This window comes from Roseimicrobium gellanilyticum, from assembly GCF_003315205.1.
Taxonomy (GTDB): domain Bacteria; phylum Verrucomicrobiota; class Verrucomicrobiia; order Verrucomicrobiales; family Verrucomicrobiaceae; genus Roseimicrobium; species Roseimicrobium gellanilyticum.
In genome coordinates this window covers 57672-109179 of the sequence record NZ_QNRR01000019.1, presented here as the reverse complement: position 1 = coordinate 109179, position 51508 = coordinate 57672, and the positions used below count along the sequence as shown (strand labels likewise).

The following is a 51508-nucleotide window of genomic DNA, read 5'->3' as shown; positions in this document are numbered from 1 at the left end:
CGGCCTGACACTGCCTTCCTTCGTTGAGCTTGGCTTCTCATAGCGATGACAAGCGTAACTTCGCCTGCCTTGCTTTTGAAGCACGTCACACTCCACGACGCAAAGCGCACTGATGACTGCCAGACAGGATTCACGAGGCCGCTATCTTGCGACTCACCACGAAAGGATGTGCCTGCGTTGGTTAGTCAAGACACCCAGTTAGAACCTCCAGTTCGCATTCACACTGATCGTGTGATTCGCCTCATCCGTGCGGCCGAATTCGGCATGGTAGAAGAGCCCGCCGAAGAAGGTCTGATCCATCAGCACATTCACGCCACCGCCAAGGTAGAAGGCGTCACGCTCGGGTTCCCTGGTGAGGTAGTCGAAGCCGGGGCCTGAACCTCCGGCGAGCCTCGCGTGAAGCGTCTCACCGTCCTGCAGGAACTCGTGTTGCCAGAAGGCGCGGAGTTCTGGAATGACGGTGACTTCTCCGGGAAGCTTCATGGTGTACGCGACTCTCGCGCCGAGATAGCTGCGCAGGCTGTCCACGTTTGCATCATCGAGGCGCAGGTCGAGACTGTCCGCGCCGCGCTCGGTGAATCCACTGAGACTCTGCCGGGTGTATTGAATCGCAAGGCTCGGTCCAAAGGTGAAATTACCCGCCTGGAAGTCATAGCCCGTGCCGAAGCTGGCAGAGACTTCATGACCATCTGGCTCACTGTGGGTCGCACGGTCCAGAGTAGGCAGCACAATGGCGCGTCGCACTTCATATTCAATTGCGCCACCTTCCACGGCCGCATGCGCATAGAAGTTGCCACGATCATACAGCGCATACGCGCCGAAGGTCACCTTCTCCAGATCCGCCTGGTTGTTCCCGGGATAGTCGCTCTCGCCCATCTGGTAGCCTGCGAAGATGCCCACGGCGAACTCATCACTCAGGGCATAGTCCGCTCCGGCGAGGAAGGTGCCGCTATCGAACTCGCGATCCGGTGTGGTACCCCAACCGGTGTGGGAAAAGAGTCCTGTGGCTTGGGTCCACACCACCCATGGGTCCTCCTCGGGGGGAGTGATTTGATCCTGCACGGCTTTCACGTCTTTGGAATTCTTGGTGCTGGGCGTCCTGGGTGCAGACTTGCGATAGGCTTCCGTGCCCATGCTGCGTATCGAGAGGCGACGTGAGCTGAATTGCTGATGCAGCCCCTGCATCTGGCTGTGGGCGAGTTCGGCGCTGATCTGCAGAGCGGCATCATAGTGTCCGGGCAGGATGGCTTCGAACGCTGCGGGATATTGCTCCTCCCGCAGCATGTCGAGAGCGAGAGTCGTCACGCCGATGTCACCATCTTCGATGCCAATCCATTCATCCAGCGCCCTTGCAAGCCTTGTCTGATTGGGTGTTTCTGCCACCAGCGTGTAGCTCGTGGGCGCGACCAGCAGGATGCCCGTGCCACCGACAGTGAAGAAGCGGCCACGATTCACCGAAGGATGCGGCATGGTGATGCGCGAGAATCGTCCCTTGATACGGCCCGCATGGAGGAAGGGGAATTGGTCGCCATACTCAAGATCGGCGCCGAGCGAACGCACATCCAGCGTGCCGCCAAGATGCGCGGTGCCGCTGACGGACAATTGATCAAACCGGTGCAGACTCGCAATTTCCAACTCCAGTGTGCCGCTGCCTGTCTGCCGGAAATTGCCATGGATGGTGAGTGCACCCACGGAATTCCCCGAAGCCACGGTGCCATGGTTGAGGACATTCCCCACGATGATGCCACTGCCACCCAGGGTACCAGCACGACCCACACGCACGAGCGGAGATCGCAGCACCGTATTCACATACAGGCCACCCTGCTGGATGAGTGTGGCTCCTGCATAGGAAGGTGAGGCCCCTGCGAGAATGAGCCTGCCCGGACCCGACTTGGTGAATGTACCGGTTACAGAAATCGGCGCGGCTATGGTGGCACGCGCGCCTCCCACCACCTGCATTTCCGCATCCCCCAGCGAGTAGAGCTTTTGTCCTGCGGGCGAGACAATGCGATAGCCGCTCACTTGGAAGATGAGCTTCTGGAAGGGGATGTCGCTGCCCAGCGTGACGATGCCCGGTCGCGTGGTGAAGACGCCGGTCTGCCCTGCCCATGGGCCATTGATGTTGCCAGCCTGGTTCGTCCAGTTGGTATCCGTCACATTCCAGATGCCATCGCCGCCATCGATGAATCCATTGGCGCCCGGGTGCGAGCCATCCCAGTACTGCATGCCCGGGCCGGTCTCCACCACCACGAGGTTCACCTCTCCGGCTGTGTCGGTGTCGATGGCGAAGTTCCCCGGATTGAAACCCGCAGGCATACTCTGAATGGTGAGGAGTGCATCCGTGAGCGCACCTCCATACGTCATGAGGTTGTACGCGTCCGCCGTGAAGCCGCCCGCGTCCGTGATGCGCAGCAGGCCGTCCAGCAAGAGGTCCCCATCCACGGCGATGTGGCTGTTGTTCGGATTACCCGGGGCACCAAGGGAATACGCGAGAACCGATGTGTTCCCAAGCGAGAGCGAGCCCACACGCAGCGCGCCGGGATTCGTGGCATCCCCAGGACGGATGATGCCACCAGCGCCAACAGTCACCCCATGCTCCACACGACCGATGCCGCCAAACGTGGCATCGCTGGCCACGGTGACGCTCGATTCCACCAGAGATCCATTCACATACAATGCACCCGCATTCACTGCGGTATCGCCGAGGTAGGAGTGCGCTCCCGTGAGTACCAAGGTGCCGGTGCCGCCCTTTGCAATGCCACCACTGCCGGTGATGGGCGCGTTGATGGTGGCCTGCGCACCCGCATTCACCAGCACGACTGCATCCGTGGCAGTATGGAGTGCATAGAGCTGGGCCAGGTCCTGATTGATGACATAACCACTGGTGACGAACTGCAAACCTTCGAAGTCGATGTCGTCTCCCAGTGTCACTGTACCCGCTGTGCCCTGGAAGATGGCCGTCTTGCTGTTCCATGCCGAGTTGGGGATGCCCACCTCGGTGGTCCAGTTCGCCGAGGTGTTGTTCCAGGTGCCCGTGCCGCCATCCACCACATTGTTGCCAAGGACATTCGGCCCGTCCCAGTACTGCAAATCCGTGAGACTGACGATGAGGTTTACCTGGCCGGTCGTGGCCGTATCGATGGTGTAGTTCAGTCCCAGCGGCACATCACCCAAGCCCAGTCCGAAGTTGTTTGTCAGCGTGGAGTAGTTGATGAGGCGATACGTTCCGATATTGAAACCCGTGAGTGGATCGATGTTCAGCACGCCATCCAAAGTCAGCGCACCATTCACCTGAAGCAGGTCACTATCCGTGCCTGCGATGCCGGGAGGCTGCGGCGGGCCCAGTTCATAGTCCAGAAGCGAGAGATTGTTCAGCAGCAGGTTCCCCACGGACAACGTGCCGGGACTTGCTCCGGGGGCAATCCTGCCGCCGTTGTTGATGGTGGTATTGCCCGTGATGCTTCCCGTACCACCAAGAGTGGCGCCATCGCTCAAGGTCACGGCTGAGAGAGTGATGGAGCCATTCACCCGCAGCGTGCCGGCACTCACCAGCGTGGCTCCGGCATAGCTCGTGGTGCCTGACAAGGTCAGAATCCCCTGGCCTGTCTTCGTCATTCCCCCTGCACCGCCGAGGGGCACACCGATCCCAATGTTGAAGCCATTGCTATCAATGGTGGCTCCACCGCTCTTGAACTCCACGTCGCCGGACTCGAATCCGAAAAGAAAGTCCTGCTCATTCGCGGTGGCTCGCAGGATACCTCCGTCGATGTTGAGCTTGGCGCCGGCCACTCCTTCACTGCCGCCACCGACACCGCATCCACAGGAGAAGCCGCCTTCCCGGATTTGCCTCGTCACGAGTAGGGCGCCGCCACGCACCTCCAGCACGGATGGGAGCGGTGCCTCGCTGCTCACATTGAGGCGGACCTGCCTTGCGGTGACAGTGGCCTGGTTCTCCACGATCACGGTTCCGGTTCCCTGAAATCCTATTTCGAGATCTTCCGTCATCGTCCATGAAGTGCCACTGCCCGAGATGGTGGCATTGCCGATTGCCCCATCCAGATCTCCGACGAAGCCCTGCTTGCTCACCACCGTGGCACCACTGTTCACGGTGAACGTGCCGGTGCCATTGACTCCCACCGCGATGTGTTCCGTGAGATGGATGGCCGACCCCGCGTCACTGACGGTGACTTCGGCCGTGGTACCGGAATTACCCGCGATGGACAGATACCTGCCTGTAAGCTGGCCGCCCTTCTCAAACACGGCCTCGCTGTCGTTGAACAGGCCGACCTCGAGTTCTCCATCGAAGATACCGGCGGTGCCGGTCAGGGTGAGCTTCGAATTGGCCCCGGAGACCAGCAGATGCCCTTCACCATGTACCCCAAGAAAGGAACTACCCATGGTCAGGGTATCGGCGCGAAACTCGCCTCCGTTCAATATGTGCAGTGTGCCATCGCCGCCCTCACCGATGGTGCTCGCGAATCCCGCGAGCGAGGAGGCATCCCACAGCGAGTTCGCACCCGTCACGGTAATTTTTGAGGTGCTGGTGGCCCGCCGGGCCACGTCGACAAAGCTGCTCCTCATCACAGCTCCATTCTCCACGGTCACTGTCGCTGAACCCTGGTCTCCAATCAGCGCCCAGCCAGAGTTGTTCCATACAGTGCCGGAGCCTTGAACCGTAAGATGGTGCACACCTCCCGCGTTGCCAGCCATCTGGAAGGAGGCGACATTCGGCGCGGTGGAGGAAGTGTTGATGGTGGAGCCTTGGGAAATCGTGGTGGTGGTCGTGCCCACACCTGTGATGACCATGCCCCCTTGAGCCGTCCATGAGCCATTGGTGATGGTGACCGTCAATGTGTCTCCGACAGCTGCCAGGAAATTGGTGCTGTTGCTCAGCGCTGCGGGTGCGCCTGTGACTACGGATCCACCGTTCACGACCTGCACCTGCGAGTTCTGCACCACCACGCCAGCTAGCGAGCCGAAGCTGGCGACATCGAGGATTTCCAGCTTGGAGTTGGTGCCGCTGACCGTGAGGTTGAAGTTGGCATTCGCGTTGAAGCGTCCATTCGTGCGCACACGGCCGCCATTCAGAATCGACAACGTGGCACTTCCGCCAGACCCGGGTGACACCGACCCCGTGGTGATGTCTCCGGACAGCAGCCATCTGGAGTTGGCCCCTGTGACGGTCACTTCACCAGTCGAGCCGACGTTCTGGCCGATTCTTCCAAGGGTGCCGTTCACCACCCCGCCATCCGCGATGAGCAGCGTGCCGCGCCCGCTCACACCCACATTCACACTGGCAGCGGTGAGTGTGGTATTCGCATTCTGCACCGTCAGTGAACCCACCGAGACTGCAGTGTTGCCAATGTTGAGTGTGTTGGTCGTCCCCGTGGCGCCTTGGGAAAGCGTTACCGTGCCTTGTGCGTTTTGCCCGATGGAGGTGATGCCACCATTCCACGTCGCCATTGGCCCGGTCACCCGGATTTCCCCGGTGCTGTTCACCGCAGCTCCCACGAACGTAAACACCACTGTACTGCTCGTGGCCGCCGTCGTGCCTGTAATCACCACGAGGCCGCTGGCGCCATTGTCATTGCCTACATTCATCGCGCCATTTCCGGAACTCACGGTCCCGCCTTCCAGCACGTGGAGCTCCCCGTGGCCGCTGCTGCCTACATCACCTTGACTGCTGAAGGTCCACCGGGAGTTCGCACCGGTCACCGTGACCAACCCGTTTGACCCTGCATTGTTGCCAATGCCAGTGATGCCCGTGGAGAGCGTGCCCCCACTGGAAACGGTGACGGTGCCGGAACCAAAATCTCCCACCAGCATGAAGCTGGAGGCGGTGAGTGCTCCGCCTTGCACTTGGAGCGTGCCTGATTGCCCCGCGTTTGCACCGAGAGTCAGCAACTTCACCTGTCCTCCTGTCGTCAGGATCTGTGCTGTGCCGCCATTGTTGATGGATGCATCAATCGCCGAGGTTGGTACCACGCCCGGGGTCCAGTTGCTGGAGGTGAACCAGTTTCCGGTACCGGCATTCCATGTCACCTGGGCGTTTAGAAAAACCGCAGGAGTTAAAAAAATCAGAACGAGCCAGACTGCGCGACGGAAGGCATTCGTCATCATGGGATTGCTGTCGCCGCCACCCACATGACGGTAAATACGCGATCTGGCGTAATTTTCGCTTTCAACTCCCCGGTGCCTTCCCTAGTTTCTCCCCAAGACCATGCAACGAGTCTCACACCTCGACTTGGAAACCGTGAAGCAATGCAGTCATGATCTGCTGGAAGCTTCCAGTCATGAAGACCTGCGTGATCGCCTGATTTTTGGCTGGCTGCCGAAACTCATCGACTCAGAGTTTGTCGCCTGCAATGAGTTCTCCCAAGGTCGTGTGCTGAAGATCACCTCCACGGTGAACAATGCAGAGATCAACAAATATGCGGAGCCCTTTGGTGCGCTCATTCATCAGCATCCCTGCTTCAAGTTGCAGTCGGAACTTGGCATCGCGGCACCACTAAAGATCAGTGACTTCATCACGAGGCGCGAACTTCATGACCTTGGGTTGTATCAAGAGGTATACAAGTATCTCGGCATCGAGCGGCAAATGGCGCTCTCGGTGCATCCTGCGCCGGGTGAGCTCGTGAGCATGGTGCTCTCCAGTTCCACGCGGGATTACACAGAGCGTGACCGTGTGGTGTTGTCGCTGCTACAGCCCGCCATCCAGCGTGCATTCGCCGCGGTGCGTCAGCGCAAGCTGCTGGCTTCGCTATCGTCACGCGAGGCGGAGGTGCTCTCGTGGGTTGCAGAGGCCAAGACGAACAAGGAGATCGCGCTCATCCTCGGCATCAGTGCACGCACGGTGCAGAAGCACTTGGAGGCTATCTTTGCCAAGCTCGGAGTGGAGACGCGAACCGCAGCGGCATTGTGGGCGCAGCAGCTCGACAGGTCATCAAGACTCCGGTAAGACGATGCCGGGTGTGCTGCTCGCCTGCGAGCTCAGCCTCCAAACAATTTGCTGCCGAGCTGCCAGATCATGGTCGCGAAGGTGATCCACACCATGGCCCACAGTACCAGCAAGCCCAGCCACACGGAGATGAACACCACCATAAAGATGCGGCTGCCACGACGCACTGCGGCCTTGTCGCCGCCTTTCCACTGATTGATGAGCTTGAGGTTGCGGGAGTTCGATTTGAACCACGCGGAGAACACGTCACCCACACCGGGAATGGTGCCCACCGCATCGTTGATCAAGATATTCGTGCCCATGCGTATGAGCGCGGACACCGGGACGCGCTGACGCACCCCCTCAGCAAGGGTCACCACTCCAATGCTCGACGCCAGGAAATCACCGACACCTGGAAACAACCCAATGATGGGGTCGAGCCCGATGCGCACATTGGTTCCCGGGATGCGGATGAACTCATCCATCCAGTGCGCAATGATGCGCGCAGCCTCTGAGGAGTTCTCAGCGTCCCTTCCAGACGGAGCCTTCCCTTTGCCATCGGGTGGCAGGACGGCGTCGATATCGACATCGCGGGGTGGAGGCTTGGAGGCGGGCATGGGGAAGGTTTTTGGTTTTCAGTGTCCGATGAGCATACGTCGGAGATGCTCGGCAGTTACTGACTCTTCACGCACAGATTCGTCCAAAAATAGGAACTCGGTTTTAAAAACGGTCAACCTGGGGAGCCGGTCACTTGGCAGTTAGTTTCGCCTGCAGGCATTTGTTGTACTCTGCGGCGTAGTTTTTCGTCAGGGTGAGCAACTGCGCCTGCGCAAAAGAGGTGACGTAATCAGAGGGCGCTACGATGAACTTTGTGTCGCCGGGATTTCCCTCAACGCCTGGCACCACCGAACGCCTGTGAATGGCAATGTAGCGCCTGTCACCTTTACGGAGCGCTTGTTCCACGTCCTCGTTTGGATCCCCCGAGCTCAGCGCCAATATTTGCGATTCAGGAGCGAGTGAGCGGAGATCGTCTCCGTCAAAAGCGACGCGGTGGGTTTGGGGAGTTTTGCTGGTGAGGGTACAGGTGAGGTACCCTCCTGCAAATCCAAGCGCCAGGAGCAGAGTGATCCAGGCGTATTTCATAGGCGCGCCGTGAGAGACGTGATGATGTCCTCACACATTCACCCTGCCCGGAAGCTCGATGAGCATCTGGGAATTGTTCGGAGCGCGCTCCATGAGGGTGATGACACGCTGGATGGCATCGATGGGTTTGTGACCCGCGAGACCGCGGCGCAGCATGTGCACCTTTTCCATCTGGAAGGGGGGCAGCAGCAGTTCCTCACGGCGGGTGCCGGAGCGGAAGATATTCACCGCGGGATAGATGTACTGTTCGGCGATCTTGCGATCGAGCACGAGTTCCAAGTTACCTGTGCCCTTGAACTCCTGGAAGATCGCGTCGTCCATACGGCTGTTTGTTTCAATCAGCGTGGTGGCGAGGATGGTGAGGGAGCCGGCGTCGCGCGTGTTGCGTGCGGCAGCGAAGAGTCGGCGGGGCATTTCCAGAGCACCCACACCGAGACCGCCTGTGGCTGTGGCTCCGCCCTTGTGCGCGTTATTGAAAGCACGCGCCATGCGCGTGATGGAGTCCAGCAGCATGAAAACGTGCTGACCGCTTTCCACAAGGCGCTTCGCGCGCTCGATGGCGAGCACGGCGGTGCGCAGGTGGCTGCGGATATCACTGTCGTTCGAGCTGGCGTGCAGCTCGGCATTCGGCAGCGTGCGGCGGAACTCCGTCACTTCTTCAGGGCGCTCATCCACCAGCAGGATCATCAGATGCATCTGCGGATGATTCTGCGTGATGGCTTCGGCGATGTGCTGCAGCAGAGTGGTCTTACCGGCGCGTGGAGGCGCCACGATCAAGCCGCGCTGACCACGGCCGACGGGTGTGATGAGATCCATCACACGCGTAGTGAGGCGTGTGGGGACCGTTTCAAGCTGGATGCGCTTGCTCGGGTTCACCGCCTTGAGTTCTTCGAAGAGTGGCAGATCGCGCACCTTCTCCGGAGGCAGGCCGTTCACCTCCTTGATCTCCGTGACCTGAGGTCCGCGGTGCCCCATGCGCTCCACACCCTTGATGTACATGCCGGTGCGCAGGCCGAGATTGCGAATCCATTCGGGAGAGACCCACGGGTCTTGCGCGAAGTCCGCCCACTGGCGGCTCTTCTGGCGCAGGAAGCCATAGCCCTTCGGTGTGAGCTCAAGAATGCCCTCGCTGGGCTCCGGCGGGCCAAGCGGGCGCTCGGGCGGGGGAGCCTGCTGCTGCTGGCCTTCGCCGTCGCCTTGGGGCTGACCATCACGATCGCGATGCTTGTCGCGGAAACGTTCACGGAACTTGTTGCGCTTCTCCCACTTGCGACCGCGGCCATGGCCACCGTGCTGGTGCTGGCCTTCTCCGGAGGGGGCGGGAGCATTGGGGCCACCCTGGCCGCCATGCTGCTGGCCACCCGTGTGAGCACGCGGATGCGCATGACCGGAGCCATGCTGCTGCTGCTGTGGTGCTGGCTGGGACGGGGCTTCGCGAACTTCCGCCACAGGTGCGGGAGCGGGCACAGGAGCCGGGGCTGGCGCGGGAGCAGAAATCGGAGCATCGACAGGCGCGGGACGCGCGGCGGGCTCATGGTGCACCACATCGGCTGCGGGCACGCGAGTGACTCCACCATCCTGCACCATCACTTCAGAGGATGTTGCGGCTGCGGGAGCGCTGGCACGTTCTTCACGCTTTGCCGTACCCTTGGTGCTCTTTTTGGCGGCACGCTTCTTGGGAGCGGGCGGGGTGGGCAGTTCAGCCTGTACCTCGGTCTTGGCGGCTGCTTTTTTCGCAGACTTCTTCACCGCCTTTTTGGCTGTCTTTTTCGCAGCGCGTTTGCCGCTGGGAGTCGATCTTGATTCCTCGGGTGCCATGGGAAACAGCGTGGGTGTTGAGGAGCCCGCTTGCAAAGTTGAATGCTCAGTCATCGAGAGATGCGATACAAAAGGTATGTCTTGAGGCGTCAGGAGAGCCTGGCCACCACTTCATCAGCCAGTTCGAAGTTGGCGTGCACGTTCTGCGTGTCGTCGTAGTCGTCCAAAGCGTCGTACAGCTTGAGAAAAGAACGTGCCGTGGATTCATCGTCCAGGGTCACAGTGGTGGATGGCTGGTAGATGAGTTGTTGTGATTTTGGCGTGATGTTCTTCGCCTGGAAGGCGCCGCCCACAGCGAAAAGTTTATCCACCGGGGTGTATACCACCCATTCTTCCTCCTCGCCGATGATGTCATCCGCGCCTGCTTCGAGGGCGATCTCCATCACGGTGTCTTCTTCGAGCGAGGGCTTGTCCAGGCGGATCTCTCCGAGACGGGAAAAAAGATACGAAACGCTGCCGGCATCCGCGAAGGTGCCGCCCAGCTTGCTGAAAATGGTGCGCAGGTCGCTCACGCTGCGATTGCGATTGTCAGTGACCACTTCGATGAGCAGAGCCACGCCACCCTGGCCAATGCCTTCATAGACCACTTCCTCCAGCGCTGCGCCCTGCAGCTCGCCGGTACCCTTCTTGATAGCACGCTCAATGTTGTCATTAGGCACGTTCTGGGCCTTGGCGTTCAAGATGGCAGTGCGCAGCCGGGCATTGGTATCTGGACTTCCGCCCCCATGCTTCGCCGCCAGCGTAATCTCCTTGGCGAGTTTGCTGAATACCTTGCCGCGCTTGGCATCGACTACGGCCTTGATGTGCTTGACCTTCGACCATTTGTTGTGGCCTGCCATGACAGATTCGTTGTGGGGTGGGGAAGCTGGGATGTCGCCCATGGGCGCGAAGTGCTGCCCGTGGGGAAATGAACGTACGAGAAAAGAAAGAAAGGGGTGATCCGTGCAGGAAATTCCAGGCGGGGGTGCCGCACCCGGGCTCGAAACGCTGAGATGCATGCCCGTGAGGGCGCGTTTGAGGCAGGCGGGACCGTTGCGCGGAAGGCAACCTTGGGTCACTCGTGAGGGCATGCAAGCCCGTCAACAGGGTCAATGTGAACACAGTTCCGCAGGCATGCAAGGCTTTTTGTAGGTGAGAGTGGGTGGATGCGAACCTCGTCAGTTGGGGATCTGACGCATTTTTCACCTTGATTCTTCAAGCATCGGTGGAACTTGTCCGCCCTCTTTTACAAACACTGCATCCATCCTCATGGGACAACAATCCAACAAGATCATCAAGCGTCGCCGCCGCGCCGCTTACCTGAAGCGCAAGAAGGAACTCGCCAAGCAGGGCATCAGCCGCAAGGTGAGCCGTCCCGCGAAGGCCGCCTCGGATGCTGACAAGAAGGCCGCTGCTGCCAAGAAGCCCGCCGTGAAGAAGGCTGCCAAGGCCCCCGCCGCGAAGAAGGCTGATGCTGCTCCTGCTCAGGACGCTGCTCCCGCTGCCGAGGAAAACTCCTAGTCGGGCAAAAAGCCTCATTACTTTTTCCACCAAGAGCGAAGCGTTCTGCTTCGCTCTTTTTTGTGCATACAGAATGGCGAGAGCCTGGCAATTCCGAGATTATTTCCGAAATGCAGGTGCCAAGTGCGATGAATCTCGATGGTGGACCTTCCACCGCGTGCTGCGCAAGCAGGGTGGCAGAGCCGGAGCCAAACGGATCAGCTCACCACCGGTGGAGCTGAGCGAAGAGCCCTGTAGAGTACGAACGTGAAAACCTGGACGAGGAGCAACGGGGTGGAGAGAATTGTCAGTATCACTGCATCCAACAGCCAGTGGCTCAGCGTGGGCACGAACTGCACAACCACCTGGTAGATGAAAACAAGGACGGTGAGGGGGAGCGTTACTGCGATGAAATAAAGGAACAGCAGCCAGAACCTCCCGCGGGCGAGATCCGCACTCCTCTCCACAGCGGGCCAGGCAGAGCGGCCCTCATCCATGACAATGCAAATCGTGAATGCCAGCCACACCGACGCGAGGAAGCCGGGAACAAGGCAAAGGAAGAAGCCCGCCATGACGAGGATGAGCACAAAGATGCTGGCCAGCACCACATTGCCCAATCGTGCCATGGTCACGAACCACGCGTTTCCATAAGTGGGCACCTTGCCCATCCAGATGCGGGACATGGCTGCAAAGATTGCCGCGTGACCCACACTGATGAAGATGCCATTGACGGAAATGGAGAAGAAAAGAAGCCGCATCCCACCCTCCACAGGATCCACCTGGGTGCTGACATAGCCCTCCAGAATGCTCACGGGAAGTGCGACAGTGACATTGATGAGGAAGAACAGCAGCCAGTGCTGCCGGAAGATGTCCCACGCCTTCGTCACCAGGGGCATGAGGCGCACGGGGGGCGCCTGCATGTCCTTGCCCGGAGGATCGAACTCATTGCCCTGCTGGAGGAACTGCACGGCCGCATCCTTGTACTCTGCGACCACGTAGTGCGGCCCGATGCGCACCATCTGCGATTGCGGGCGGCGTTCGCCCGTGTATGCGCAGGTGCGGATGGGATCCTCTTCTTCGTGCGGCTCGGGGGCTTGGTCCTCCATGCGTCAGCGATTGCAAGCGGGTGCTGCCAACGACTACGCACGGCTCCATGCCAGCGCGTCCTGCGCGGCGCGGGCAATGGCGGCCTGCTTGTCCGCATCCAGCTCGCTGAGCAGCGGAAGCTGCGGGCCGGTCTCAGCGATGCCGGCGAGCTTCACCGCGTGGTGCAGCACCTGGATGGGGCTGTAGGCATTGCGCAGATCTTCGAGCGGAAGGAAGCGTTCACGAAGGGACTCGGCCTTGTCGAACTCACCTGCCTGCAGGGCGAGCAGCAGTTCCTGGGAGCGATTCGGGGCCACGCACACGCAACCGGCGGTGAAGGCCTGCACGCCAAACTTCTTCCAGTGAATGATGGCAGGTTGCTCACCGATGCCGCTCACGAGCAGTTCGCGAGGCACCTCATTCGAGATGGCTTCGAGCAGCGGGTCCACGGCGGGATCCTGGCGCACCACGGCGTACTTGATCCAGGAGACGGCACCTGCGGCCACGAGGCTCTTCACGACTTCCAGGTTTACATAGCCTTCGTCCTTCACGTACAGCACGATGGGCCGGCCGAGTTTTTCGACAATCCGCAGCACCGCCTCACGCACGCCTTCCGGCTTGGAGACTGCCAGGGTGGGGAGCAGCATGGCGGTGGGATACCTGGTCCCCTTGAGGATCTCCACCTGATCCATCGCCGTGCCGAAGAAGGGGCCGATGGCCGGGATGATCAGCGTGTCCTTCGCCGCTACCTCTTCAAGCTGGGCCAGCACGCTGCCGTACTCGGAGAGGCTGATGTTGTAGAAGTTCGCATTGCCGCCGTAGAGCAGGATGTTCACGCCACCGGCTTCGATGTGCTTGATAAGCTTCGCGTTTTCAGCGGCGCTCGACTTGAAGTTCGCATCACGGCAGAGCGGGGGCACGGCGATGACGGAGCGGCGGAGGTCGGCGGGAGAGAAGGTGGTTTGCATGGGAGAGGAATGATGCGCCTGGCTGGAAACGAACTTTACGGAGTATCCGATTCATTAAAGTAGTCTGCGGTGATGTCACGCGCAGAATGAAGCACCCTAATCAGTATGATGCCATCTTCGAAGGGCTGGTAAAAGATGACATAGTTCCCTTCAGGATAGCTGCGCAGGTCTTCCGCAAGTTCAGGACGACGGCGCCCCATCAGGTTATTTTCTGATAAAACTTGCAACCGGGCATCCAGCTTGCGCAGCAGATTTGCTGCATGCTTGGGACTATCCGCAGCAATATATGAATAGATGTCGTTGTAGTCCTGCTTGGAAGCCTGCGTGCGAAGGATTCGGGGCATGCTTTTTCCGTTAGCGGGCAGCATTTCCGGCAATGATGCTCTCGGCATCGTACTCGACAAACTCACCTCGGGCTGCTTGTTCCAGCCCCAGGTTTACGTCCTGTCTCAGAGCGGCGAGGCGACTGGCACGTGTTTCTTGGTCTGCCTGAAGGTTTCGCAGAGCGACAGCCACTACCTCGCTCGCACTATGGAACGACCCTGAACTGACGGATGCGTCCACAAACCGCTGGAGAGAAGGATCGAGATGAATGGCGACCGTGCTCATACGGGAAGATACCGGCTGCCGGTGGGCTCGCAAGAAGTAACCATCGAGTTGATGCTAGTGGATTCTCGGCTCCGGCGTGGGCGTGCCGGTGTAGTGGAGGAATCGGAAGTCACAGCCCTCATCGGCCTGGGTCACCTCATTGAGGAAGAGGTGCAGGTAGCCGCGGTCCACCTTGCGCGCAGCAGGCTTCCAGGCGGCCTTGCGCTTGGCGAGTTCTTCGTTGGAGACTTCCAGGGTGAGCGTGCGGTTGGGCACATCCAGTGCGATGATGTCTCCATCCTGGACGAGGGCGAAGGGGCCGCCCACGGCGCTCTCGGGAGCGATGTGCAGCACGCAGGCGCCATAGCTGGTGCCGCTCATGCGGGCATCGCTGAGACGCAGAAGGTCGCGGACACCCGCTTCAAGGAGACGCTTGGGCAGGGGGAGCATGCCCCACTCCGGCATGCCCGGAGCTCCGAGAGGGCCGGCGCTTTGCAGCACCATCACAGAATCGCCGGTGATGGGTACATTGGGGTCATCGAGACGTGCGGCGAGATCTTCGTAGTCCTTGAAAACGACAGCCGGTCCGCGATGCGTCCAGTATTTTTGCTCCATCGCGCTGTGTTTCACCACGGCGCCGTTCGGGCAGATGTTGCCACGCAGCACGGCGGTGCCGCCTTCGGTGGAGAGGGGATTGTCGCGCGTGCGAATGACCTCGGTGTTCCAGATTTTCGCATCGGCGATGTTCTCAGACAGCGTGTGTCCATTCACCGTCATGCAGTCACCTGCGAGGATGTCCTCCACTTGCTTCAGCAGCGCGGGCAGGCCACCGGCGAAATAGAAATCCTCCATGAGGAAGCGGCCGGCGGGGCGCAGGTCGGCGAGGCGCGGCGTCTTGCGCGAAATGGTGTCGAAGTCTTCCAGCGGCAGCTTGATGCCCGCGCGGCCTGCCATGGCGATGAGGTGCACGATCGCATTGGTGCTGCCACCCACGGCCATGTCTGCCACGATGGCGTTTTCAAACGCGGCCTTGTTCAGGAACTGGGAGGGGTTCAGGTTGTTCCACACGTTCTCCACAATCTGACGGCCGGAGGACGCGGCCATGCGCCAGTGACGCGCGTCGCTCGCGGGAATGCTGGAAGCACCCGGAAGCGTGAGGCCGAGTGTTTCCGTGATCGCTGTCATCGTGGAGGCCGTGCCCATGGTCATGCAGTGACCGTGCGAGCGCGCGATCCCGTCCTCGATGTCGCACCAGTCTTCCTGAGTGATGTTCCCTGCGCGCAGCTCGGCCCAGTATTTCCAGGCATCCGTGCCGCTGCCCAGCGTCTGGTCGCGCCACTGACCGCGCAGCATGGGACCACCGGGGACAAAGATGAAGGGAAGGCCCGCACTCACCGCGCCCATGATGAGGGCGGGGGTTGTCTTGTCGCACGCGCCCAGCAGCACGGCGCCATCCACCGGGTGGCAGCGCAGCATCTCCTCCGCTTCCATCGCGAGGAAATTGCGATAGAGCATGGTGGTGGGCTTCATGAAGTTCTCACTCAGCGACATCACCGGAATCTCCAGTGGCATGCCTCCGGCCTGCAGGACGCCTTTCTTCACGTTCTCCGCGAGCACCTTGAAGTGCAGGTGACAGGGATTGATGTCCGACCAGGTGTTCAGAATCGCGATGACCGGCTTGCCCTGCCAGTCTTCCGGGCCCAGACCAAGCTGCCTTGCCCGCGAGCGATGGCCAAAGGAGCGGAGGTCATTCGGACCAAACCAGCGGTGGGAACGGAGTTCTTCGGGAGCGAGGCGGGTGGGCATGGGAGGGTGAAAAGGCAGTGAATCGAGCGGAAAGCAAACTGGCAGTGGGAGCCGCAGCTATCAAGGACAGAGAGGATTTTGCGAAATCGAGCCGGAGGGGTGGGTTGGCAGGGTGCGAAGCAGTTGCGCGGACGCCGGATTGCGGTATCCGCAACGCTTGAGCATTCACGTTTCCAACCTCCCGATTGAAGCCCTGCGCCAGCCGATTGTGCACTGGTTTGCCCAGGCTGGTGTGCGCAATGCCGTGGTGCGCTCGCCCACGGGTTCCGGCAAGTCCACCCAGGTGCCGCAGATGCTGCTGGACCATGGCATCGCGGGGGACAAGCGCATCGTGGTGCTCCAGCCCCGCCGCATTGCTGCCCGCATGCTGGCCGCCCGCGTGGCGAAGGAGCGCGGAGCCCAGCTCGGGGACGAAGTGGGCTATCAGGTGCGCTTTGAAAATGTCTCCAGCAGCAAGACGCGCATCCTCTTTGTCACGGAGGGGGTGATGCTGCGTTACATGCTCGACGATCCGGCGCTGAAGAACGTGGGCTGCATCGTCATCGACGAATTCCACGAGCGGCATCTGGATGGCGACCTGTGCCTCGCTTGGGCGCGTGCCGTGCAGGCGGAGCAGCGACCGGACCTGCGCATCATCGTGATGTCTGCCACCATCGCGCCGGACCCGCTGAAGGCCTTCCTCCAGCCGTGTGAAATCTTTGATTCCGCGGGGCGCAACTTCCCTGTGGAGGTTGGCTACCGAATACCGATGAGGGACAAGGCGGGCTATCCCGAAGCGGTGTGGGATCAAGCTGCGCTCGCGGCGGAGGAACTCATCGCGCGGCGTGGTCTGGATGGAGACCTTCTGGTCTTCATGCCGGGTGGCCATGAGATTCGCAAGACCATCGCTGCCATGAGCGGCCGTGGCTTCTCCCGTGGCTTCCGCATCCTGCCACTGCATGGTGAACTCACCCCTGCGCAGCAGGATGAAGTGCTGCAACCCGGCGGCTCACGCCGCATCATCGTAAGCACGAATGTGGCGGAGACCTCGCTCACCATCGAAGGCGTGCGTGCTGTGATCGATAGTGGCCTGGCACGCGTCGCAGCACATGACGTGCGGCGTGGCATCAATACGCTTACGGTACAAAAGATCAGCCGCGCGAGCGCAGATCAGCGTGCGGGTCGCGCGGGGCGTCTTGGCCCCGGTGTGTGCGTACGGTTGTGGCCAGAGCGCGAGCATTTGCATCGCGCCGAGAGCGAGTTGCCAGAGATTCGCCGATTGGATCTCAGCGAAGCGTTGCTGACCCTGGAAGTGGTCGCGGAGCGTGCGGGCATGACGTTTGATTGGTTTGAAGCACCTGCGCCCGAGGCGCAGCAACTTGCGCGCACCATGCTGGAGTCGCTCGGTGCGATGGATCGCGAGACAAAGTCCATCACCTCGCTGGGCAGGAAGATGTCTTCCTTCCCACTGCACCCGCGCTTCTCACGCATGCTGCTCACGGCAATGAATCTCGATTGCATGGAGGACGCCGCGTTGTGCGCGGCCATCGCGCAGGGGCGCGACATCCTGCTGAAACCCACCGAGCAGACGAAGCGCAAGCGTGAAGAATTCTTCCATCGCGAGGATATCAGCGAGTTTCAGCCACTCATGCGCGCGTGGGACAAGGCGAAGTCCGTGAACTTCAATCCGGATGCGTGTGCGCCGTATGGCATCCATGCTCGTGCGGCGCAGGAGGCCATGCGTAGTGCGGATCAATTGCTGCGACTGTGCCGCAGGGCAGGGGATTCACCCAAGCTGCAAATCACTGCGGAGACACACGACATTGCGCTGGCGAAGTGTGTGCTCGCGGCGTTCTCAGACCACCTCGGTGTGGAGACCTCCAGTGGCTCGCGTGTGTATTCACTGGCTGCGGGCTACAAGGGGCATCTGGAAAAGGATGCCCATCTCAAGCCGCCACCCATGCTCGTAGCTGCCGAAGTGGCGGAGATTCAGGGCAAGGCGCTTCAGGTGAAGCTGAACCTCACGACCAAGGTCGAAGAGGCCTGGCTGGATGAGCTTTTCCCCGGGGACATCTCCACCGGCAAACGTGCGGTGTACGACAGCGTGAACAAGCGCGTGACGAATCGCGAAGAGAAGCGCTTCCGCGATCTTGCGCTGCACTCGCGCGAGCGTGGGGAACCCGATGCCGGTCTCGCAGCGTCCATCCTTGCGGATGAGATTATCGCGGGCCGCCTGGAGATGCCGAATTGGACCGAGCGCCATGACCAGTGGATCACCCGGTTGAATAGTCTCGCAACGTGGATGCCGGAACTGGAGATGCCTTCGATTGGAGATGAGGAAAAACGCCTTCTCATCGAGCAGATGTGCCTCGGTGCTACAGCAGCACGGCAGCTTCGCGAAATCACTCCAGACGGCGCACTCAATGCCTGGCTGTCACATTCCCAACGGGAGCTTCTGGACCGCTACGCGCCCGAGCGGGTGAAGCTCGCAAACGGCAAGATGGTGAGGGTGGAGTACCGAGACAAGGCGACACCGCAGATCAGCGTGATCCTGCAGCAGCTCTATGACACGAATGAGAATCCACGCATCGCCGGAGGCAAGGTGGTGGTCTCCGTGAACATCCTCGCCCCCAGCCAGCGGCCCGTACAGACCACCGGTGATTTGGCGAACTTCTGGAAGACCAGCTACCAGGCCGTGAAGACGCAGTTGAAGGGACGATACCCCCGGCACGAGTGGAGGTGAGCGAGAAGGAGGTTGGACTTTCCAGTCCGACAGTGGGCGTCAGGCCTTCTGGCCTGACGGTTGCCTGGCGAGAGATCATGACTGTCAGGCCGGAGGCCTAACATCCGCTGTCAGGCGGGGACGCCTAACCTCCGTTTGATAGCGATGCGCCATCGCATTTGTCGCGAGGCGTGGCATGATGTTCACGTATCCTCTTCTCTGAAGATATCGTCGCACTTCCCGCATGATTGTTCTCCCCATCATCCTGCTCGTGATCGCCATCGGCATCTCGAGGTTTGCCCTGCAACGTTATGAGCAAGGGGTGACACTTGGCGCGAGACAGACAGTCCCGGGAGCGCTGACCGCCGCGGAGGCCGCACGCCAGTTTCTGGACGAAAACGAGGCTTCCGACGTGAAGATTGTGGAGCACAACGCGATGGTGTCGGACTACTTCGATCCGGGGCGCCGGGTGCTGTTTCTGAACAAGGCGGTCATGCAGGGCACGGATGCGGCGTCGTGGTCCGTTGCATTGCATGAGGCGGCGCATGCCACGCAGCAGGGCGAGGAGAAGAAAGCGCTGCTGTGGCGGCTGGGGAATATCCGCCTGGCCCGCTATGCGCCTACCGTCATCGGGATTGCGGCCATCATTCTCGCGTTCGTGAAGCGCGCACCACGTCCGGCATTGTTTGCCTGTGGAGTTGCGTTCTTCCTGATTGCCATGGTGAATGCGATGAGCATGGCCGTGGAGTACAATGCCTCTCAGCGAGTCACGGCCTGGCTGGAGCGCAAGCTGCGCCGGCATTCGGAAATGCTGGATCTCTTCCGGCAGATCCTGCCCCGTGTGGCATGGCGTGATACCGGAGCGCTGATTCGCTCGCCGATGTACCTGCTTTTCGGGGTGCTTCCCGTGGGGGGAAGACTGAGGCCGAAGTGATGGCTTGAGGTTGGCGGGTTCACGCCGAATGGACGATTCGGGTTAACCGCAGAGGGGCAGAGTGGCAAAGGACGCAGAGGAGTGAGGGGGGGTGCTGATGGGAGGGTGTATGTCGAGGGTGTGGTAGCGCCTCGTAGCAGAGGAGGCGGAGACGCGCAGGGATCGTGTGCTCGCGGAGATGGTGGGTGAGGAAGGGGAAGCCGGAGTTGGTGGCCCGGCATTGTGTGAAGGGTCATTCCAACGTCAGGTCCGTTTTTCGTCCGCGACGCCGGCCAGAGGCCAGCGCTCCCAGGGCCGGCATGGCGATGCACGTTCAAGGTGATTCACTGTGCTGCACGCAGGCAAACGGCACGCTTTTTCTACGCGTCCCTGCCTTCTTTGCCTCTCTGCATCTTTGCGATTAACGCGAATCGTCCCTGCGGCATGAATCTCGCTGTGTGCAAAAAATTGCGCCTCCCAGTCAGACCTTGGAGGTCGTGACATGGGAGGCGCAGGGGAATGCTTGCCTGATGAGACGAAAACTTACTTGGCGCTCACGCGGCCGTTGGTCTCCCAGCCACCGCCCAAGGACTTGTAGATGGCAACCAGGGCCACGGCGGTGAGGGTTTCGCTTTCGGCCTGGCGGCTTTCGGCTTCCAGCATCACGCGTTCGGCGTCGAGCACCGTGAGGAAGTCGGCCACACCGTTCTGGTAGCGTTCGCGGGCGAGCTTTGCGGCTTGCTGCGAGGCGGCGGAAGCTTCGCGGAGGAAGTCACGACGGGCGCGCTGGCGTCCAAAGGACGTCATGGCGTTCTCTGTTTCTTCAAGCGCACCCAGCACGGTCTGTTCGTATTGAGCGATGCTCTGCACGTTGCGGGCCTTGCTGGCATCGATCTGGGCCTTTACACGGCCAAGGTCAAAGGCGGCCCAGGAAATGCTGGGACCGAAGCTGTAGGCGTCCGCACCGGACTTCGCGAGGCCGGAGAAGGACTCTGCCTGCAGGGCCACACGACCATTGAAGGTCACGCGCGGGAAGAGATCCGCGGTGGCCACACCCACACGAGCGGTAGCGGCCTCAATCTGGAACTCCGCAGCGCGGATATCCGGACGGCGGCGCAGAAGCTCGGCGGGGCTGCCCACCCGTACAATGCTGGGCAGGGTCGGCATGGGCTTGCTCTTGAGGAGCTCATCGAGCAGCACCTGGGGCTGTTGACCCGTGAGCACGCTGATGCGGTGGATGTTCCTGCGAATGGCACTCTCGATCACGGGGATGGCCGCGAGGGTCGAGTTCAACTGGGCGCGGGCACGGGAGGTATCGAGCTCAGTGCCACGTCCGCCCTGGAGAAGGCTTTCCGTCAGCTTGAGGGTGTCACGCTGGTTGGTGGCGTTGCGCTGGGCCACGGCGAGTTCGTTCTGCAGTCCACGCAATTGCATGTAGTTGCTGGCCACGTCAGAGGCGAGGAGCACCAGGGCGTCGCGGCGCAGAGCTTCGGCGGTGCCGAGTTCGGCCAGAGCGGCCTTGTTGTTGTTCCTCACGCGGCCCCAGAAGTCGACTTCATAGAAACCATCGAGACCCACTTCATAGAGCTCCAGGTTGCGGCTGCGGCCAAAACCACTCTGCGCAATGCTGCTGCGTTGGTTGAGATAGCTCGCGTCAGAAGTGACGGTTGGGAAGTAGTCAAAACGCGCGGCAGAATGCAGGGCACGGGCTTCATCCACACGCGCAGCGGCAATGCGGAGATCCGGACTGTTGGCAAAGGCTCGCTCGATCAGGCTGTTCAGCTTCGAGTCGTTGAACTTCCTCCACCACGTGGCCACTTCATTGTCCGCGCTGAAGGAGCCTTCTCGCTTGCTGCTGGCGAACCGGGCGTCGGTTTTGGTCTCGGGGCTGGTAAATTTGGGGCCGACATTGCACCCGGCAAGCAGGGCGGGCAGAAGGGATAGCGACAGAAGGTGACTGGTCTTCATGCAGAGTGGACTGACTGTGGGAGGATTTTGACTGGCATCAAGCAATAGAATCGAGGCCTGCGCCTGAACGTGTATTGCGGGGATGGAGGATACGACTCAGGCGGGCTCAGGGGAGTGAGAAGTTGTGACTGAGGTGGATTGGGCATCGTGGCCCGGGGTGGGGGGTGCGTCTTCCGCGGCTTGCTTCTTGCGACTGAAGAGCTTCCGAATCACCACGTAGAACACCGGGGTCAGAATCAGGCCGAAGAATGTGACGCCCACCATGCCGGCGAAGACGGCCGTACCGAGCGCCTGGCGCATTTCCGCCCCGGCACCCTCGGCGAGCACGAGCGGGAGCACCCCGAGGATGAAGGCGAAGCTGGTCATCAAGATAGGACGCAAACGGAGGCGTGCTGCTTCAATGGCTGCCTCGGTAATCGACTTGCCCTGGTCTTCGAGTTGTTTGGCGAATTCCACGATCAGGATGGCGTTCTTCGAGGCGAGGCCCACCAGCACCACCAGCCCGATCTGGGTGAAGATATTGTTGTCCATGCCGCGCAGCATCACACCCACGAGCGCGGAGAGGATGCACATCGGCACAATCAGGATGATGGCCAGAGGCAGCGTCCAGCTCTCATACTGGGCCGCCAGCGCGAGGAAGACGAAGATCACGCACAAGGGGAAGATATAGAGTGCGCTGTTCCCTGCGAGAATCTCCTGAAGGTAGAGCTCCGTCCACTCGATGGTGAACCCCTGGGGCAACTCATCCTTGGCGAGCTTCTCCAACATGGCGATGGCCTGGCCAGAGGATACGCCCGGCAGGGTGGAACCTTGAAGGTCTGCCGTGGAAGCGGTGTTGTAGCGCTTGGCAAGGTCCAGGCCCGTGGTTTCGGTCACCTTCACCAGCGTGCCCAGAGGCACCATTTCGCCCTGGTCATTGCGGACCTTCAATCGGGTGATGTCACTGGGGGCCAGGCGATACTGGGCATCCGCCTGGGCGGTGACCTGATACGTGCGGCCGAAGCGGTTGAAGTCATTCACGTAGAGTGAGCCCAGGCAGATCTGCAGGGTGTCGAACACATCCGCGAGTTTCACGCCCATGCTCTTGGCCTTCGTACGATCCACCTCCACGTAGATCTGCGGCACGTTGGGCCGGATGGTGGTGATGACACTGGTGAGGCCGGGGAGGCTGTTGGCCTTCATCATCATGTTGAAGGCAGCGCCCGCCAGCGCGTCCTTGCCCTGTCCTGTGTTATCCTTGATCTGGAGCTTGAATCCGCCCGCCATGCCGATGCCGTCCACCGGTGGTGTGGGGAAACTCAGGCAGTAGGCCTCCTGAATCTGGGAGTATTCCGCCATCATCTTGCCCAGGATGGCATTCAAACTCTTGGAGGGATCGCCCACGCGTTTGTCATAGTCCTCCAGCCCGATGAAGATGGAGCCGTGGTTGGGCATGTTGCCACCTGCCACCAGGGAGAAGCCGGGGAATTCCACCGTGTTCACCACTCCGGGGATTTTACGGGCCGCTTCGCCCATCTTGAGAATGACTTCACGCGTGCGCTCCAGCGAGGCACCATCCGGCAGGGCGGCGAAGGCAATGAGGAAGCCCTTGTCTGCGTTGGGCACGAAACCAGAAGGCACCTTCTTGAAGATGCTCCCCGTCATGTAGAGCAGGCCTCCGTAGAGGACGAGGGCGATGACGGAGAGTCGCAGCGTGCGACGCACAAAGCCCGCGTAACCACCTGAGAAGCGCTCGAAGAACCAGTTGAAGCTCTTGAAGAACCAGCCAAACAGCAAATTGATGGAGCGCTGGAACCAGTCAGGCTTGGCGTGGTGCGGCTTCAGCAGAATGGCGCTCAACGCAGGCGAGAGCGTGAGGGAGTTGAACGCGGAGATGATTGTCGAGACTGCAATTGTCAGCGCGAACTGCCGGTAGAACTGTCCCGTCAGGCCGGACATGAACGCGGTGGGCACGAACACCGCCGTGAGTACCACGGCCACCGCGATGACCGGTCCGCTCACTTCCTCCATCGCTCTTCTTGCCGCGGCCAGCGGCGACAGGCCGAGCGCCATGTTGCGTTCCACGTTTTCCACCACCACGATGGCGTCATCCACCACGATACCGATGGCGAGCACGAGGCCAAAGAGGGTCAGATTGTTCAGCGAGAAGCCGAACATTTTCATCACCAGGAAGGTGCCCACGATGGACACCGGCACCGCGAGAAGAGGAATGAGCGAGGCGCGCCACGATTGCAGGAAGACAATCACCACGAGCACCACGAGAAGGAGCGCTTCGATGAAGGTGTGAATCACCGCATCAATCGACTTCTGGGTGAAGATCGTGGTGTCATACACGATGTCGTACTTCAGGCCTGGAGGGAAGTTTTTGGCCAGTTCATCCATCTTGGCACCGACCGCGTGACGGGTTTCGAGCGAGTTGGAACCGGGAAGCTGGAAGAGCACGAGCGCCGCGGCGGGTTTCCCGTTCAGGTAGGAGTCCAGGTTGTAGTCGCGTGCGGCGAGTTCCACGCGAGCCACGTCCTTTACACGGGTCACCTGGCCGTTTTCACCACGCTTGATGATGATGTTCTCGAACTCTGAGGACTCAATGAGACGACCCTGGGTCGTGACGGTCAGTTGATACTGGGTTCCAGGAGGCGAGGGTTGTGCGCCCAGCACGCCGGCCGCCACCTGCACGTTCTGCTCGCGAATGGCGTTCACCACGTCGCTTGCAGTCATGTTGCGTGAAGCAATGCGATCCGGATCCAGCCAGACGCGCATGGAGTAGTCGCGCGCTCCGAAGACCTGCACTGAGCCCACCCCCGGAAGACGTGCCAGGTGGTCCTTCACGTTCAGGAAGGCGTAGTTCCCCACGTACAGGCTGTCATAGGTGTCATCCGGCGAAAGCAGGTGCACCACCATCGCGAGACTCGGAGACTGCTTCACGGTGGTCACACCGATACGGCGTACCTCCTCAGGCAGCTTGGCAAGGGCGATGGATACGCGGTTCTGTACCTGCACCTGGGCCATGTCCAGATTCGTGCCCAGCTTGAAGGTGATGGTCACCGTACAGACGCCGTCCGCCGTACAGGCGGAGGACATGTAAAGCATGTTCTCCACTCCATTGATTTCCTGCTCGATAGGGTTGGCCACCGTCTCGGAAACCACCTGAGGGTTGGCACCCGGGTAGGTGGCAGTTACCACCACAGTGGGCGGAGCCACCTCGGGATATTGCTCCACCGGCAGGGAGATGAGTGCGATCGCCCCGGTGAGGGTGATCACAATGGAAAGCACCGCGGCAAAGATGGGCCGGTCGATGAAGAACTTCGCAAAATTCATGGCGTGGGGGGATATGCCGAGAGGTGATGAACCAAGAACCGCGTGCGACTCAGTTGGTTTGAGAGCCAGGGGCTCCGTTCTGTGCGGTTTGTTGCGCCTTCGCGGCTTCTGCCTCGGTCATCGGAGCGACGGGCATGCCCGGTCCGATTTTTGCCATGCCATTGACGATCACACGATCCTTTTCAGTAAGGCCGGCGCGCACCACGCGCTTGCCATTGATCACCGGGCCCACATCGATGGGGCGGGGCATGACAATGTTCTTGTCATCCACCACATACACAATCTTCTGGGCCTGGTCGGACTGCACCGCCTTGTCATCGATTACGAAAGCCTCATAGTCACTGCCACCAGGGACACGCACGCGGGCGAAGTAGCCCGGCTGCAGGGCACGCTGGCCGCGCTCGGGCATGGGATTCTCAAACACTGCGCGCACCTGGATGGTGCCGGTGGTGGGATCCAGACGGTTGTCCACGAAGTCGATCACGCCCTTGTAGGGGAAGCCCGTGTCATTCGCGAGCGCCATCTCACAGGGGATCTGATCATCCCGGGGACTGGCGGTTTTGTTTTCGCGATTGAGCTTCTGATAGCGCAGTACGGTCATCTCATCCGCATCGATGTAGCAATGGATGGGATCCAGGCTCACGATGCTGGTGAGTGCTGTCGCACCCATGGGGCCGCCAACCACGAGTCCACCCACATCCATCAGTTTGCGACCAAGGCGTCCGTCGAGTGGCGCTTTGATTTGTGTGTACTCGACATCGAGCTTCGCCTTGTCCACCGCTGCCTGTGTCACGCGCAGGCCGGCTTCGGCCTCGCGCACCGCCTTGCTGCGTGTGTCATAGTCCTCAGCGGAAATGGCCTTGGAATCGAGGAGCTTCGAGGCGCGGTCGTATTCGGAACGCGAGAGCTCCAACTTTACCTTCGCCTGCTCATGTTGGGCGAGAGCCTGGTCGAGCACGGCCTGGAAGGGGCGCGGATCGATCTGGAAGAGCAAAGTCCCCTTCTTCACCTCGGAGCCGTCCTTGAAGTGGATGCTCATGAGGTAACCGGTGACCTGGGAGTACAGCACGACGGACTCGGCAGCATCGATGCGGCCGGTGAATTCATCCCACTCCTTCACCTTTTGCTTCACCGGAGCGGCGACGGTCACGGCTGTGGGAGGGGGTGGCTGCATCTGGGGGGCTTCCGGCTGGCAGGCGGCCAGGACCAGCGCGGAAAGAAGACAGAGTGGGGGCAGGGGAGATTTCATCTGCTCAAGGGGGGTGCAGTGCAGAAGGTGTGCTGCGGTGATTGTCAGTAATGCTGATGATTCTCCCCGCTGTCAAGTTCCCGGCGGGGGCTATTTCTGGAAAAAAGCCTGCCAGGATTGGGGAGGTGCAGGCCTTTTTCGGGGTAGTCATACATACGTTTGAAAAAACACATGGATGCCTGACCTCAAGATTTTTATAGGGGTCGGGTCGGGATGATCCGGCGTTGCGGGCCGCTGCTCGGCATGGCCGCAAAAGAACACAAAGGGTTGGCTGCTGGTGCTTGTCATATGGGCATAGGTGATCTCAAGGATGGTGGGTGAATCCGTCCCGAGGCTCCGGTTCTTGATTCCTTTGCGTTCTTTTGCGCCATTTCGAGCGGGCTGCTAGGCGTCGAACCTGCTGTGGCCATCCCGCGCTTGCACTCGCGGCTCCATGCTCCATGCTGGACCCTCCCATGTCCCAAGACGCTGAATCCTTCTACACCGCCTCTTCCACCCACAAGCACGCCGAGCCGCCGAAGGGCCATACCTACAAGCAGGCCGGAGTGGACATCCGTGAGGCTGCGGCGCTGGTGGGAGACATTGGCCAGCTCGTGAAGCGCACCCAGAAGCAGCGCCAGCTTGCCGGGGCCTTCGGCCTCTTTGCCGCAGCGTATGACCTCAGTGCTTACAAGCACCCGGTGATTGTGACTGGCTGCGACGGCGTGGGCACCAAGCTGGAGCTCCTGCTCAAGCATGACCTGCTGGAGAACGCTGGCAAGGACCTCGTGGCCATGAATGTGAATGACGTGCTCACCACGGGCGCGGACCCCATCCTTTTCCTGGATTACGTGGGCGTGGGCAAGCTGGCGAAGGACAAGATCACCCGCTGCATCGCCGGCATGGTGGAGTATCTCGAAGCCTGCGGCTGCATCCTGGCTGGCGGGGAAACGGCGGAGATGCCCGGTATGGTGCAGGAAGGCGTGATCGAGCTCAGCGGCTTTGCGATTGGCGCAGCGGAGAAGGGGAGTCTGATTGACCCTACGACCATCCAGCGCGGCGATGTGCTGGTGGGTTTCCCGAGCGCCGGTTTCCATGCGAATGGTTTCAGCCTCGTTCGCCGTGTGATTGAAGCGGAGAAGCTCGAGCTGACCGACGAAGAATACCGCACCCTCCTTCTTCCGACCCGCCTGTATCATGAAGAAGCGGCCGCTCTGCGGAAGAATGTGCCGAGCCTGCGTGCCATGTCCCACGTCACGGGCGGTGGCCTGCCGGAAAATCTTGGACGCCTGATGGTCTTTGGTGGTCACGGTGCGCACCTGCGTGTGCCGCGCTGGCAGAATGCCGTGGTGCAGAAGATTCTTGCGCACGCGGACGAGAAGGATGCGTTTGACACCTTCAACATGGGCTTCGGATGGGTTGCCATCGTGGCCAAGGAGGATGCGGACAAGGCGCTGGCCTGCGGTCAGGGCGCTGTGGTGCTCGGCGAGATCGATGGCAGCGGTGAGGTGACCGTGGAGCTGGTGTAAGGCGACACGCGCTCCGAGTAAAGCTTAGTGGACCTACCCAGATGGGCGTCAGGGCATCTTGTCCTGACGCTTCTTTTTTGGAATGCAGGTCGGGATCAATCCGTGCGCAAGATATGCGGGGCAAAACTCAGCAATGGCGCAATTCAGGATCATTGTGATACGTTCTACCTTCGAATCATCATCGTGGTGGTTCGTGAACATCAGATCCCATTTGTGCCCCTCTCCTAGTAGCCACTTCCATGAAAACACTTCTATCAGTGCTTGCTGCTTCCTTCGTGCTCTCCACCGCTGCGTTCGCCGTGGAACCGGTGAACGCCCAGTGCCCGGTCTGTAGTAAGAATGTGAGGCTCATCTTCCACAGCACTTTCAAGGGCCAGCGTGTGGCCTTCGCAACTGCAGAGTGCAAGGACAAGTTCGACAAGTCGCCCACCAAGTTTTCGGTGAAGCCGAAATAGTGGATTGAAGATAAATTTTCGAGAGAAACCAGCCGGGTAATCGTTTGCTAATCAGGCCGCCCTGACTTTTCCAAGGTCGGGGCGGTGCGCTTCCTGAACAACGACAACCAAACTCTGCTTAGCTCCATGAAGACTCTTCTGACCATCGCTGCATTTGCTTTTGCCATCTCCGCCTCCGCTGCAGATCCCGTCAACAAGGATTGCCCCGTCTCGGGCAAGCCCATCAAGGACGGCATCACCGCCAAGCATGATGGCAAGACCGTTGGTCTGTGCTGCAACAACTGCAAAGGCAAGTTCGAGAAGGACCCTGCCAAGTACGCCGGCAAGATCAAGTAACTGGCAGTTTCTGCTGGAGACTCACGCGAAGAAGGAGGTGGAAAACGCCTCCTTCTTTTTTGCTGTTTGCTGATAAAATATTGTCGCCAGCAGCTTCTACTCCCTTAGAATTGTTGAATACAAATCCGGCCTGTTACGCCGAATGCCACTACCCTCTACAAACACCCTGCACCTAACATGAAGAAACTGCTCTGCCTCGCCTTTGCCATCTCCGGTGTCGCCTATGCCGCCCCTGCGAACAAGACCTGCCCCGTAGGTTCCCGCCCGGCCCGCGCTGACATCACCAGCACCTACAACGGCAAGGAAATCGCCTTCTGCTGCAACAACTGCAAAAAGAAGTTCGATGCGGATCCTGCCAAGTACGCTGGCAACGTGAAGTAAGCCACCTGCGGGCATACCTGCATACCTGATTTCCCAAGGCGGAAGCGTGAAGGCGCTTCCGCCTTTTCATGTCCAGGTACCGAGGCTCATGGCAATGGAAGTCGAGCATCAATTTCCACGAGATTTGTCGAGGATCCTTCTGTCTGGAGTCGTTGTTCTGTTCCCTCCATCCCCGGCACACACTTTCAGGCATGTCTAATCGGAACATCCTCCCTGCGCTCGCCCAGTTGTCATTCGTCTCCGCAGTCTTGCTGTTGTTCAGTTCCTGCCGCACCCCGGATCCCATCTGGAATGGGGACGGTCATACGATGACAGACCTGAGGACGCTGCGCGACCGGAGCCGCGCGAGTGTGGAGCTGGACCGTGGGGTGAAATTGTACGCGGACCAGATCACCTACTCGGACAAGAGTCGCCGTACGGGAGAGGCGCAGGGCCGCGTGTTCCTGGATGTCGAGCCCTCTGCCCGATACAAGTGGATGGTGGAGCACGGCCATGCCCAGCGGGCCTCCTTTGACCGGCGTGCCAGTGAGCTGATGCTGGCTGGGATGCCCATGCTGGAGCGGCAGGAAATGACCATGATCGCCACCCGGGACTACACCACCATGCACCTCCAGTGGTTCGGAACCGTGGCGCAGGTCCATGTCAAGGGGCCCACCCGGACGGACTTTGCAAAGTCCAATCCCATTCCTCCCGGAGCCCTGTCTGTGCCGGGGACGGCACCGGCGCCCATAACTCCGACTGGTGAGAGCAAGAAGTAGGTGAAGCGGTACGGGAAGGGGTGGGGAGCGCAAGGGTGCGGAGGAAATGTTTCATTTTGCCAGCCAGGAATCTCCGAGGCTTCGTATCCCACTGTCCCCGTGTTGACTTCCACGAGTTCCCAAATTCCCCCCACCGGACGCCGCTCCTTGCGGTCCCGGTACCCGGTCTGGATGTGCAATTGGCTGCCAGGCTGGCGATTGGGAAGCAGTAAAGAAGTTGTTTCCAGCCTTGCCAGCGGGGGAATCTGCGGCATGGTTCACGCCCCCGTTCCCCCAGCATGAGCGACCCTATCCGGCACGAGTGCGGCCTTGCCGTTGTGCGGCTCCTGAAGCCGCTGGCCTACTACGAGCAAAAATACAAGAGCCCTCTCTGGGGGCTAGACCGACTGCACGGGCTGATGCTCAAGCAGCGCAACCGTGGCCAGGACGGCATGGGCATCGGCTGTTGCAAGCTGAATATGCAGCCCGGCCAGCCCTACATGTTCCGCGTGCGCTCCAGCAAGAGCAATTCACTGGAGGAGGTCTTTGGCGAGGTGATGGATGACTACAAGGACATCGCCCGCAAGGTCAACAAACAGCGCAAGACGGCGGCCGAGGACGGGATGAGCCGGAGCAATGGGAAGCCCGAGTACGTCAAATTTGAGCACGACCCGAAGGCCATCAAAGAGCAGTTCGAGTTTGGTGGTGAGGTGCTGATAGGCCACCTGCGATACGGCACCAGCGGCAGTTTTGGCAAGGCCTCCTGCCACCCCTACTTGCGCCGCAGCAACTGGCCCACGCGCAGCCTGATGGTGCTGGGGAACTTCAACATGACCAACGTCCGCGAGCTGAACGATCTCATGCGTGAGCGCGGACAGCATCCGGTGGTGGATACGGATACCCAGACGGTGCTGGAAGAGATTGGCTTCCACCTGGATGAGGCGCACACCGACCTCTACCGCGAGCTCCGCGAGTCCCTTACGGGTGTGGAGATTCCCGCGGAAATCAGCAAGCGCCTGGATGTGGCGCAGGTCATCAGTGACTCCGCCGCTGGCTGGGATGGTGGCTATGCCATCGCCGGCGTGATCGGCAATGGTGATTCCTTTGTGATGCGTGACCCGCACGCCATCCGTCCCTGCTTCTACGTGAAGACGGATGAGTACATCGCTTTCGCCAGCGAGCGCGCGGCCTTGCGCTCCGTGTTTGAACTTGGCGAAGACGAGACCCACGAACTCCCCGCGGCGCATGTGGCCGTGATCAAGAGTGACGGTGAGTTCTCCATCCAGCCCTTCACGCAGCCGCTGGAGCCGCGTCCGTGCTCGTTTGAGCGCATTTACTTCTCGAGAGGGAACGACTCGAGCATCTACCACGACCGCAAGGCGCTGGGAGAGGTGCTCGTGCCGCAGCTTCTGGATGCCGTGGGCCATGACCTGAAGCACACCGTGGTGAGCTTCATCCCGAACACGGCGGAAACCGCCTTCTACGGATTCATGGATGGCTTGCGCAAACAGCGCCGTCTCCAGGTGAAGCGCGAACTCATGGAGATGTGGGCCAGTGGGCATCTCGATGAAAACCGGATCGATGATCTCATTCTGAAGAACTGGCCGCGCAGCGAAAAGATCGCGCACAAGGACATCAAGAGCCGCACGTTCATCGCCCAGGAGGAAGGTCGCGATCTGCTGGTCTCCTCTGTGTATGACATCACCTACGGGGTGGTGGAGCCCACGGACAACCTCGTGGTGCTGGATGACTCCATCGTGCGCGGCACGACGCTGAAGCAGAGCATCCTGCGTATCCTCTCCCGTACCAATCCCAAGCGCGTCCTTGTCGTCTCCACGGCGCCGCAGATTCGCTATCCGGATTGTTATGGCATCGACATGAGCGAGCTGGGCAAGTTCATCGCCTTCCAGGCGGCCATCGCCCTGCTGCAGGACAACCTCCAGCACGATGTCATCGAGCGCACCTACGACCTCTGCCTGAAGGAAGTGAAGAAGCCGGCGGCTGAGCAGGTGAATCACGTGAAGGACATCTACAAGAACTTCACGAACGAGCAGATCTCCGCGAAGATCGCCGAGTTGGTGAGCCCCAAGGGCAACGGCTGGCACGGTGAGGTGAAGATCATCTACCAGAGCATCGAGAATCTTCATCTCGCTCTCGGTCCCAATGCCGGTGACTGGTACTTCTCCGGCGACTACCCCACTCCCGGGGGCAATGCCATCGCCAATGAGGCCTACATCCGCTACAAGCGCGGTCAGGGCGGGCGCCCCACTGATTTGTTTACCACGGAACCATGAAGATACTCGTCACTGGAAAAGGCGGTCGCGAACATGCGATCATCACCGCCCTTCGGGAAAGCGCCCCGGATACGAAGATTTTTGCCTATCCCGGCAGCGATGCGATTTCCGAGATTGCCACACGCGTGGAGGCAAAGGATCTCCTGGATCTCGTGGCCTTCATGCAGCGTGAGAAGGTCGACCTCTGCGTGGCTGGTGAAGAAGCCTACTTGGTGAAGGATCGTGGTCTTGCAAACCTCTGCGCCGAAGCGGGCATTCCCTGCTGGGGTCCGGTGAAAGAGGCCGCCCAGCTCGAAGCCAGCAAGGCTTTCGCAAAGCATTTCCTCAAGCGGCACAACATCCCCACCGCCGCCTTCAGCATCGCGCACACGAAGCATGAAGCGCTGCGTGCCATCACCACCTACCCGGTCGTGCTGAAGTTCGACGGTCTCGCGGCTGGCAAGGGCGTGGCCGTGTGCCAGACGGAGGCGGAAGCCGTGGCCTTCCTGGATGAAGTCTTCACTTCGCGCACGTTCGGTGAAGGAGACATGATTGTGGAAGAGTGCCTCACGGGACCGGAGATTTCCATCTTCGCCAGTGTGTGTGATGGAAGCTATCACATCCTGATGCCGGCGCGTGACTACAAGCGCATCGGAGACAACGACCAGGGTGCCAACACTGGCGGCATGGGAGCAGTGGCTTCCCGCCAGCTCGCGGATGCGGCACTGCTCGAGCAGATTGAAGAGACCATCGTAAAGCCCACGGTGGCCGGTCTGCAGAAGGACGGGCTCAAGTACCGTGGTTTCCTCTACTTCGGCATCATGCTGACTCCCACGGGGCCGCAGGTGCTGGAGTACAACTGCCGCTTCGGTGACCCCGAGGCGGAGGCCGTGCTGCCGATGGTGCGCGGTGACTTCGCCTACTACCTGCTCGCCGGCGCGCAGGGCACGCTGAAGCGCGACCTCGTTCATTTCGTGGATGGATGGAGCGTGTGCGTCATCCTCGCCAGCGCGGGCTATCCTGCCAGCTCACGGAACGGGGATGTGATCTCCGGACTTGATGGCGTGAATGGCGCCCGTGTTTTCCACTGCGGCACACGCAAGGGCGAGATCGGCTTCGAGACCAACGGTGGCCGCGTGCTCGCCGTGGTCTCCCAGGGCGCAACCCGTGAGGAAGCTCGCGGCAAGGCGTATGAAGCAGCGCAAGGGATCTCCTTTGATGGACTGCAGCGCCGCAGTGATATCGCGAAAATGCATTTCGAATAAGCGGGGCTTCGCACCCTCGTTCGATTCCCTCCCCAACAACAACCAACCACCCTACCACCACACCCTCGTGAAGATCGTCATCATCTACGGAAGCGCCAACGACCAGGCATTCATGCAGCCCGGCCGCGATTACATGGACAAGGAAAAGGTCGCGTATGAAGAGCGCGTGCTTTCCGCCCACCGCAATCACGCTGAGCTCGCTGAGTACCTCAAGCAGCTGAACGCGAGCGGCGAGAAGATCGTGATTGTCGCGGTGGCAGGTCTCTCCGCTGCGCTTCCTGGCGTGGTGGCCGTGCAGACCGAGTATCCCGTGGTGGGCGTGCCCGTCCCCGGAGGTCCGCTCAATGGCATCGACGCTCTGCTTTCCATCTGCCAGGTTCCCGGACAGGTGCCGCTCGGCACGGTGGGTCTGCACAGCAAGGCAGGTCTGAATGCGTGCATGTTCGCGCATCGCATCCTGAAGCTGGCGCAGTAGTCGGATTGAGTCTTCTAAGAGCTGGTCTCCGACCAGTCAGTGGATGGCAGGTTTTCGAACCTGCCATTTTTTTGTGTAAACAGGATGTAAAGCGACTCGCTGCGATTTGGTTTGTTTTCAGGCGGGTGGTTGGGTACAACGAAGACGCGTGCCTATTGAGTGGGCATCGCTCTCAATCCTTGACTTCCGTGTCATGAAACCCGCGTCGACCGGTCATCCAGTCATCCTTCGCATAGGAGCTGTCGCATTTGCCTTCTCCATGATGGGAGGTTTCGTCTGGTACTCACATGTCAGAGCCCAACCTCAGGCTGGGGTGCAGGCAGTTGGAGAGCCGACGCCTGCGACCATTCTTCCGGGGTCGAAGCGCGCGAATGTGACTGTCACTCCCAATGATATCCGCCCGCGCGAAGATGGGACGATTGACCTGAATCTTGAGTCTGCCGCAGGGGACAGCGGAACACCTCTGAAGGCCGGGGAACGAGCGATCCTGCCGAGCAGCAAGCTGGGTGTCTTCAGGGATGTCGTGAGCAGTCCGGGCTCTGCGCCTGCGTCTGCGACGGGAGGCCAGCCTGTGCCGCCACCTTTGCCAGCGCAGGCCGATGCTTCTCCTCAGCCGCCACCGCAACCGGCTCCTGTGATATTGTTCTCAGGGTCCAAGACTTTTGCAGGGCCGGTGATCACCGCTCCGAGTGGAATCCTCACGATTGGCAAGGGATCAAAAGAGGGGGCGTCGTTGTCGCTGCCAGCCGAGGTTGCTTCCAAGCAGGCGCCACCTCCATCTCGGGTCATGATGGCAGGCTCCAAAAGCATGTCGACTCCGTCCGTGAACCCGGAAATTATTCGGAAGTTGACGGAGAAGGGAGCGTTGCCGCCTGTAAAATTTCACGACGGTAATACGCCTGATCCCGCTTGGAACCAGAATGCTCCCATCTTCACGAGCAGCAAGTCAGGGACGATCTTCCGCCCCGAGCCTCCATCCCCGCCGGCTGCTGCCCAGACACAGGCTCCCGTGCCAAACGCGCCGCCCGCAGCAGCGAAGACGGAAAAGCCCGTGATCCAGCCCCAGGCTGAAACGTCCGCCCCGGCATCGCCATGAACATCTCCGGTCTGATTCTCTCCACCGGGCTGAGCATTCTCTTCCTCGCGCTGGTATTCCGTCCGTTGGAGAAGCTCTTCCCTGCAAAGGAGCAGAAGTTCTTCCGCCCGGAGTGGTGGACGGATCTCTTCTTCCTGCTGGGGCAGTACCTGCTGTGGAGCGGACTGGTGTTTTCGGCGCTCTATGTGTGCCGGGGATGGCTACACGCCATCGTCCCGGAGTCGTTCCGCATGGGCGTGGCGGCGCAGCCGTGGTGGCTGCAGGCGATTGAGGTGGTGGTGCTGAGTGATTTCCTCATCTACTGGGGGCACCGCCTGCAGCACAAGGTGGGCTTCCTGTGGCGCTTCCACTCCATCCACCACAGTGCCGAGCATCTGGACTGGCTGGCGGCGCACCGGGAGCACCCGGTGGATTCCATCTACACCATCGGCCTCATCAATCTTCCGGCCTTCATCTTGGGATTCCCGCTGGAAACGCTGGCGGGTTTCATCGCCTTCCGGGGCATCTGGGCCATCTACATCCACTCGAATGTCCGCCTGCCCATTGGTCCGCTGCGTATGTTCATCGGGGCTCCGGAGCTGCATCACTGGCATCATGACAAGGCGCGTGATGCGGGGAACTACGCGAACATCTCGCCGCTCATGGACATCCTTTTCGGTACCTACCGCTGCCCGGACCATGAGCCTGAGTCCTTTGGCATTCACGAGCCGATCCCCCGGAGCTATCTGGGGCAGATGCTACACCCCTTCCGCCGGAGGAAGCGCACGGAATAACGGTGCGCACTTCCGCTTGCATCCGGTGACAGACGCGACACACTTGGCTTTTAATGCCGGACAAAGAGCCGATCCTCACGAAGCAAGACATCGCCCAGCGCATTGAGCGCATTGCTTCCGCCATTGAGGAAAAAAAGCCGGGCAAGAATCTAGCCCTTGTGGGGATTCACCGTCGCGGTGTGCCGCTGTCTGAGCGTGTGTATGCCCTTCTCAAGCCGAAGCTTCCAGACCTGCGCATCGGGCGCGTGGACATCTCGCTCTATCGCGATGACCTGAAGTCGCTGGAGATCATGCCGAAGCTGGTGGGCTCGGACATCCCCTTTGACCTGGATGGCATGCACGTCATCCTCTTCGATGAAGTGATGCACACGGGCCGTACCTCACGCGCGGCTCTGGAGGAGTTGCTCGACCATGGCCGTCCCGGCAAGATTGAGCTGGCCGTATTGATTGACCGAGGCGGCCGGGAACTGCCGATGTGTGCGGACTATGTAGGCCAGGGCGTGGAAGTGGCGGATGGCCAGCGTGTTTCCGTACGATTTGAAGAAGTGGATGGCGAAGACGCCGTGTATGTGACAGAAGGAGGCCGTCGATGACCCCTCGTAAAGACCTGCTGGATATCCAAAGCCTCACGGATGAAGAACTGGACTTCATCCTCACCAACGCTGTTCCGTTCAAGAATCTCTTCAAGCGCAGCGTGAAGAAGGTCCCCACGCTGCGTGGTCGCACGGTGCTGACCCTCTTCTACGAGCCGAGCACACGCACGCGCTCTTCCTTTGAAGTGGCAGCGAGCCGTCTCTCGGCGGACGTGGTGAACTTCTCCGTGAGCACATCCTCAGTCGTGAAAGGGGAGAGCGTGCTGGATACCATCTCCACGCTGGAAGCCATGCGCACGGACTATGTGGTGGTGCGCCACAGCAACTCGGGCATTCCCAATCTCATCGCGAAAAACACCACGGCCTCGGTCATCAATGCGGGTGATGGATTCCATGCCCATCCCACTCAGGCGCTGCTGGATGTGTTCACCTTGAAGGAGGTCTTCGGCGGAGATGTGCGCGGGGCGCGTATCGCCTTCATTGGCGACATCCAGCACTCGCGCGTGGCCCGGTCCACGAATCTCCTATGCCGCCGCATGGGCATGCATACGGCCATGTTGGCGCCGAGTTCGCTCATTCCGCGCGACCTGCCGCAGGACATCGCGGTCTTCGGCTCGTGGGCGGAGCTCTACGCGTGGAAGCCGGATGTCATCTACCTCCTGCGCGTGCAGATGGAGCGGCAGAATGTGCCTTTCTTCCCGAGCCTCGGTGAGTACCATCGCCAGTTTGGCATGACAGACGACCGTCTCGCACGTGTCCGTGATGCTGGAGTCTGGGTCATGCACCCCGGCCCCGTGAACCGCGGTGTGGAACTGACGGACAACGTGATGACCTACGAGCGCTGCCTGATTGATCAGCAGGTGGAAAATGGGATTGCGGTGAGAATGAGTGTGTTATACTGGTTGAAGCCGGGGAGTGCGACGGAGGAGGCTGTTGTATGAAGAGATTGTTCCAACACGCCGAGATCGCCAGCGAAGACAGCCCCAAGCTCACCCGTGCGGATGTGCTGGTGGAGGATGGCAAGATCGTGCAGGTGGCACCTTCGATTGCCGCGGGAGAGGGTGTCGAGGTCATCGACTGCTCCGGCAAGATTCTGCTGCCGGGATTGTTCGATGTGCATGTACACGCACGCGAGCCTGGACAGGACCAGAAGGAAAACATCCGCACATGCAGCGAGGCGGCTATCAATGGTGGTGTGACCGGCTTCGTGATGATGCCGAACACGTCGCCCGCCATCGACACTGCAGGCGTGATCAAGACGGTGCTGGAGTCTGCGCGCAAGTGCCGCATTCCCATCTACACCAGTGGTGCGATCACGAAAGGACGCGAGGGCAAGGAGCTCGCAGCCATCGGTGCCATGCACGCGGCTGGCGCGGTGATGATCACCGATGACGGCTATCCGGTGGGCAATCCCGTGGTGCTGCGTCGCGCGATGGAGTATGCGAAGAATTTTGGTCTCATCGTGGCAAGCCATTGCGAGACCATGGAACTCAGTGGCAAGGGCTCGATGCATGAAGGCAGCAAGAGCTACAGCCTCGGCCTCGAAGGTATCCCTGCCATCAGCGAGGAGATCTGCCTGGATCGTGATATCCGCATCGCGCAGTACACCGGCACGCATGTGCACATCCAACACGTGACTACGGCGCGTGGCATGAATACCATCCGCCGCTTCAAGGAAGAGGGGGTGAAGGTCACCTGCGAAGTCGCGCCGCATCACCTCATCTTCAATCACGAGGATGTGGGCGAGTATGACACGAACTACAAGATGAACCCGCCACTCCGTACGAAGGAGGACAATGCGGCGCTGCTGCAGGGGCTTATCGATGGGGTGTTTGATGTCATCGCCACGGACCACGCACCGCACACCGAGTTCGAGAAGAATAGCGACTTTGGCAGTGCGCCCTTCGGAATCACGGGTCTGGAGACGGCACTGCCTTCGTTGTATCACTACTTCATCAAGGACGGGAAGTTCGGCTGGGACCTCGTGGTGAAGCGCTACTCTGCGGAGCCACGCCGCCTGCTGGGACACGCGCCTGTGCCCATCGAGGAGGGTGGTACTGCGGAGTTCATCGTGTTCAATCCGGGCGCGACGAGCACTTTTTCCCGCGACTTCATGAAGTCGAAGAGCATCAACACCCCCTTCATCAACAAGACGCTTCAGGGCCGCGTGGATACCGTGGTGCTGGGGAATGAAGTGCTGCTTTCGAGGTAGTCGGCGGAGTGGAGAACTGGTAGACTGCTTTTTTGCGCGCCGATGCGCAGAAATTACCGGCCTCCGTTCCCAATCATGTTCCCTGAGAACCTCCGCCGTTTCATCGCCACGGTGATCTGTGCTCTCGGCGCGGGCACCATGGTGTTTGGCGCGTCGATTGTCTGTGAGGCGTTCGACTGCCACGTTGAGGAGCTGATTGGAGATCGGAGGAAGTTGCCTCCGATTACGACGTGGATGCTTGAGTCGGTGCCGCACGATGTGGAGGATCTGGGCATCACCTTGTTGGGAACTCTGGGAGTGACCCTGGGCTATGCCTGGCTTGCATGGGCCTATCGAGCGACGGCATTTCAGGCGGCATTTCATGCCATCGTGGGACTGTTCGCCACCGTGGTGTGGGCTTCGTGTTTGCCTTTCGTCGAAATCATGGTGGGCAATGAGGAGAAAGGACCTGCAACGGCGTCCGATTTCTGGTTGGAGCACTCCCCGTTCATTCCATGGATGATTCTTTGTGCTGCACCGCTGGTGGTGGCGGCACTTTTGAGGTGGAAGCAGGCACAAATGAGTGATGTGAGCGAGCCTCTGTGAGCCGTTCTGGATGGAAGGCATTTGCTTCCATCTCCAGTCATGATTGTTCGACGCACCTTTCTTCCACTTCTCGCTGCGGCATCGGTGTCATGGGCGGCATTTTCGTCAGAAGCACAGGCCGGTGAATTCCGCGTCGGCGCAGCACAGGTCGACATCACACCGAAGGAAGGCGCGCCCCTGGCAGGATATTATCAGTTCCGTGCTGCCAAGGGAGCACTGGATCCCATCTATTCCAGGGCGGTGGTGGTCGAGCAGGATGGAGAGTTGGCGGCATTCGTGGTGCTGGACTTGATCAGCACCACGCGGGCGATGGTCGATTCTTCGCGAAAACTGATCGCGGAGCAGCACGGGATACCCAGTGAGCGTGTGATGATTTCCGCCACGCACACCCATACAGGGCCCCAGCTCATCCGTGGCTCCATGATGGATGACCTCACCAAGGTGAACACCCCTCCGGGACAAGAGTACAACGGCGGCCTGCCGGCCCTTGTGTCCCAGTCGGTGGGCGAGGCCAAGACAAAACTGGCTGCCGCCAAGGCCTCGGCGACGGTGGGAAAAGCTGAGGGCATCAGCTTCAACCGCCGTGCTATCGGGAAGGATGGCAGTCTGATTTGGCAGCCGGGGAAGCTGGATCCCCGGGTGCTGAAGCCTGCCGGTCCCATCGACCCGGATCTGGGTTTGCTTGTCTTCGAGGCCAAGGAATCACGCCCTGCTCCCCTGGCCGCGTATGTGAATTTTGCCATGCATCCGACTTCGATCGGAGGTGGCACGCGCATTTCCGCGGACTATCCCGGTGCGCTCTGCCGCATTCTCAGTGAGCGGAGGGGGAAGGAGATGATCACCATCTTCGCCAATGGATGCTGTGGGAATATCAATCACAACAACTACATGACGGACACGCCAAGGCAGTCCGGCGTGGCTGAGGCGAACCGTCTTGGAAGTGTGCTCGCGGATGTGGCAGAGAAGTCCTGGCCTGACTTGAAAGCACTGACGCTACGTGCGCCACGCTCCAAGTCTGTGAGGGTCGTTCTTCCGCGACGTTCTTTTACGGAGGAGCAGATTGCGAAGGCAAGGGATGTGGTCGCGAGGATGGCCACGGAAAAGCTCGGCACTGTACCCATGGCGGAGGCTTTTTGTACGCTGGATACCGTGAACCTGAAGGACAAGCCTCTCGAAGCGGAGGTGCAGGTGATCACGTTCAGCGATGAGCTCGCCATCGTGTCTTTGCCCGGGGAGATTTTTGTCGAGTTGGGGCTGGCCATCAAGGCGGCGTCTCCCTACAAGCACACCTTCATCGCGGAGCTGGCGAATGGCAGCATCGGCTACATCCCGAACCGTGAAGCCTATCCGCAAGGAAACTACGAAGTCGTGAGCGCTCGCTGTGAAGTCGGCTCTGGGGAGAAGCTGGTGGAGACGGCCCTGAGCCTGCTGAAAGAACTGCATGGTGGTGGGTCCTGACCGCTTGACCTCGGGCCTCATGGCGGGCATGCATGAATCTGCCCATGACCTACCTCGAAAAGCTCCAGGCCCGCATCACCAAGTCCAACAGCAATCTCTGCGTGGGGCTCGACGTCCGCGCGGACAAGGCGGATGACACGACGCGGAAGTTCCTCCTGGATGTCATCGAGCAGACTGCGCCTTTCGCCGCGGCCTTCAAGCCGAACGCGGCCTACTTCGAGGCCATGGGGTGGGAGGGCATGAAGCTTCTGGAAGAGATCATCGAAGCCATCCCCAGTGACATCCCGGTCGTGCTGGATGTGAAGCGCGGTGACATCGGCGAAACGCAGCGCTACTACGCAAAGGCCTGCTTCGATGTGTTGAAGGCTGATGCGGTCACGCTGAATCCCTTCATGGGGCGCGACACTCTGGAGCCGTTCCTTGCCTATCAGGAGAAGGGTTTCTACCTGCTCGCCGTGACTTCTAATGTGGGAGCGAAGGACATCGAACTCCTCAAGGACGAACACGGTCGCCACATCTTCCAGCATGTGACTGAGATGGCGGGCTTGTCCACGCAAGGCGGACTCGTGGTGGGCCTCACCAATGCGGTCCACATCCTGCCGCTCATCCCGGATGTTCCTCTCCTCATCCCCGGCCTCGGTGCGCAGGGTGGAGATGTCGCAGCGCTGAAGGGCAGCGAACGCAAAGCGCCCTTGCTCATCAATGTCTCGCGAGGGGTGCTCTATGACAAACCCGAGTTGAGCTTCGCCGAAAAAGCAGAGGCGTGGGCGAGGGTGATCAGGGGAGAGTAGTACTGATTTTTTCGCCGCAAAAAGACGCAAAAAATTCGATGGGTATTGTGATTGCCGGTCGGCAGTGTGGGGATTAAGCCTCGCTGCATGATGACCGTCCGGGAACTGTGCGATGTGGTACGCTCGACCGCGTTTGCGATTCATGTGTACCATGGGAGTGGGCATCTTGAGAAAGTCTACGAGAACGGATTGGCGCATCGCCTGCGGAAACTGGGGTTGGATGTCCAGCAGCAGCAACCCATCCCGGTTTTGGATCAAGATGGTACGGTCTTGGGAGACTACTATGCGGACCTGGTCGTGGAGGGTGTAGTGTTAGTGGAACTGAAGGCGGTTAAAACGTTGCTTCAGGTCCACGTCGCTCAGGTCCTTGGCTACCTGAAATCCACCCGTATGGAGCACGGCCTCCTCATGAACTTCGGAGCTCCGAAGTTTCAGATTCGGAAGTACGCCTACAGCCAGCACGCTTCAGAAATGACTCCGGACTATTGAGTCAGCCACGCCTGTAGATTCTGCCAGACCTAGCAGCCCATTTTTGTGACTTTTTGCGTCTTTTTGCGGCGGAAAAATCAGGCTTTCCACCCCTGACACCACCATTCTCCAGTCGCTCCTTGCGTTCCTGCCGGTCCCGGCTTTGATGACGGTCCCCACTACCTCATTTACTCCCTCTCATGAAGTCACCCATCACTGTCGCTGTCACTGGAGCCGCTGGCCAGATTGGCTACTCTCTTCTTTTCCGCATTGCCTCTGGCTCCATGTTCGGCCCGGACCAGCCCGTGGCGCTGCGACTCATTGAAATTGAGCCCGGCATGGCGGCTCTCGGCGGCGTGGTGATGGAAATCGACGACTGCGCTTTCCCCCTGGTGCACAGCATCACTCCCACCAGCGACATCAACGAAGGCTTCAAGGGCGTGAACTGGGCGCTGCTGGTCGGCTCCGTGCCCCGCAAGGCCGGGATGGAGCGCAAGGACTTGCTGAACATCAACGGCAAGATCTTCACCGGCCAGGGCCAGGCGATTGCCAAGAACGCCGCGTCCGACGTGCGTGTGCTCGTGGTGGGCAACCCCTGCAACACGAACTGTCTCATCGCGATGAACAACGCCAAGGACGTGCCGGCAGACCGCTGGTTCGCCATGACGCGCCTTGATGAAAACCGCGCCAAGTCGCAGCTCGCCGCCAAGGCGGGCGTGCATGTGAGCGAAGTGAGCAATGTGGCCATCTGGGGCAACCACTCCGCCACGCAGTATCCTGACTTCTACAACGCCAAGATTGGCGGCAAGGCAGCAACGGATGTCATCAAGGACGAAGCGTGGCTGCAGGGTGAGTTCATCAGCACCGTGCAGCAGCGCGGCGCAGCCATCATCAAGGCCCGTGGCTCCTCCTCCGCCGCCTCCGCCGCGAATGCCGTGGTGGACACCGTGCGCTCCCTGACCACCCCGACGCCGGCAGGCGACTGGACCAGCGTGGCCGTGTGCTCCGACGGCAGCTACGGCGTGGAGAAGGACATCATCACCAGCTTCCCCATCCGCAGCAACGGCTCCAAGTGGGAAATCGTGCAGGGTGTGCCGGTGAATGAATTCAGCCAGGGCAAGATCAACGCCACCATCCAGGAGCTCAAGGAAGAGCGTGATGCGGTGAAGGAACTTGGCCTGATTTAATTCACGCTACTTCAACTTTCGAGGGCCTGCGGCGCGCTGCGTCGCAGGCCTTTTTTGAATCAAGAACTCTTGCTTGAGGCAGGGCCGTCATTGCAACATTGCCCGCCGCCCCTCCGTTTTTTCTCGCCCTTTTGCTCCCACCCGTATGATGAAGTTCAAATCACTCCTCGCCGGCGCGTTGCTCCTGCCGCTGCCTCTTTCCCTTTCGGCTGCTCCCCAGTGGATCTGGACCGCCAAGAAGGCCTCGGACGGACAGAAGGCGACCTTCAAGAAGACCTTTACCATTGATGGTGAAGTGAAGTCTGCCACGCTGAGTGTCTCGTGTGACAATGGCGCGGACGCGATCCTCAATGGCAAGAAGGTCTTCACCAATCCGGACTGGATGGAAGCGACCAAGGCGGATGTGAAGGCTGCGCTGAAGGCTGGGGAGAATGAACTGCGCTTCGATGCGCGCAATCAGGGCGGCACAGCAGCGCTCATTGCGAAGCTGGAGATCGAGACTGCCGATGGCAAGAAGACCACCGTGGAAACGGGAGAAGGTTGGCAGGGCACCGACACAGGGAAGGAAGAGTGGGCGACTGCCAAAGTGCTCGCGCCGCTGGGTGCAGGTCCATGGGGCGATGTCTTCTCGGGCAACCGCGCCAAGGGCAACAACAAGAAGAACGATGGCCCCGCCACCGCTACCCCTGCGGAGGAGATTGCCGTGCTGCCGGGATTCAAGGCGGAGCTGCTGTACACCGTGCCAAAAGCGGAGCAGGGCTCATGGGTCAGCATGACGGTGGACCCGAAGGGGCGTCTGCTCGTGGGTGACCAGTATGGTGGTCTCTACCGTGTCACCGTGCCGCCCGTGGGTAGCAAGGAGCAGGCAAAGGTGGAGCCGCTGCCGGTGAAGATTGGAGGCGCGCATGGCCTCCTGTATGCCTTCGACAGCCTGTATGTGATGATCAATGAGATGAGCGCACCGCAGAATGCCGGACGCTCTGGCGGCATCTGGAGGCTGAAGGACAATGGTGATGGCACCTTCGGTGAGCCGGAGCAGCTCCGTAAGATCGCCGGCGGTGGTGAGCACGGCACGCACAGCATGGTGGTGAGCCCGGATGGCAAGAGCATCATCTTCAACAGCGGCAACCACACGAAGCTGCCGGAGAACATGGAGCTCTCCCGCCCCGCTCGTGCCTGGAATGAGGATCACATCCTGCCCCGCATGTGGGATGCGAACGGCCATGCGCGTGGCGTGCTCGCTCCCGGTGGATACATCTGCAAGATGGACCCCGATGGCAAAAAGGTGGAGCTCTTCTGCTACGGTTTCCGCAACCAGTTCGACATCACCTTCAACAGCGCCGGTGAGCTCTTCACGTTCGATGCGGACATGGAGTGGGATATGGGTGCGCCGTGGTACCGCCCCACGCGCATCAATCATTGCGTGAGCGGCGCGGACTACGGCTGGCGCAGCGGGTCCGGCAAGTGGCCCACGTTCTACCCGGACAGCCTTCCCGCTACGGCAGACATTGGTCCTGGCAGCCCCACGGGCGTGGTCAGTGGCACGGGGGCGAAGTTCCCCGCGAAGTATCAGCGTGCGGTCTATGCCGCGGACTGGACGTACGGCACGATGTACGTGATTCACAGCACGCCGAAAGGTGGCACGTATGAAAGCGTGAAGGAGGAATTTGTCTCCGGGAAGCCGCTGCCTCTCACGGACATGATCATCCATCCCCAAGATGGCGCGATGTACTTCGCCGTGGGTGGGCGTCGGACGCAGAGTGCGCTGTATCGTGTGACGTATGTGGGCAGCGAAGCCACGGGTGCTGCGGAACCGCTGGCCTTGACGCCGGAGATGAAGCTGCGCCATGACTTGGAGAAGCTTCATGAGGACGGCACGGGTGAGGATGCCATTGCGAAGGCGTGGCCACATCTCTCCAGCCCGGACCGCTTTGTGCGCTACGCCGCGCGCGTGGCCATCGAGCGCCAACCAGTGAAGGCGTGGAAGGACAAGGCGCTCGCGGAGCAGAACCCGCAGGCTCTCATTGAAGCGTCCATCGCGCTCGCTCGCATTGGCGCTGTAGGCAGCCCGGTGCCGCTGCCGGAAGGCAAGCCGAAGGCTGGCGCTTCCTCGGGTGCGGTGGGTGAGACTTCACCTGAGAATGTGGAACTGCAAACTGCGCTGCTGGCGGCGCTTGATCGCATCGATTTTGATTCGCTGGATCTCGATCACCAGTTGCAGCTTCTGCGGGCGTATGAGCTGGTCTTCACCCGTCTGGGCAAGCCCACGCCGGACAAGTGCGCGGATCTCGCGGAGAAGCTCGACAGCGTGTATCCCGTGAAAAACAACGCAGCGAACTTGGAGCTGGCGCAGCTCCTCATCTTCCTGGAGTCGAAGCGTGTGGTGGCCAAGACGCTCGGCCTGATGGCAACAGCGAAGGACGACAGCGAGGCGCTGGCAAGCGATGCACTTCTGGCTCGCAATACCGGCTATGCCCGTGCTGCGGATGAAGTGCATCGCAGCCAGCCGAACCGCCAGCAGATCTCGTACATGTTCGCATTGAGAAACGCCACGGCCGGTTGGACGAAGGAGTCCCGTGAGACTTACTTTTCATGGTTCCCACGCGCACGTCAGTGGAAGGGTGGCAACAGCTTCAAGGGATTCATTGAAAACACCCGCCAGGAGGCGTTGGCCAACTTTGCTCCTGAAGAAGAACGCGCCGCTCTGGATGCACTCTCCGCGAAGAATGATGCTGTTCAGGTGGCGAACTTCGTGGCGCCGAAAGGGCCGGGCCGCGCCTACACTATCGATGAAGTGCTGAAGCTCGCTGAGGGTGGCTTGAAGAACCGCAACTTCGAAAACGGCAAGGCCATGTTCACTTCCACGCTGTGCCTCACCTGCCACCGCTTCGGTGGAGATGGTGGCAGCATCGGACCGGACGTGACCGGCGCTGGCAGCCGCTATACCCTGCGCGACTTGATGGAGAACATCATTGAGCCCAGCAAGGTGATCTCGGACCAGTACGACAGCCACCAGATCGAAAAGAAGGATGGCAGCCTCGTCATCGGCCGCATCGTGGCGGAGGAGAATGGTGATCTCATGGTGATGATGAACCCCTTTGCTCCCACCTCGCTCACGAAAGTGGCCGCGGATGAAGTGAAGAGCAAAAAGACCCAGCCTGTGAGCATGATGCCGCCGGGCCTTATCAATACGCTGAACCAGGATGAACTGCTCGACCTCATCGCCTACATCCTCTCCGCGGGGAATCCGCAGGATGCGAGGTTTACGAAGTAGCTAAGAGCGACCGTCTTGGAACATTGTTTGAGCCCCTCACCGAAAGGTGTGGGGCTCTTTTTTTTGGCCGAAGCCTCCTGTGCCCGCTTGGTGGGAATGCAAAATGCAGTGCGCCTTGTGGGGTGATGAAAACTGCAATTGCGGGCACAATGTTTCCTTGCGTTGATTCGATAGTGCCTCCAAACAGGGTGTACTCATGATCCTGACATCGCCCACTCTGTCCTGCTTCAGCCGTCGTCACTGCCTGCATTTCCTGGCCATCAGTTTCACCATCCTGCTATCTGCGTGTTCTGCCTCTGCCGGGCCAGATATCAGCGGCACCTGGTACTTCGCCACTGGACAGACAGGCGGCTCCACCACGGCAGTGTATGGCACGCTCAAGCTGGAGCCTTCCGGCAGCTATGAAGACAGCCATCGCATCGCGGGCATTCTTACGTATTCCAAGGGAACCTACACGGTGAATGGCGATACGTTGAGTCTCGTACCTGAGGCAGGAAAGGGCAAGCCCATGACCTATACGTTCACGCTTGGTCAGCATCAGGACAAGGAAGGCAAGCCCTTCACCGGTCTTACTCTGAAAGGTGCCAGTGATCTGACCTTCCTCCTCACCAAAGAGAAAAAGAAGTAGTAGCGGCGCATCTGCGGAAGACGCCTTCGCGATGCGCTGGAAAATGCGTCGTTCACAGGTCCTGAGGGCTTGCCTCAGCCGATACTTTGAACGGCATGTCTCTCACCGCGACCGATTCACGATCCCACTTTGGTCCCACCGCGCTACTGGCATTAGTGGGATGGGTGTTGCTCAGTTTCACTGCGGCGCTGCCCGGCCTGTGGTTTCCTCCAGACTCGTGGTATGCACATCTGGAGAAGCCCTCGTGGCATCCGCCTGACTGGCTCTTTGGTCCGGTGTGGTCAGTGCTCTACCTGAGCATGGGCATCAGTGCGTGGATTGTGTGGAGGAAGGATGGCTTCGCCCGTGCCGGCGGGGCGCTGACGTTGTTCCTGGCGCAACTCGGTCTCAATGCGCTGTGGACGCCGGTGTTCTTCGGCATGAAGCGGCCGGACCTGGCGTTGTTCGTGATCGTGGCGCTGTTGATCGTTATCGCCGCCACGCGCAAGGCATTCCGCAGGCATGACCGGTTCGCCGCGTGGCTGTTGGTGCCCTACCTGTTGTGGGTGGGTTTTGCCACGGCTCTGAATGCGGCGCTATGGCGGTTGAATTGACTACCGCATCACCTCACCTGGTACGGGCCGGTCTTTGATGCCGAGTGCCTGCTCAAGCTTCTGCTCAATGTAGAGCGCCTGATCCCGATCCAGGGAGACGCCCAGTATCTTGCGTGACGTTCCATCCCGCAATACTGCCCATACTTCGTAGGTGTAGTGCACGCCATTCTTGACGCGATTGACCTTTTCCTTGCAGAAGAGTTGGTCGAGGCTGCTGGCATCGATGTCCTGATTGCCCCGCCACGGCAGGGGACCATGACGGACGCGCATGAGGCCGCTTTCCAGGCTGATGCGGGTGCTGTTCATCAAGGTGGCCAGGGTGAAGTAAGTCATGCCCACACCCGCAGCCACATGGGCGATGGGGAACACAACCACGATCCACGGCACGTCTCCGCCCTTGGAAAGCACGCCTGTGAACCAGAAGACCAGGAAGCTGTCCCAGGCGATGCAGAATGGAATCAGGAAAAGCACAATCCAACTGAACCAGCGGCGCTTGATGTTCAAGCCAAGTGCTCCTTCTTCGATCTGGAGTCCCGGAGGAAGCGGGACCGGAGGGCGGGCAACGAAGGCATTGCCGGGAGCGCCAGCGGAGGCGGCGGCAGTAGGCACCGTCGAGAGAGCTCTGCAGTAGCTGCATTTGATGATCCCGGTGGCGGTGTCCCAGTCTTCCGCCTTGAGCGGCGAGGCACAATTGGGACACTTGAAGGCGACGGGTGCAGACATGTTCTGTCGGGCTGATGATCTCGTTATCGTGCGAGGGGAGGAGGAATTTTTCCGTCAGAAGGCAGGTGAGCCCACGCTTGTGACATTCGCGCGGAGACTTCCACCATAGTTGCGGGAGTCAAGGATGCGGCTATGAAAGCGTTTCGGTGTCGGATCTCCGTCACAACTGGCGGACTTTGCACCAGTATGGGTTTCATCTTCACTTCAACATATGACACCGATCTCTCCTGAAAACATCCTCAAGACCGGTCTTGCCTTCTGGCCTGCCAAGACCCTGCTCAGCGCCGTGGAGCTCGAAGTCTTCACGCTTCTGGCGAAGGCACCTCAGGATGCGGCCACCCTGCAGCGGGCGCTGGGGCTGCACACGCGAGGCACGTTGGATTTTCTGGATACGCTGGTGGCCCTGGGGTTTCTCCAGCGGGAAGAGGGGCTGTACCGCAATGCACCGGAAACGGACCTGTTCCTGGACAAGGCCAAGCCCTCCTACATTGGCGGCATCCTGGAGATGGCAAACAACCGGCTCTATCCCTTCTGGGGAAATCTCACCACGGCGTTGCGCACGGGTGAGCGGCAGAATGAGAAGCTGGAGGGCAAGGACCTCTTCGCGGAACTGTACAAGGACCCCGCCAGGCTGGCTGAGTTCCTCCGTGCCATGTCTGGTGTGAGTCGTGGAGCGAACATGGCCATCGCGAAACAATTCCCCTGGCTGGACTACAAAACGTACGTGGATGTGGGAACTGCGCAGGGAGATCTGGCCGTCCAGATTGCGTTGAAAAATCCGCATCTCCGGGGCATTGGCTTTGACCTGCCTGAGGTGGGTCCCATTTTCTCAGACTACGTGGCGCTGAATGGCCTGAAGGAACGCGTGACTTTTGCGGGAGGCAGCTTCTTCACAGACGCACTGCCGCAGGCGGATGTGGTGCTGATGGGCCACATCCTCCATGACTGGGATCTGGAGACAAAGAAGATGCTCCTGAAAAAATCCTATGACGCCCTGCCTGCCGGTGGTGCGGTGGTGGTGTACGAGTCCATCATTGATGATGAACGCTCCCAGAATGCCTTCGGCCTGATGATGAGCCTGAATATGCTCGTGGAGACGGATGGCGGCTTCGACTTCACCGGAGCCGATTGCATCGGCTGGATGCGGGAGGTGGGCTTCCGTGACATGCGCGTGGAGCATCTGGTGGGGCCGGAGTCGATGGTGGTGGGGATTAAGTGATGGGGTGGGGGAGTTGATAGTTGAGGGTTGATAGTTGATAGCCTGAGGGAGCTTCATGGGAAGCTTCCGAGTCGGGTCGTCGGCTGTCAGGCTATCAACTATCAACCATAGACCATCAACTCCGGCGAGTTCCGCGAGCCACCCTGTCCGATTCGGCACAAAAAATGTCCGTGCAAAAACTGGCTCGGCAGCGTTTGATCGTGCGCGCATTTCGCCGCTTCAACCCATGAGCAAAAAACTCAACATCGCCGTCGTCGGCCTCGGATTCGGGGCGGAGTTCATTCCCATCTGGCAGCGCCATCCACATACGAACTGCTATGCGATCTGCCAGCGCAACGAAGCAAAGCTCAAGGAATGCGGTGACTATTGGAAGGTGGATGTGCGCTACACGGACTATGAGGATCTGCTCAAGGACCCGAACGTGGATGCGGTGCACATCAACTCGCCGATTCCGGATCACGGCTGGATGAGCATCGCGGCGCTGAAGGCAGGCAAGCATGTGGCCTGCACGGTACCCATGGCCACCAGCGTGGAGGAGTGCCTGGAGATCATCAAGCTCACCCAGGAGACCGGTCTCACCTACATGATGATGGAGACGGTGGTGTATGCTCGTGAGTACCTTTTCATGAAGGAGCTGGCGGACAAGGGTGAACTCGGAAAACTGCAGTTCATCCAGGCGAGCCACCAGCAGGACATGGATGGATGGCCGAACTACTGGCCAGGTCTGCCTCCCATGCACTACGCCACGCACTGTGTGGGCCCTGTGCTCGGCCTCGCCGGTGGTGAGGCGGAATATGTGAGCTGCTTTGGCTCAGGCACGATTCGTGAAGAACTCATCAAGCACTACAACTCACCCTTCGCCGTGGAGACGGCGCATGTGAAGGTGCACAAGTCTGACCTCAGCGTGCGCATCATCCGCTCACTCTTTGATACCGCGCGGCAGTACCGGGAGAGCATTGACGTGTATGGCAGCCAGAAGTCGGTGGAGTGGCCGCTCATCGAGCACGAACCGCTCGTGCTGCACACGGCGAAGAAACCCGAGCAGGAGATTCCCGAGAAGGTCAAGTGCCCCGACTTCGCCAGCCGTCTGCCGGAGCCCATTCAGCGCTATACCACGAAGGGCGTGTATGACGATGATGCGAATACGCACCTGAGCTTCACACAGGGTGCGGGACATGGGGGCAGCCATCCGCACCTCGCCCATGAGTTTGCCATGGCGCTGGTGGAGAAGCGTGAGCCCTTCCCGAATGCCAAGCAGAGCGCCAACTGGACCTGCACCGGCATCCTTGCACATGAGAGCGCGATGGATGGCGGGGCGATTAAGAAGCTGCCTGTGGAAACGCTGAGCTAGGACAGTTCTGCATGCATCTGCCACCGGATGGAAGCGCCACGTGCGATTCCATCCGGGGAGGTGCATATGCTGTTTCGAGACCGCATTGACGCTGGGCGGCAACTGGCACAACGCCTGTCCGCATACGCAGGACGTGCTGATGTGGTGATTGTGGGGTTGCCTCGAGGTGGAGTACCTGTGGCTGCAGAAGTGGCAAAGGCGCTGCATGTGCCGCTGGACATCATGGTGGTGCGCAAGCTGGGGGTGCCAGGGCATGAAGAACTGGCACTTGGAGCCATCGCGCCAGGCGATGCGCTGGTGGTGAATCCCGGGGTCATGGCCCAATTGCGTGAGCCGGAGGTGGCTCTGCATGAGGCGATGGCGCGGGAGACGAAGGAACTGGAGCGGCGTGAGCAGGAGTACCGGGTCGCGAGGCCGTCCATCGATCTGAGAGGCAAGACAGCCCTCGTGGTGGATGATGGCCTGGCCACGGGAGCGACGATGCATGCCGCGGTGGAAGCGCTGAGGCGTCGCGGTGTCATGCAGTGTGTGGTGGCCGTGCCGGTGGCAGCGTGGGAATCACGCCGGAGTTTTGAGGATGCCGGCATCGAGGTCGTCTTCGTATTCGAACCCCAGGAATTCCATGCCGTGGGGCGTCATTACGAGGACTTCACGCAGACGACGGATGAAGAGGTGCTGCAGGTGTTGCGCGAAGTTCTTGAAGGTACTCAAGACTCTTGTCGATCATTCACGATAATCCCACCACAGCTTCAAAAGGGAGAGTGAGATGAGAACGAAAAGTGCCCCATTGGAGTAGAAGAGGACGCAACTTGCGGCCCGCCGCACATGACCGGCGACCATGCCGCGATAGCCCCAGCATGCCAGCAGGGCCAAGAATGCGAGACCTATCCAGAAAGGCAGCTTATCCATGGAGGCCAGGTGACCGCCCAAGACGTCGGAGGCCACCGCAAAGCCTACTAGCGCCATCCCCTCAAGAGTTGCTGGCAGGACAGCCCAGTTAGCGAGAAAGGCATTCTTGGGATCCTGTGGTGATGGTATCAGCCAGTAATACCAGCCGCTCTTTTGCTTCTCCCGCTTGTAGCATTCGGGAGTGCTTTGAACACGCTCGATGGGAGGAACGGGTATTGCCAGGGTTTTCATGGCAGTGGGGTTG

The 51508-nt window shown here is 60.1% G+C and carries 43 protein-coding genes; 28 read left to right on the top strand and 15 right to left on the bottom strand.

The window, feature by feature from the left end; genetic code table 11:
- Positions 1-198: 198 nt before the first annotated feature.
- Complete coding sequence (locus DES53_RS30780) at positions 199-6120, bottom strand: autotransporter domain-containing protein (RefSeq protein WP_147263731.1); 5922 nt, start codon at positions 6118-6120, stop codon at positions 199-201.
- A 100-nt stretch (positions 6121-6220) separates the two neighbouring features.
- Here DES53_RS30780 and DES53_RS30775 point away from each other — a divergent pair, with 100 nt between their 5' ends.
- On the top strand, positions 6221-6958 hold the full coding sequence (locus DES53_RS30775) for a helix-turn-helix transcriptional regulator (protein WP_113962178.1): 738 nt from the start codon (positions 6221-6223) through the stop codon (positions 6956-6958).
- 32 nt (positions 6959-6990) lie between these two features.
- On the opposite strand, the gene DES53_RS30770 is transcribed toward DES53_RS30775, so the two are convergent.
- From DES53_RS30770 to DES53_RS30755, 4 genes are all read right to left on the bottom strand, one after another.
- Positions 6991-7554 carry a DUF4112 domain-containing protein gene (locus DES53_RS30770; RefSeq protein WP_113962177.1) on the bottom strand — a complete coding sequence of 188 codons (564 nt, stop codon included), beginning with the start codon at positions 7552-7554 and terminating at the stop codon, positions 6991-6993.
- Positions 7555-7684: 130 nt separating this feature from the next.
- Positions 7685-8080, bottom strand: a complete 396-nt coding sequence (locus DES53_RS30765; protein WP_113962176.1) for a hypothetical protein — start codon at positions 8078-8080, stop codon at positions 7685-7687.
- 30 nt (positions 8081-8110) lie between these two features.
- Entirely contained in the window at positions 8111-9898 is a 1788-nt protein-coding gene (gene rho / locus DES53_RS33910) for a transcription termination factor Rho (protein WP_113962175.1), read from the bottom strand.
- An 89-nt stretch (positions 9899-9987) separates the two neighbouring features.
- On the bottom strand, positions 9988-10737 hold the full coding sequence (locus DES53_RS30755) for a YebC/PmpR family DNA-binding transcriptional regulator (protein ID WP_113962174.1): 750 nt from the start codon (positions 10735-10737) through the stop codon (positions 9988-9990).
- 409 nt (positions 10738-11146) lie between these two features.
- Here DES53_RS30755 and DES53_RS33650 point away from each other — a divergent pair, with 409 nt between their 5' ends.
- Positions 11147-11398 (top strand): hypothetical protein, encoded by a 252-nt coding sequence (locus tag DES53_RS33650; RefSeq protein ID WP_211325749.1) that lies wholly within the window; start codon positions 11147-11149, stop codon positions 11396-11398.
- A 197-nt stretch (positions 11399-11595) separates the two neighbouring features.
- On the opposite strand, the gene DES53_RS30745 is transcribed toward DES53_RS33650, so the two are convergent.
- Genes DES53_RS30745 through araD form a run of 5 tightly spaced genes read right to left on the bottom strand, consistent with a single transcriptional unit; the run spans position 11596 to position 15825 of the window.
- Positions 11596-12483 (bottom strand): hypothetical protein, encoded by an 888-nt coding sequence (locus DES53_RS30745; protein WP_113962173.1) that lies wholly within the window; start codon positions 12481-12483, stop codon positions 11596-11598.
- A 33-nt stretch (positions 12484-12516) separates the two neighbouring features.
- Positions 12517-13431, bottom strand: a complete 915-nt coding sequence (locus DES53_RS30740; RefSeq protein ID WP_113962172.1) for a dihydrodipicolinate synthase family protein — start codon at positions 13429-13431, stop codon at positions 12517-12519.
- Positions 13432-13466: 35 nt separating this feature from the next.
- Positions 13467-13775: a type II toxin-antitoxin system RelE/ParE family toxin gene (locus DES53_RS30735; protein ID WP_113962171.1), complete on the bottom strand. Its 309-nt coding sequence runs from the start codon at positions 13773-13775 to the stop codon at positions 13467-13469.
- Between the two features lie 10 nt (positions 13776-13785).
- Positions 13786-14040 carry a type II toxin-antitoxin system ParD family antitoxin gene (locus tag DES53_RS34125; protein ID WP_113962170.1) on the bottom strand — a complete coding sequence of 85 codons (255 nt, stop codon included), beginning with the start codon at positions 14038-14040 and terminating at the stop codon, positions 13786-13788.
- A 54-nt stretch (positions 14041-14094) separates the two neighbouring features.
- Positions 14095-15825, bottom strand: a complete 1731-nt coding sequence (araD, locus tag DES53_RS30725) for an L-arabinonate dehydratase (RefSeq protein WP_113962169.1) — start codon at positions 15823-15825, stop codon at positions 14095-14097.
- Positions 15826-15982: 157 nt separating this feature from the next.
- Between araD and hrpB the strand changes: the two genes are divergently transcribed.
- Both hrpB and DES53_RS30715 read left to right on the top strand, forming a co-directional pair.
- Positions 15983-18547: an ATP-dependent helicase HrpB gene (gene hrpB, locus DES53_RS30720; protein WP_170157553.1), complete on the top strand. Its 2565-nt coding sequence runs from the start codon at positions 15983-15985 to the stop codon at positions 18545-18547.
- Between the two features lie 223 nt (positions 18548-18770).
- Positions 18771-19460 carry a zinc metallopeptidase gene (locus DES53_RS30715; RefSeq protein ID WP_113962167.1) on the top strand — a complete coding sequence of 230 codons (690 nt, stop codon included), beginning with the start codon at positions 18771-18773 and terminating at the stop codon, positions 19458-19460.
- 522 nt (positions 19461-19982) lie between these two features.
- Here the strand turns inward: DES53_RS30715 and DES53_RS30710 are convergent.
- The 3 genes from DES53_RS30710 to DES53_RS30700 all read right to left on the bottom strand — a co-directional run bounded on the left by DES53_RS30710 (position 19983) and on the right by DES53_RS30700 (position 25974).
- Positions 19983-21407 (bottom strand): efflux transporter outer membrane subunit, encoded by a 1425-nt coding sequence (locus tag DES53_RS30710; RefSeq protein ID WP_113962166.1) that lies wholly within the window; start codon positions 21405-21407, stop codon positions 19983-19985.
- Positions 21408-21503: 96 nt separating this feature from the next.
- Positions 21504-24725: an efflux RND transporter permease subunit gene (locus tag DES53_RS30705; protein ID WP_113962165.1), complete on the bottom strand. Its 3222-nt coding sequence runs from the start codon at positions 24723-24725 to the stop codon at positions 21504-21506.
- Between the two features lie 49 nt (positions 24726-24774).
- Complete coding sequence (locus DES53_RS30700) at positions 24775-25974, bottom strand: efflux RND transporter periplasmic adaptor subunit (protein WP_113962164.1); 1200 nt, start codon at positions 25972-25974, stop codon at positions 24775-24777.
- A 455-nt stretch (positions 25975-26429) separates the two neighbouring features.
- Between DES53_RS30700 and purM the strand changes: the two genes are divergently transcribed.
- The 21 genes from purM to DES53_RS30595 all read left to right on the top strand — a co-directional run bounded on the left by purM (position 26430) and on the right by DES53_RS30595 (position 47062).
- Positions 26430-27482: a phosphoribosylformylglycinamidine cyclo-ligase gene (gene purM, locus DES53_RS30695; protein WP_113962185.1), complete on the top strand. Its 1053-nt coding sequence runs from the start codon at positions 26430-26432 to the stop codon at positions 27480-27482.
- 239 nt (positions 27483-27721) lie between these two features.
- The gene (locus DES53_RS30690; protein ID WP_147263730.1) at positions 27722-27937 is read left to right on the top strand and encodes a hypothetical protein; all 216 of its coding nucleotides are present in this window, start codon (positions 27722-27724) and stop codon (positions 27935-27937) included.
- 126 nt (positions 27938-28063) lie between these two features.
- Positions 28064-28273 (top strand): hypothetical protein, encoded by a 210-nt coding sequence (locus DES53_RS30685; protein ID WP_113962162.1) that lies wholly within the window; start codon positions 28064-28066, stop codon positions 28271-28273.
- 177 nt (positions 28274-28450) lie between these two features.
- Positions 28451-28654, top strand: coding sequence for a YHS domain-containing protein (locus DES53_RS30680; protein WP_113962161.1), 204 nt, complete (start codon positions 28451-28453; stop codon positions 28652-28654).
- A 191-nt stretch (positions 28655-28845) separates the two neighbouring features.
- Entirely contained in the window at positions 28846-29412 is a 567-nt protein-coding gene (locus tag DES53_RS30675; protein WP_113962160.1) for a hypothetical protein, read from the top strand.
- A 278-nt stretch (positions 29413-29690) separates the two neighbouring features.
- Positions 29691-31685: an amidophosphoribosyltransferase gene (locus tag DES53_RS30670; protein ID WP_113962159.1), complete on the top strand. Its 1995-nt coding sequence runs from the start codon at positions 29691-29693 to the stop codon at positions 31683-31685.
- Positions 31682-32929, top strand: coding sequence for a phosphoribosylamine--glycine ligase (purD, locus tag DES53_RS30665; protein ID WP_113962158.1), 1248 nt, complete (start codon positions 31682-31684; stop codon positions 32927-32929). Before DES53_RS30670 ends, purD begins: the two co-directional genes overlap by 4 nt.
- 67 nt (positions 32930-32996) lie before the next feature.
- Positions 32997-33404: an AIR carboxylase family protein gene (locus tag DES53_RS30660; protein ID WP_113962157.1), complete on the top strand. Its 408-nt coding sequence runs from the start codon at positions 32997-32999 to the stop codon at positions 33402-33404.
- Positions 33405-33597: 193 nt separating this feature from the next.
- Positions 33598-34500: a hypothetical protein gene (locus tag DES53_RS30655; protein WP_147263729.1), complete on the top strand. Its 903-nt coding sequence runs from the start codon at positions 33598-33600 to the stop codon at positions 34498-34500.
- Positions 34497-35273: a sterol desaturase family protein gene (locus DES53_RS30650; RefSeq protein ID WP_113962155.1), complete on the top strand. Its 777-nt coding sequence runs from the start codon at positions 34497-34499 to the stop codon at positions 35271-35273. Before DES53_RS30655 ends, DES53_RS30650 begins: the two co-directional genes overlap by 4 nt.
- Positions 35274-35326: 53 nt before the next feature.
- Positions 35327-35866, top strand: a complete 540-nt coding sequence (gene pyrR / locus DES53_RS30645; RefSeq protein WP_113962154.1) for a bifunctional pyr operon transcriptional regulator/uracil phosphoribosyltransferase PyrR — start codon at positions 35327-35329, stop codon at positions 35864-35866.
- Positions 35863-36807 (top strand): aspartate carbamoyltransferase catalytic subunit, encoded by a 945-nt coding sequence (locus tag DES53_RS30640; RefSeq protein WP_113962153.1) that lies wholly within the window; start codon positions 35863-35865, stop codon positions 36805-36807. Before pyrR ends, DES53_RS30640 begins: the two co-directional genes overlap by 4 nt.
- Entirely contained in the window at positions 36804-38078 is a 1275-nt protein-coding gene (locus tag DES53_RS30635) for a dihydroorotase (RefSeq protein ID WP_113962152.1), read from the top strand. The genes DES53_RS30640 and DES53_RS30635 overlap by 4 nt, the downstream gene beginning before the upstream one ends.
- Before the next feature lie 75 nt (positions 38079-38153).
- Entirely contained in the window at positions 38154-38663 is a 510-nt protein-coding gene (locus DES53_RS30630) for a hypothetical protein (RefSeq protein WP_113962151.1), read from the top strand.
- 39 nt (positions 38664-38702) lie between these two features.
- A complete protein-coding gene (locus DES53_RS30625; RefSeq protein ID WP_113962150.1) occupies positions 38703-40121 on the top strand; it encodes a neutral/alkaline non-lysosomal ceramidase N-terminal domain-containing protein in 1419 nt (472 codons plus the stop codon).
- Positions 40122-40165: 44 nt separating this feature from the next.
- A complete protein-coding gene (gene pyrF / locus DES53_RS30620) occupies positions 40166-40912 on the top strand; it encodes an orotidine-5'-phosphate decarboxylase (RefSeq protein ID WP_113962184.1) in 747 nt (248 codons plus the stop codon).
- An 87-nt stretch (positions 40913-40999) separates the two neighbouring features.
- Entirely contained in the window at positions 41000-41401 is a 402-nt protein-coding gene (locus tag DES53_RS30615) for a GxxExxY protein (RefSeq protein ID WP_113962149.1), read from the top strand.
- A 179-nt stretch (positions 41402-41580) separates the two neighbouring features.
- The gene (locus DES53_RS30610; RefSeq protein WP_113962148.1) at positions 41581-42567 is read left to right on the top strand and encodes a malate dehydrogenase; all 987 of its coding nucleotides are present in this window, start codon (positions 41581-41583) and stop codon (positions 42565-42567) included.
- A gap of 145 nt (positions 42568-42712) precedes the next feature.
- Complete coding sequence (locus tag DES53_RS30605) at positions 42713-45841, top strand: c-type cytochrome (protein WP_113962147.1); 3129 nt, start codon at positions 42713-42715, stop codon at positions 45839-45841.
- Positions 45842-46037: 196 nt separating this feature from the next.
- Positions 46038-46469 carry a hypothetical protein gene (locus DES53_RS30600; protein WP_113962146.1) on the top strand — a complete coding sequence of 144 codons (432 nt, stop codon included), beginning with the start codon at positions 46038-46040 and terminating at the stop codon, positions 46467-46469.
- A gap of 95 nt (positions 46470-46564) precedes the next feature.
- A complete protein-coding gene (locus tag DES53_RS30595; protein ID WP_113962145.1) occupies positions 46565-47062 on the top strand; it encodes a TspO/MBR family protein in 498 nt (165 codons plus the stop codon).
- Here DES53_RS30595 and DES53_RS30590 read toward each other — a convergent pair whose 3' ends face one another.
- Entirely contained in the window at positions 47063-47785 is a 723-nt protein-coding gene (locus DES53_RS30590; protein ID WP_113962144.1) for a TFIIB-type zinc ribbon-containing protein, read from the bottom strand. It lies immediately after the preceding gene.
- 211 nt (positions 47786-47996) lie between these two features.
- On the opposite strand from DES53_RS30590, the gene DES53_RS30585 reads away from it, so the two are divergent.
- The 3 genes from DES53_RS30585 to DES53_RS30575 all read left to right on the top strand — a co-directional run bounded on the left by DES53_RS30585 (position 47997) and on the right by DES53_RS30575 (position 51120).
- Positions 47997-49004 (top strand): methyltransferase, encoded by a 1008-nt coding sequence (locus DES53_RS30585; RefSeq protein WP_113962143.1) that lies wholly within the window; start codon positions 47997-47999, stop codon positions 49002-49004.
- Between the two features lie 226 nt (positions 49005-49230).
- The gene (locus DES53_RS30580) at positions 49231-50355 is read left to right on the top strand and encodes a Gfo/Idh/MocA family protein (RefSeq protein WP_113962142.1); all 1125 of its coding nucleotides are present in this window, start codon (positions 49231-49233) and stop codon (positions 50353-50355) included.
- 66 nt (positions 50356-50421) lie between these two features.
- A complete protein-coding gene (locus DES53_RS30575; RefSeq protein WP_245958297.1) occupies positions 50422-51120 on the top strand; it encodes a phosphoribosyltransferase in 699 nt (232 codons plus the stop codon).
- Here the strand turns inward: DES53_RS30575 and DES53_RS30570 are convergent.
- The gene (locus tag DES53_RS30570) at positions 51079-51495 is read right to left on the bottom strand and encodes a hypothetical protein (protein WP_113962141.1); all 417 of its coding nucleotides are present in this window, start codon (positions 51493-51495) and stop codon (positions 51079-51081) included. The genes DES53_RS30575 and DES53_RS30570 overlap by 42 nt on opposite strands.
- Between the last annotated feature and the right edge of the window lie 13 nt (positions 51496-51508).

Bases quoted from the DNA above. Each gene is read 5' to 3' on its own strand.
- rho (WP_113962175.1), bottom strand. From the start codon at position 9,898: ATGGCACCCGAGGAATCAAGATCGACTCCCAGCGGCAAACGCGCTGCG.
- pyrR (WP_113962154.1), top strand. From the start codon at position 35,327: ATGCCGGACAAAGAGCCGATCCTCACGAAGCAAGACATCGCCCAGCGC.
- DES53_RS30615 (WP_113962149.1), top strand. From the start codon at position 41,000: ATGATGACCGTCCGGGAACTGTGCGATGTGGTACGCTCGACCGCGTTT.
- DES53_RS30740 (WP_113962172.1), bottom strand. From the start codon at position 13,431: ATGCAAACCACCTTCTCTCCCGCCGACCTCCGCCGCTCCGTCATCGCC.
- DES53_RS33650 (WP_211325749.1), top strand. From the start codon at position 11,147: ATGGGACAACAATCCAACAAGATCATCAAGCGTCGCCGCCGCGCCGCT.
- DES53_RS30585 (WP_113962143.1), top strand. From the start codon at position 47,997: ATGACACCGATCTCTCCTGAAAACATCCTCAAGACCGGTCTTGCCTTC.
- DES53_RS30610 (WP_113962148.1), top strand. From the start codon at position 41,581: ATGAAGTCACCCATCACTGTCGCTGTCACTGGAGCCGCTGGCCAGATT.
- DES53_RS30650 (WP_113962155.1), top strand. From the start codon at position 34,497: ATGAACATCTCCGGTCTGATTCTCTCCACCGGGCTGAGCATTCTCTTC.
- DES53_RS30690 (WP_147263730.1), top strand. From the start codon at position 27,722: ATGAAAACACTTCTATCAGTGCTTGCTGCTTCCTTCGTGCTCTCCACC.
- DES53_RS30705 (WP_113962165.1), bottom strand. From the start codon at position 24,725: ATGAATTTTGCGAAGTTCTTCATCGACCGGCCCATCTTTGCCGCGGTG.
- DES53_RS30770 (WP_113962177.1), bottom strand. From the start codon at position 7,554: ATGCCCGCCTCCAAGCCTCCACCCCGCGATGTCGATATCGACGCCGTC.
- DES53_RS30635 (WP_113962152.1), top strand. From the start codon at position 36,804: ATGAAGAGATTGTTCCAACACGCCGAGATCGCCAGCGAAGACAGCCCC.
- DES53_RS30710 (WP_113962166.1), bottom strand. From the start codon at position 21,407: ATGAAGACCAGTCACCTTCTGTCGCTATCCCTTCTGCCCGCCCTGCTT.
- DES53_RS30700 (WP_113962164.1), bottom strand. From the start codon at position 25,974: ATGAAATCTCCCCTGCCCCCACTCTGTCTTCTTTCCGCGCTGGTCCTG.
- DES53_RS30735 (WP_113962171.1), bottom strand. From the start codon at position 13,775: ATGCCCCGAATCCTTCGCACGCAGGCTTCCAAGCAGGACTACAACGAC.
- DES53_RS30675 (WP_113962160.1), top strand. From the start codon at position 28,846: ATGTCTAATCGGAACATCCTCCCTGCGCTCGCCCAGTTGTCATTCGTC.
- DES53_RS30685 (WP_113962162.1), top strand. From the start codon at position 28,064: ATGAAGACTCTTCTGACCATCGCTGCATTTGCTTTTGCCATCTCCGCC.
- DES53_RS30595 (WP_113962145.1), top strand. From the start codon at position 46,565: ATGTCTCTCACCGCGACCGATTCACGATCCCACTTTGGTCCCACCGCG.
- DES53_RS30715 (WP_113962167.1), top strand. From the start codon at position 18,771: ATGATTGTTCTCCCCATCATCCTGCTCGTGATCGCCATCGGCATCTCG.
- DES53_RS30765 (WP_113962176.1), bottom strand. From the start codon at position 8,080: ATGAAATACGCCTGGATCACTCTGCTCCTGGCGCTTGGATTTGCAGGA.
- DES53_RS30780 (WP_147263731.1), bottom strand. From the start codon at position 6,120: ATGATGACGAATGCCTTCCGTCGCGCAGTCTGGCTCGTTCTGATTTTT.
- DES53_RS30745 (WP_113962173.1), bottom strand. From the start codon at position 12,483: ATGGAGGACCAAGCCCCCGAGCCGCACGAAGAAGAGGATCCCATCCGC.
- DES53_RS30640 (WP_113962153.1), top strand. From the start codon at position 35,863: ATGACCCCTCGTAAAGACCTGCTGGATATCCAAAGCCTCACGGATGAA.
- pyrF (WP_113962184.1), top strand. From the start codon at position 40,166: ATGACCTACCTCGAAAAGCTCCAGGCCCGCATCACCAAGTCCAACAGC.
- purD (WP_113962158.1), top strand. From the start codon at position 31,682: ATGAAGATACTCGTCACTGGAAAAGGCGGTCGCGAACATGCGATCATC.
- DES53_RS30605 (WP_113962147.1), top strand. From the start codon at position 42,713: ATGATGAAGTTCAAATCACTCCTCGCCGGCGCGTTGCTCCTGCCGCTG.
- DES53_RS30580 (WP_113962142.1), top strand. From the start codon at position 49,231: ATGAGCAAAAAACTCAACATCGCCGTCGTCGGCCTCGGATTCGGGGCG.
- DES53_RS30570 (WP_113962141.1), bottom strand. From the start codon at position 51,495: ATGAAAACCCTGGCAATACCCGTTCCTCCCATCGAGCGTGTTCAAAGC.
- DES53_RS30775 (WP_113962178.1), top strand. From the start codon at position 6,221: ATGCAACGAGTCTCACACCTCGACTTGGAAACCGTGAAGCAATGCAGT.
- DES53_RS30670 (WP_113962159.1), top strand. From the start codon at position 29,691: ATGAGCGACCCTATCCGGCACGAGTGCGGCCTTGCCGTTGTGCGGCTC.
- DES53_RS30630 (WP_113962151.1), top strand. From the start codon at position 38,154: ATGTTCCCTGAGAACCTCCGCCGTTTCATCGCCACGGTGATCTGTGCT.
- DES53_RS30625 (WP_113962150.1), top strand. From the start codon at position 38,703: ATGATTGTTCGACGCACCTTTCTTCCACTTCTCGCTGCGGCATCGGTG.
- DES53_RS30755 (WP_113962174.1), bottom strand. From the start codon at position 10,737: ATGGCAGGCCACAACAAATGGTCGAAGGTCAAGCACATCAAGGCCGTA.
- DES53_RS34125 (WP_113962170.1), bottom strand. From the start codon at position 14,040: ATGAGCACGGTCGCCATTCATCTCGATCCTTCTCTCCAGCGGTTTGTG.
- araD (WP_113962169.1), bottom strand. From the start codon at position 15,825: ATGCCCACCCGCCTCGCTCCCGAAGAACTCCGTTCCCACCGCTGGTTT.
- DES53_RS30655 (WP_147263729.1), top strand. From the start codon at position 33,598: ATGAAACCCGCGTCGACCGGTCATCCAGTCATCCTTCGCATAGGAGCT.
- DES53_RS30680 (WP_113962161.1), top strand. From the start codon at position 28,451: ATGAAGAAACTGCTCTGCCTCGCCTTTGCCATCTCCGGTGTCGCCTAT.
- DES53_RS30590 (WP_113962144.1), bottom strand. From the start codon at position 47,785: ATGTCTGCACCCGTCGCCTTCAAGTGTCCCAATTGTGCCTCGCCGCTC.
- DES53_RS30600 (WP_113962146.1), top strand. From the start codon at position 46,038: ATGATCCTGACATCGCCCACTCTGTCCTGCTTCAGCCGTCGTCACTGC.
- DES53_RS30575 (WP_245958297.1), top strand. From the start codon at position 50,422: ATGCTGTTTCGAGACCGCATTGACGCTGGGCGGCAACTGGCACAACGC.
- purM (WP_113962185.1), top strand. From the start codon at position 26,430: ATGTCCCAAGACGCTGAATCCTTCTACACCGCCTCTTCCACCCACAAG.